Origin of the sequence: Acrocarpospora sp. B8E8 (assembly GCF_039871605.1) — a bacterium.
GTDB classification, from domain to species: Bacteria; Actinomycetota; Actinomycetes; order Streptosporangiales; family Streptosporangiaceae; genus Acrocarpospora; species Acrocarpospora macrocephala.
Genome location: NZ_JBDPLV010000072.1, coordinates 1 through 53785 on the forward strand (window position 1 = coordinate 1; position 53785 = coordinate 53785).

The window sequence follows — 53785 nt, forward strand, 5'->3', positions numbered from 1 at the left end:
TCACCCCAGTTGTGGCGGTGAGCGACGAATTCGAAGTCCCGGCCGAACAGCGGATGGAATCGGTGCGTCACCCGGACCCGGCGGTATCGATCGTCGGGATGGGGTGTAGTCGACGGCGTTGTCCAAGGGCAAGATCGAACGGTTCTTCCGCACCGTCCGCGAGCAGTTCCTGGTCGAGTTCGGCGCCGATGCCACCGCTGATGCCACCACCGCGGCGAGCGACCTGGACGGGCTGAACCGGCTGCTGACCGCCTGGATCGAGACCGACTACCATCGCCGCCCGCACACCTCCACCGGGGTGGCGCCGCTGCAGCGCTGGCGCGACGGTATAGGCGAACCGTTGCCGCGCCCTGCCCCCGCGCAACTGAGCGAGGCGTTCAAGTGGAGCCAGCAGCGCACCGCCGCAGCCAAGACCGCGCTGGTCTCCCTGCACGGCAACCGCTACCAGGTCGACGCCAGCCTGGCCGGCCGCCAGGTCGAGCTGGTCTTCGACCCGTTCGACCTGGATCGGATCGAGGTCCGCCATGGCGGGCGCAGCTATGGCCTGGCGGTCCCCTTCTCCATCGGACGTCACGCCCACCCCAAAGCCCGCCCCGAGCGCGACCCCGAACCTGCCACGCCAACCGGGATCGACTACCTGTCGCTGATGGACGCCGCCCATCAGGCCGAACTGGCCACCAAAATCAATTACACCGCCTTGTTCGACGACATCGACACCACCACGAACGACACCACCACGAACGACACCACCACGAACGACACCACCACGAACGACACCACCACGAACGACACCGGCCAGCAGCCTCCCGACGACAGCGCTGACGGCCACGACGTTCCCCAAGCGGTTCCCCCAGCGCACGCCGGGCAGGACCGATGACCGACGTCACTGGCGACAGCGCACAGGTCTGGCAGATCGCCGATCTCCTGGCCTGGTGCCGACGCCTGCAGGCCGCCGGTCCCGGCGCCGACCCCACCGAGGTGGCCGCCTATCAAGCGGCCAAGGCCGAGGTGATGGAGCGCATCGCCATCGCCAACGCCACCAATGATCCCGACCTGGCCGATCGCGCCGGCGCCCAAGCCGCCCAGCTGCGGCGCGCCGCCGACCACGACCATCATGACGACACACGCAAGGACTCGACATGATCGAACGCCTGCAAGCCCACTACGGGTTTTCCCGCATGCCGTTCGGCCGTGACCTGGCCCCCGGCATGCTGCACCGCCACCAGACCCACAACGAAGCCGTCGCCCGCATCACCTGGTGCGTCGCCGAACGCGCCCTGGGCCTGGTCACCGGCGAGGTCGGCGTCGGCAAAACCGTCGCGGTCCGCGCCGCCGCCGAGGCGCTCGACCCCACCCGCCACACCCTGATCTACCTGGGCAACCCCACCGTCGGCGTCCACGGCCTGCACCACCTCATCGTCGCCAGCCTCGGCGCCCGCCCCCAGCGCGCCACCGCCGCCCTGATCAACCAGGCCAGCACCGCGCTGGCCATCGAATACGACGAACGCGGCCGCACCCCGGTCATCGTCTTGGATGAGGCCCACCTACTCGACCCAGGCCAGCTCGAATCCATCCGCATGCTCACCAACCACGACATGGACCGCACCTGCCCATTCGCCTGCCTGCTGATCGGCCAGCCCACCCTGCGCCGCATGGTCAAACTCGGCATGCTCGCCGCCTTCGATCAGCGCATCGCCGTCCGCTGTCACATGGACGGCATGACCGAGTCCGAGACCACCAGCTATCTGCGCCACCACCTGCAACTGGCCGGACGCTCCGACCCGCTGTTCTCCGACGACGCCATCGCCCTAATCCACCACACCAGCCGCGGCAAACCTCGAGAGATCAACAACATCGCCATCCAGGCTCTGCTGGCCACCTTCGTCACCGGCAAGGCCATCGTCGACGAGTCCGCCACCCGCAACGCGATCGCCGAGATCATCGCGACAGAGTGAACATCCCCGCGCCACCAGCAACACCAGACCCCACCGAACACCCATTTCGGCGGGGTCGTTTCACGCCCGGCGTCACCACCGGCTATGACGCCTTCATGCTCACGCCGAACGTCGCGCAACAGTCTGGAGTCGATCTCGCAGAGCCGGGCTTGGAGCAGTGCATAGGTGGAGTGGACAGGGCAGGGTTGGCGAACGAGGTGTTATTCGGCGCCTCATTATTTTCGGCACCTGGCGGATCTGCAGGTCGACCATTCGCAGTCGACGAGAAGCGAGTTCGGACCCGAAAACAGATCGGCCGTCCGATGACCGCCACGCCTCAACAGGCTATGCGGTGGCGTTCAATCCGGACGGCACGACCTTGGCCAGCGGAAGTTTCGACAAAGGGATACGCCTCCGCCATGTGTCCACACCCACCGACCTTTACGCGGCCGTCTGTGCCCTGGCCGGACGGCCGCTCACGGCCGAAGAGTGGGGGCAGTACCTACCGGACGAGCCCTTCCAGTCGATATGCGCATAGAAACGATCGACCCCCGGCTATCGTGCCCGCGCGCTGCGCCTGCTGAGTCTGTTTCGTCGGCCGGTGCCCCGGCCGTCTCCTGTCGCTGGCCTCGTGCTGGCTCTCGATGGCCATTCGAGATCCAGTTTCAGAATCGGTAGTGCAAGACGGTCCTCCCGGACTCGCGATGGCTGCGCTGGTGTATGTCTGTGTGCCGCACCTGGGTCGATCCGTCGGTGGGTTGGTATGGTACTTAGCGTGTCGAGTGAGCCTTATCCTGCCTATGAGTTCATCGAGAGAATCAAGGAGTTGGTGTTGGAGTTTGCCGACATAGGCTTCCGCGCCTATGAGCGGTCGGGGCTATTAAAGGTGGGAATTTTATGTTCTCCGTTGTCGCTGCTCTTTGAACCGACTCCCGGCAGAGACGTCATGGCCGCACTGCAATGTAGTGCATCGCGAGCCTTCAGTGGAGACCGAACCGACTTGCACGACGTTTACTCGTGGGTGGTCGCGTCTGTGCTACGGAGCGCAGGGGCCTGCTCTCCCATGCTGATTGATATTGAGCACCCAGCCACGATGATCCCGGGAGAGCTCTCCGGCCGCTACATTGTTCCTGAGCAGGGAGCGGGCTACTTGCTAACGCCGGACGACGTGGGCTTTGCCGCCGCGAAGGAGTTATTCGGGCATCTGGTTATGTTCGAGCTTCTAGTGCATTCGCTAACTTCGTTCTGGCATCCGCAGTCGAACTTGCCTATGCACGACCGCTACGACCCAGAGCGCCTGACAGATCAACGATGGGCTGAGGACATCGCCAGGCTTCTGCCCCCGGGCGCTTCGTCAGAGGAAGATATTTTCTTTCAGCGCGACAGCACCGAGTGGTTCTACTATCGAACCGGCGATGGGGGCATCGCCGTGGTGGAGTCCGCAGAGGTTGCCAGCTTCCTTCAATTGTCGAGAGCCGATCCATCTGAGGAGATCGCCGGGGTCAATGGATTCCTATATACAGGAAAGCAATTCCACAACTACATTCCGCGCGACGCGATCCAGATCGCAGATCGCATTCTAAGGCAAGAAGGGGCGCTGGTGAACAGCAGCAGTCCTGCGACCAGCGCCAGCGTCATACCGCTTGAGAACGGAGCGATCTTCTCGAAGGGCAACCGCGCTGTTCTGCTGCGATACGAAACGGGGATCTCCGGTTTCATGCGGGAACGCTCGCTAGTCCTCGAACGTAACCAGCTTGAGCAAGAACGACTCTTCCCGCCCAGCGAGTTCTCCTGGTCGGAGGGGATCGATGGTGGAAGATTCGAGCGACTAATCTACGATTTGCTGGAGTGCGAACCCGGCGTGCGCGAGGTCCGCGCCATCGGCACATCCCGCGAGCGTGACGGCGGCCGCGATCTCATCGCCTACTGGGTCACACCACCTTGTCCCGGAGTAGCAATCGCTGACGGTGAAACACCGGCAAGAGAAAGGCGCGTTATTATTCAGTGTAAAGCACGTAAACGCAGCGTTGGCCGTTCCGATCTCGGTGGAGGAATTCTGGACACCCTATTCAAGTACCAAGCTGAAGGCTACTTTCTCGTAGTATCTAGCCAGCCTGCAGTGGCCGTCATCGACCTACTAGACGAAGTTGGACGCCGGGGTGACTATGTCACTGGGTGGTGGGGCCGAACAGAGATCGAACAACGTCTCCGACGCAATCCGCAGATCCTCAAGCGCTATGCAGATATCGTCCGCCCTGTTGCGTAGTTGCACCCACCTTAAGGAAAGCGGGCGCACGCCGCCGCCGGCTTCCTGGACGAGGACGCCTCCCGCCCGCGCTGGCCAAGGGTGCGTTGCCACGCCCGATCTGCCCCGTCAAACTCGATCTATGGGTTCGGCGTGCACTCGTGCCGTCCGCCAGGCCGACGCCCCCGGTGCCCAGATCATCGGTGGCCTGATTTGCGACGTCGCTTTAATTCGCAACCGTCGGTGCGAAGAGCATGCACCAAGAGCTCGATGCAGCCTACAGCGGCGTGATCAATCAAGTGGTCGACAGCCTCTCAGGAATCCGCTCATCACCGTTCATCGCAAGGCGCCCGTAGCACGATGGGAGATCGAGTGCCCTTTCTCTGCGTAACCTGATGGCTCCTCGGCCAGTTAATCTCTGTGAAGACGAACGGCCCCGGCGCTCTCATCCATCGAGTGCCTCGCTTGTACGGATAGCGATATAGATGTATCGCCATCGTTCCTTCGTGCGTGGGGGTTCGCCGCGGAACTGGATCGCGCTGAGCATTCGGACGTCGGCTTCGGGGAGGCCTTGCTCGTCGGCGAACTCGCGGAGGCTGGCGGGTATCTCGGTGCTGGCGGCAGGCAGAAGTTTGCGTCCGAGTAGGTCGGACATGGTCACGCCGAGTGCTTGGGCGATGGCGTAGAGCGTTTCGGCGGAGGGTCTTCTGGCCTTAGGGTCGTTCTCCAGGGCGGACAGGTAGCCCTTGCTCACGCTGGCGTGTTCGGCGAGCTGGCTGAGGTTGAGCTGACGCTCGTGGCGGTATCTGCGGATCCTGCCGCCGATGCTGTCGCCGGTATCGCGGGTCGGGTTCGTAGGGTCGGAGTTAGCGTCCACGGCTTGTCCTTGGCTGGTTGGCGGGTGTGATCAGCGCGAGGACACGCATGTGTTGTTCTCCTCGTTGGTCTGTGTATGGATAAAGTCCTGCGCTGACACGTACCCGCCCGTTGGCGGTGTTGATCAGGGTGCCGAGCGTGGTCGTCTCCTCCACGAGTTCGCCTTCGAGAGCGCGGCAGAAAGGGCTGTCGTCGGGTACCGACTTGTACTTCGGCACGAATGGCCACTGGCCGGTGGCCTGCACCCACTGGACCCGCAGAGTGGGTTCGGCGTGTGGGGCACTGGGCTTACACGTGGGTTCCAGTGCGATGAGCATGGTCGGCTCGGGGTGCAGTGCTACCACGTGGCGGGCGGTAGCTTCCAGGCTGGCGTCGTAGCGGGTGGCCAGGTCCGCTACGAGCTGCATTGTGCGGGCGTTGCCGACCAGGTCGGCAAGGAAGGAAGTCCGGGGAAACAGCAGTTCAGCGGCTCCGATGTCGCATAGCGCCTCAAGGCCGGGGTTGCGGATCTGCGTCACCTGCGGTGGGGTGGCCGGGTCGCACCGGTACTCCATGACGATGCCGAATCCGGGCAGGTACGTGTGTTTGACCTCGTGGAATGCGGTGAACCGTTTCTTGCCCCAGCAGTCTCCCGCGCGCAGCGTCATCACTAGGCCGTTTGGCCCGGGCACGAGGCAGCCTGCCCATGGGATATCGCTCTCTTCGATTTCGACGATGTCGCGCATCGAGGCGATGATCTCGTGGCGGATCGGCGGCTGCATGTCCAGCTCGTCGAGGGTGCGCTGGGCAAGCTGGATGACCAGCTGGGCGTCCGGGATTCCGGGGAAGTCCTGCCGGGCCAGTTCAAGCTCGGAGAGCTGCATCGACGTCATGTTCATGGGAAAGCGTAGCGCGTTCTCGATCGGGAACGCTATGATCGTTCCCGATCAAGAACGACTCGACCACTCGCGTGAACGAAGGGGCAGATCATGACGGTCAATGTCGGGGGAATCGAAGTGCTCGCCGAAGGCGAGGTGGCCGACGCGGAGTCGGCTACGCAGGATCACGGCCACCGCCGCGTGGTGGCCGTGGACAACAAGGACAACGGGGACACTCTCCGGCTGCGCGTCCCGGTCACGGCGACGATCGCGTCCGTGATCGAGGCCATGTACGCGCAGTTTCGGATCACCCGGGAGACCGACGACCGGCTGACCTGCCGCGGCAACGGGGAGGACGCGTACCAGTACGCCACCCGCACGCTCGCCCAATACCTGGACGAGGCCCACTGCCACAACCTGCACTGGGCGTTCGTCAGCGGCACTGGTGGAGCGTGACCATGCCCACTGAGGTACCCGCCGTCGCCGACGCGGAGATCGCCGCCGCCGTGTTCACCGACCACCTGGCCCGGATCGAAGCCGCCGAGCAGGCCCGGGCCAACGGGTGGCACTTCACGCGGCTCGACCCACTGCACGCCGTGGTGACGGTAACCGCAGTCCGGCCGTCGGGCGAACGAGACACCTACCACGTCAAGCTGGGCGGGGAGTACTACGACACGTACCCGCCGACCACGGCGTTCGTCTGCCCGCCCCGCCCCGCCCTCGCTGACCGGCCGGCCCGCGAGGGCTGGATCGAGGCCCCGCAGGGCAGCCGGTGGCTGCCTACCCTGAACTCACTCGAATGGTTCGCGATCCACGCCGCCTACTCCTTCCCCAATAGCGTGGCCAACGCCCCAGATGGAGTCCCACGGCAGCTGGTGTGCTGCTCGATGACGTTCGAGTACTACATCTCCGGCCACAACCCGACCCCCGGACAGCGCTGGCAGCAGGGCCGCCACACCCTTGGCGCGACCCTCACCCGGATCCAGGACGCCCTCACCAGTCCCAGCTACCAAGGTCCGTCCGGTGTTGTCGATCCCTGAGCCGGTCTGGAACACCCTGCTCCAGGCCTTCGCGACCGCGCCGGCCGGCCACGAGCGGGTGGCCTACCTCGATGGCTTCCGATACCGCGACAGAACCGGCGCCGTGCAAGGCGTGGCGACCACGGTCACCGTGCCCGACGCCGTAACCAGTCCAGGCAACTACGCGGTCAGCGCTGCGGCTATGGCGCAGGCAGGAGATCATTTCGACATCCTCGGAGTAGTCCGGCTCGCCCAGGTCCACAGCCACGCAAACCGGCACGTCAGCCATTCGCACGAGGATGACCGGCGCGCCTACAGTCAGCTCGACGGCGCGCTGTCGCTGGTTCTTCCCCACCACGCATCCGGACGCCCCACGCCCTGGCAGTCCGGCGTTCACTTGCGAGAGCCGACCGGCTGGCGCCGGATCGGCGCAGACGAGGTCGACGACGTCGTACGGCTGATCCCGGGCCTGATCGATCACAGGAGTACATCGTGGAACGCATCTCCGACCGGCATGAGGGCGACATCGGTGGGCGACTCGAACCGTTCGGCCAGGTCCGATCGGTGGCCGTGGCCGTGGTTGTGGCGCCCTGCGCGGCGCACCTAGCCGCTACCCAGCACACGGCGTGGATGCTGGTCAACTTGCTCGCCCGCGCTGTCGGCGTGGTCGACACCCTTCAAGTCGTATGCCCTGCCCGGGTGCCGCTGGCCGGGCGGATCGTCCCCCTCGCCCCTCGCGACCTACCACTGGGCGACGCTCTCGTGCATGGCGCACGAGCCATCGGCACGGCTCCCGTCCAGCATGCGGCAGCATCGGCCGAAACCGATGTCGTACTTGTCGTCGGACCCGGCGCGGACGGTCGCAACGACAAGCACGTGCACCGGCGGTTCGTGACCGGGCACGGCTGGTGGGGCGGCGTCAGCGACCAGCCGTTTCCATACGCGGACGACGCTACCCCCCTGCCCTACGGTCCATACGTTGCTGCTGCGCTGGCCGTCGGCGAGATCTACCTCAAAGCCCGGCTACCTCAGAATGTCACGCAGTCCACCACGGCGTACGGCTGGGACTGCTGGACTCAGACGCTCGCCACCCAGCTCGTACCCGGCGCGCCCACCGACCTTGCTGGGCTTGATCTATCCGGTACCGCACTGGCGGGCGTCGGCGCCGTCGGCAGCACCTGGGTCCACGCACTATGGGCCACACCAAACTTGGTCGGCAACGTCATCCTCGCCGACGCCGACCCCAAGGGCGTCACCACAACGAACCTGAACCGCTGCCCTATCTACGGCTGGACCAGCCTGGGAAAGGCTAAGGCACCGGAAGGCGGCCGCATCGCCGGGGACGCATCGATCCGCTGGCACCCGCACGACGCCCGGTTCGAGGACCTGGACCTCACCCCGAGCCTGCTGGTCTCTGCGGTCGACACCAACCGCGCCCGCCTGGCCCTGCAGAGCCGCTACCCACCGCTGATCTTGTCAGGCAGCACCCTCGACCTAAGGGCCGAGGTCCTGCGCGCAGGACCTCCAGAGGTCAACGTCTGCCTGCGCTGCTACAACCCGCCCGAAGCGTTCCTGGGTGACGATGAGCTGCGCACCCGGACGCGCGATGGAGGCTCGCAGGCCGTCCAGGCGTTGGCCGCTGAAACGGGCGTCAATGAAGCCGACGTCCAGCGCTGGCTCCACCGTGGCGAATGCGGCGAGGTCAGCACACGACTGCTCGACACACTGCGCAAATGGGAACCCGATCCACCCTCACGCTTCGCGGTCGGGTTCACCTCGGTCATGGCTGGCGTCATGCTCACGGCCGAGACGATCAAGACGCTCATATCCCAACCGATGACGCCCACAACACCGGAAGCCAACCAAGCGACATTCCAGTTCCTTCAGCCCACCGCCAGCGTAAATGCCGCCGATCGGCTCGCCCGCGATCCCCGCTGCCCCGCGTGCGCCCCAACCAACCCGGCAATACGGGTCTGGCAAGCCCGGCGAGAACAGCTGCAAACCACGACCAGGGCTTGAGACGGCGTACTGCACGTCGACATGACAGAGGTTGGACGGTGGCCGAAGTTGCCGAGTTCGTTACCGTGGGCTGGGACTAGAGGGCATCCACCGTCTCGAGCATCCCGACAGCTTCAGGGTCCTCAGAGCCTCGCGCAGGCCGGTATCTGTCAATGGCCGTGTAGCTCTGGTTCTTCCGCAAATTTCGTGGTGAATCACGGGCGGTGAGCGTTGAAGCGGGAGATGGCTCGGCCGGCGAAGACGCCGAGTGTGATCACGATCGCGTTTCGGCAGAACGATCGCCTGGCAAGGGGCAACGAAGCGCCGGTAGGCCGGCTGATTGTCGAGATCATGCCGCCTACCAGGAGCTTCGCTGCCTGCGCACTCTCTCACGAATGCCCTGAATACCTCCAATATCCAAGAGCTCCTCCTCACCGGCATCCGTCGGACCTGTGGCGGCTGCTTCTCCCCTAGCTGGCCGAGATCACCATTGATCAGGTGAAACGACGCGCGTGAACCCTCGTGCTTACCGTGACGGCGGCAGATCGTCCCCATGGTCAGCCGACCAAGGACTACTGTTGCCCGGGCACAGCGATGGAGTGAGATATTCGAGTCGATGCCGTAGCATCCGATCTAGTAGCCCACGTGGCCAACAACCTTCGAAGTGATGCGTGCGGAGGATGCCGTTCAGATGGACTGCAATGCTGCAGTGCCCCGGCCCACGCCACTCCGTACTCGAGCACAGGTTGTTGACCTCCGGTTCGCCTGCTCGCCAACTATCCCCTGGCCTCAGCACAGCGTCTCTACGCGGGCAACAGACTTCGGTCTTCCACCGGGATCTGATCGCCTGTGATCGGCCGGTACACGATCTTCGACCTTCTAGGTACGTCGGCACGCACCCGGTCCCTCGCCGACCCCCGAGTAGTCCGTACGATTGCCGGGCTTGTCCGAGGTGGCCTCGTCCCAGCTATGCCGACCGACGCGGTGCTCGCAGCGGCATGTCTCGGTGATCCGGTTTCAGCCATCCGTCGCCTCACCGACGCTGGAGTGCTGCCTAATGAGCTGCCAGAAGAGCAGCGTCGGGCCTTGTCGGTGCGCCTGTCGCTGGAGTCGGCTGAACTGAGCACGCGAGGGGTTCTTGCGAATCCCGGTCGCGTTGCGGTCTTCCTTGGACTCCCGGAGGCCCACAGCGACAAGGCGGCGGCCCTGCCCACCGAGGCCGTTCCGGCATACGGACTGTTTCCTCATCAACGGCGCGCCGTCGCGCAAGCGCGGTCGCTGCTAAGGAAAGGCAGGACCCGCCTTCTGCTGCACATGCCGACGGGGTCTGGGAAGACCCGCACGACCTTGAGCATGGTGTGCGACATTCTTCGAGAACAGGAGGGGCGACCGGTGCTCTGGCTCGCCTCCACACGCGAGCTTCTCGATCAGGCCGCGCGGGAGTTCCACCGCGCCTGGGGCGCACTGGGTAACCGGGAAGTCCCCATCCGGGCCGCATGGAGCGGTCAGGAGTGGCGCAGCGATGACCTGACAGACGGTCTCCTCGTGGCAAGCCTGCAGACGATCTACGCACGTCGAGCCGAGCCCGGGTTCCTCCGCAACCTTGGACGCCGGGTAGGACTGATCGTCTTCGATGAAGCTCATCAAGCTATCGCCCCGACCTACCGGCAGGTCGTGCAACAACTGTCCGTGGCCGGGCAGCCGATCACGCCCATCGTTGGCCTGAGCGCCACACCGGGGCGTACGTTTGTCGGTTCCTCCGCGGACGAGGAACTCGCGGCATTCTTCGAGCACACCAAGATCGAGCTAGACACTGCTGCGGATGGCGGCGCAGCTGGCCCTGTTAAGTACCTAATACAGCAGGGCTATCTTGCCGAGCCTGAATTCCGCCTGCTGGGTGAGCTGCCGGACGTCGAGGACGAGCCGTCAGCCGACAGCGACGACCCGGCCGAGCTTGGGATGGATGAGGACGACTACCTCAACGAAGTCACTGCGGCAACGCTGCAGCTGGTCAAGGAGTCGCATCGCCGGATCATCGTCTTCGCGGCATCCGTCGAGTTGACCCACGTTATCGCGGCGACATTACGGGCGACGGGGGTGCTGGCTGACGCGGTCGATGGCACTACCGCGCCGGAGATCCGCGACACGGCGATCCGCATGTATAAGACCACAGTGCCCGTTACTCGGGTGCTGGTCAACTACGGTGTGCTCACAACAGGATTCGACGCTCCGCAGACGAGCGCGGTCGTGATAGCCCGTCCTACGCGCTCACTCGTGTTGTACAGCCAAATGGTAGGCCGCGGCATCCGGGGCCCGAAAGCCGGAGGTAACAAGAAGGCAGTGGTCGTCACCGTTGTCGACCCCTCCGTTCCAGCATTCGGATCTATTGCTGCTGCTTTCACGCACTGGGAGGACTTGTGGTAGCGCCAGATATCGCGCGGAAGGAAGCACCTCTCCTTTCTGGTTCGCAGACTGTGAAGTCGATCCGCGACACCGGCTACAAGGGTACCGACTACGCCCTAGCCGAATTGATCGACAATTCGTTTCAGTGGGGCAACGCCAACACGGTGTTGCTGGTGATCGTGCAGCGAAAAGTACAAGGCAAGCAGCGTGCTGCGAAGCGGGTCGACGAAATCTGGGTCATCGACGACGGCGGAGGCATGACGGACGAGGCGCTGAATCTCGCGCTGTCTTTCGGTGGCTCCGGCAGGTACGACGACCGGTCCGGCATCGGCCGATTCGGCATGGGTCTGCCACAGGCGAGCGTCTCGCAGTGCAAGCGGACGGACGTGTGGACCTGGCAGAAGTCACAGCCGGAAAACGCATCGCATACGTACCTCGATCTGCAGAAGGTCGAAGATTCCGCCAAGGAAGCGGCGCTGACGGTCCCCTGGCCGACCTACCCAGGAAGCCCGGGCTACGTCGCCCTGCCGGACTGGGTCCTTGATGTCTTCAAACAACATGCCGTTCCCGACACGTCCCTGGGCCAACCGGTCTATAGCGGTACCGCGATTCGGTGGGCGAACCTTGACAAGCTGCGTTGGGTGCGCGCAGAAGCGATGTTCGCGCACACCGAATACCTCCTCGGGCGTGTCTACCGCGACTTCCTGACCTCCGATACTCGACGGCGCAGTATTAAGGTCGCCGTCATGGAAGGGGACACGTTGGGCGGGCCCGACGTGTTCCAGGACGTTAGGCCCAATGACCCGTTGTACCTGCACCCGGTGGCTGAGACCACGCTGGAGTACTGGGAAGCGGCCGCCGAGGACGATAGAGACCGCCTGATTCGCATTACGGACGAGCCGCCCTTTGGCGAGCACTACACGTCCCGCGATTTCGTCATCCAACGGCCGGACGGGCAAGGCACCTCGACCGTTCACGCCCGCCTTTCGCTAGCGAAGCCCCAAGCAAGGCCCGGCCGCAACCCTGGAAAGGACACTCACCAAGGACGCCACGCCCGCGACAACTCGGGTATCTCCATAATGCGGGCTGACCGCGAGCTAGTCCTGGAGAAGACGCTGGCGCAAGAAGCTACGGACCGCTGGTGGGGTGTCGAGATCGCGTTCGACCCGTTTCTCGACGAGGTTTTCGGGGTCACCAACAACAAGCAGGACGCCCCCTACTTCACACAGGCACTACGTCTGGCGCGCGAGCATCGTCTATCCAAAGACGAGGCGATTGAGGAGGGGTTGTTCGACGAAGAACACCCCATCGCGGAGCTGTACGACATGGCATCCCAGCTCGTCGCCCTCGTTAACCAGATGAAGCAGGAAGGGAAGGACGAGCAGAAGGCTGCCTCCAGTGCGCGACGAGCCCAGCCAGCCGTCACGAGCGTCGCCTCCAACGTCAAGAAGACCCGCTCCGCCGTCAGCCCAACACCTGGCGAGGCCGACTACGCTAACACCAAGCCGGATCCCAGCAAGGCAGCCGAAACAATCGAGCAAAAGCTGGAAGAGCAGGACGTGCCGGCAGAGATCCGCGGCGCGATCATCGCTAATTACCAACGAGGCGTTACGGTGCAGGTGATTGACCGCCCCGTGAAGCAGGCACCAGCGTTCTTCTGGCCCGACGAGGCACTCAACCTTGAGATCTTGTGTATTAACAACGCTCACCCGGCTTACAAAAGCCTAATCGGGCCACTCCGCGTCTCGAACGAGGAGATTGAGGCGATGAGCGAAGACGAGGCCAAGAGGCTGGTGGTGCAAAGCGTAGATGCCATGACCTGGCTTCTGTTGGCTTGGTCACGGTTCGAGAACGAGCACCGGACGAGCCCGCTCATCGGGAAGATCCAGGAGATCCGCGAAGGATGGGGCCGCCGCCTCGCGGAATACGTTGAGGACCGGGCCTTCAAGGCAGCCTCACTGTTCGATGGAGAGGATGAGACCCAGGAAGGGGAGGGCGGCGCGTGACCCAGCTGGGGCTAGACCCGCAACGCTGCGGTGAACGCCTCCTGGCGTTCGCGCGGGATGCGGAAGTCCTGACGATTGTCGCGCCCTTCATCACCGTCTCGGGAATCGGGCCCCTACTGTCAACGCTCCCCGACGAGTGCTCGCTGGAAGTGATCACACGATGGCGACCCGACGAGGTGGCAACTGGGGTGAGCGACCCGCGCGTGCTCGATCTCGTTAGCCAGCGCGGTGGGACTGTGGCGCTTCACCCTGTTGTGCATGCGAAGGCGTACATTGCGGGTGTCCGCGCCCTGGTAGGTTCCGCAAACGTTACCTCCAACGGCCTGGGATGGTACCGTCCGGGCGCCATCGAGATCCTGGTCGAGACTGCAGCAGACGATCCTGCACTCGTGTCATTGTTAGCTGTGCTAAGGGGGACGTCGGCGGTGGCCACAGAGGCCGACCGCGATGCGGTCCTCGGCGCTGCAGCAATGCTGCCACCCATGCCGGTCCGAACACCTCCCGAGGCAACAGACCGTAGCGACTGGCTGCCCACCTATCGGCCTCCCGAAGTCCTCTGGAGGGTATACACCGGGCAACGTGAAGAAAGCGTGGCGGAACTTGTCCGACCAGAACTAGCCGCATTGGGCATACCCATTGGACTGGCGACAGAGAAAGAATTCAATACATATGTGGGAGCCATACTCCGGCAAGGATTCACTGGACGGATCGCACGCGAGTGTAGCAACCTGACAACCATAAAGGCCGTTCAGCGGCTCGTTGAGCTCTGCGGAGAAATAGGCCGCACGAACGATGATCCTGCGGATTCATGGGAAACCCTTGCGGCCTGGATTGCCCATTTCCTTCCCAACTATCAGCGCATCTCCGGAGGCACTCGACTAGTCGGCTAACGCCACATCCCAATCGGCCGCCCGGTCTTCGGATTCAGGATTCTTTCGTGTTCAGGAAACGATGGCGATTCGGCGACTCCAGCGCGGAACTGAGGGATGCTCCCGCATCGATCAAGAGCTGCACGTAACAGTTCAGCTGCTCTTGCCATACCCTCGGTCTCGGCGGCGGAGAGAAGACGGCGGGCGCTTGTCGTCGCCTCGGTCTCCAACAGGCCGCCAAACCCGCCGACCTCGAACAGCGTGCCGGAGCCGGATGCTGGCCCGCTGATGCGTTCCCGAAGACGCGCAGCCTCGTCTTTCAATATTCCGTCGAATTCCGGGGTCGAGGGCTCGTCGTCGCATCGGGGTTCCTGGACGACCGCGAATAGCCTGGCAACCGAATCCGGCACGCCGCTGCCGCGAGTGCGCTCCAAGTTCCTCGCGCGCTGCTCCTCGAACCGACCGCTGCTCATACCAGCCATCTGCCCCGCTCTCGCATCAACGTCGATCGCGCACCCTGCCAGCATTGGTGATCAACGCGAGGGTCAGCAGCGCGTTACCCCGCCAAGGTCAACACCTGTGAAAGTCGCGGACATCCTCAGCATAGCGGAAAATCAGGCTGTTTCACGCTTCGAATTTTGACCATGACCACCTAATTCCCAGCTCCGGCGCACGATGACGATCCCATACAGGGCGTCCGTCCGGATGACGTTGCGGGGTCTGGGCCGCTCCGCCGTCTTCGGATGGCGGAGCGTTGCCATGCCGCTGTATACCAACAAGCGCCTGGAAGCGTCCCTTCGCGACTTCAGAAGCACAAGGGCTTACCGACTGCTGAAGCGATCCGCGTCTCATTCAATAAGTCAGAGGCATTGGCACACCCTGATTTGATGGTCGATTCTCCAGTCCGAGGATCACGATGCGGTCGGTGACAGCGCCGAGGTCAGCTGAGGCGAGGCTCTCAAGTCGCGGGCCACGGTGACGGGTCGGTCGCCGAGTTTCCACCATGCGCTCGAACTCCGCGGCGGCCTATTCGAGTAACTCCTGACCATACGAGCCAGATGATGACCGTTGGCCCATGTTGCCTGAGGTGATCGGCGGCAATATACATGGCGCACCGAGCCTTGCCGACTCCGGTTGGCAGATGTAATGCGACACGCTGGTATCTGTCGTACAGCGGAGCCTTAACTTGTTTCACTACGTCTTGCTAGTGAAGAAATGGGCCATACCTCGCTTCGAAAGTGGTACTTGGGGATCGGTACGGAGACTTCCTCGGCCGGACGGCCGAGGAAGTCAAGGATTTGTACCCTCTGGGTCGGCGTCCGCCGAAGAGCGTTCAAGAGGGCAAAGCGGGGCGCCCCGCCGAATTCTTACTGCAGGCGTTCGACTAACTCAACTTGCTTGGCCTCTGGAAAGTGCCGAAGAAGCTCTTCCCACTTGTGACCGTCGTTGATCAAGCGATCCAGAGTCAATGGTGATTCCAGAGACGGTTCGGACTCGTGTATTACCGCCCCTTAAGAAGATCGAGGAGCCGGCCCCGAATGCGCCAACCGTGTCCAACTCTTCGGGTAGAGCGTGGATGTTTGGACTCATCCACTGCAGATTACTCCTGAAGACATAAGATTTAGTGAGTGTTTGAGAAGGGTTGATAGCGGTCGGCGTGTCGATGACGGCCCGAGCCGGTGGGAAGCGATAGTGGGCCGATGCCGCGTGATCGCCGCTATCCCTCTGATCTGACCGACGCCCAGTGGGCGCTGATCGAGCCGCTGTTACCCCCGCCCCGACCAGGCGGGCGGCCGGAGAAACACCACCGCCGCGACATCGTCGACGCCATCTTGTACGTGGTCCGCACCGGCTGTTCCTGGCGGCAACTGCCCGTCGACTTCCCGCCCTGGCAGACCGTCTACTGGTACTTCGCCTGGTGGGAGGAGGCCAAGGCCACCGAACAGATCCTCGCCACCCTGCGGCGGCGCATCCGCGTCCAGCAGGGCCGGGCCGAGGAGCCCACGGCGGGGATCATCGACTCCCAGAGCGTCAAGGGCGCCGACACCGTCCCGTGCGCCACCCGCGGCTATGACGCCGGCAAGAAGATCAACGGCAGGAAGCGGTTCATCGTCACCGACACCCTGGGATTGCTGCTGGTGGTGTGCGTGATGGCCGCCTCGGTCCAGGACCGCGACGGCGCCAAAACCACCCTGCTGTCGCTGTATCTACTGACCCCGGTCCGGTTCGTCTACGCCGACGCCGGCTTCGCCGGTGCCCTGGTGGAGTGGGCCCGCCGGATTCTCGCCACCACGCTGGACATCGTGCGCAAGGCGCCTGGCCAGGTCGGCTTCGCCGTGATCGCCCGTCGTTGGGTGGTCGAACGCTCGCTGGCCTGGCTGACCAGCCACCGCCGCCTGGCCCGCGACTACGAACGCCACCCCGCCACCGCTGAGGCCATGATCCGCTGGGCCGCCATCAACGGAATGGCCCGCCGCCTCACCCGCGGAGCCCCCGCCACACGCCAACGGGCACGAACCCTCGCATAGCCCGCAAACTGACCCATCTCAAACACTCACTTAGAGATGGCATACTGAGCAGCCCGCTTCGTCGTCATCCGCGTTGAGCGCGTCGGAGAGTACCTCTAGTAGAGGGCGGTTCGGCTTTATGCGTTTGGCTGCGCGTTCCATGGCCGTTTGATGTTTGGCTTCGATTTCTTCTCGGCGCTCTATCAGTTCGTGTAGGGACTCGCCTTGGGACCAGGTATAGTGCCGGCCGCGCATTGCGGTATCCCTATGACGTACTTTTTCTTCATAGGCTACTGCCTTCTCGAAGAGGTCGGGGTGGCGGTCTTTGAGTCCGACCCATTCCTGCTTACGTTGAAAAAAGCAAAAGTAACAGCCCGATCGGGTGCGCCACTCGTAGTAGTCAGGCAGACCGATGCCTGCCTCATCGAGGATGCGGTTCACGCCTTCTTTGTCGATGCCCTCTTCTCTGAAGGGGAACACGGCTTGGATGTTGGGCTTGGTGCTGACGTAGCCGAGCCGGTTTTCATCGGCACGGATGGCCACGTAGGAGGTCACAGGATCATCGCCAACCCATTGCTCCAGTGGCTTGATCTTCAGGTTCTTAGTGCACCAGCGCATCTGTGGACTGGGCAGAGTGCCCTGGTAGACCTCAAGCCAGTGATCGAAGTCTCGTTCGGCGTTCAAGCGCATGATCGGTTTGCCGAGCGCAGCTTCGAGGCGATTGAGATATTCATAGGTTTCTGGTAGCTCGGCACCGGTGTCGCAGAAGAAGTACTCCATTTCGGGCACGCGATCGCGCATGTATATGGCTAGGGCCGAGGAGTCCTTACCTCCGGAAATGCCAAGGACGTGCCGTGGCTTGAGGGCCGGGCCGGTTGTTTGCGTCATGGCTACTCCTGGAGCGCGGATGCTGGATCGTCGGGGGCATCTACCAAACGCTGGGTGAGGACGGCGAGTAGAATACGGGCTCCGTCTGGACCGAGCGTTCTTTGGGCTTGCTCAAGCACGCTGGCTGCGAGTTGGTCGGCGTCGTGTCGTGACTGTTGTGGCATGTAGATCAGTGTGCGTTGTTCGGTACCTGCAGGGGTGGTGAGCGTGAGTAGTCGAGCCTCAAGCTTGTCCGCTTGCTGTGCGGTGCGCTGGCGCTCCTGGTAGAGGTGGCTGACCCGGTCGAGAGCTTGGGCCATCTCACGCACCCGCCGGGGGAAGATGGCCGCGTCGCCGTCGGACCAGTCGCCGATGGCACTGTGGGACAGACGCACGATCAGCGGGTCGAGCCAGTCGTCGTGGCCGAGGCTTTCGTTAAGGGCTATGGCCACAAATCCGCGCAGCTCGGTGTTGAGTGAGACATCGGCGAAGCCGCGCAGTCGGGTGGCCATGGTGGCACGTAGTTGCGGCAGGTCGGACGGGAGGCGGAACTCCTTGGCGATGGTTTGTACCGCTTCGGTGCGCACCGTCGCCTCGGCGTTGGAGATTTCGTCAGCGGCGGCGGTAAGACGGTTGACGTATTCACTTGCCTGCTTGGTGCTGGTGTCTTGGTCGGTAGTGATGGGCTTGAGCCCAAGGGATTCGGGCAGCGAGTAAAACAGCAACTCGTCAGGATCTTGGGCGTTGAGCAGGGCAGAGCGTACCGTGACCGCGTCAGCGCTGATCCGGCGGGTACGGCGCGCATAGGGGGTCAGGACCATCACGCGTTCGAGCAAAGCACGGGCCACCGACAAAATCGCCGGGTTGCGCACACTCCTGGAGGGCGGTGGCGCCACGCCCAGGGCTACCGACAGCATTTGGATGACGTTGCGGCGCTGTCCGTCACCGACGGGGGTGTACTTGATCTCGAACCTGTGGGGTGCTTTGACCATGCGCTCAATGGTGTCGGGGGACAGGCGCGGCAGGTAGCTGCCTTCCTCGAACAACGCCATGTCGTCGCTGCGTATGATCAAGGCGGTGGCCACCAGCAGCGGAGCCACACCCGCCTTCACTCCGTAGGGCGGGGCGCCCACGATGCGGAAGATCTCGGCTAGGTCGGTGCGCTTGGCCGCCTGAGTAAGGGAGGTCTCCAGCGCCTGCCAGACGGGCTGCGCGTGCTTGTGGGCTGGACTGGGACGGGAGAATCCGTAGCGGACCAGGTTATCGGCCTGCTGATCGGCGGCGGTGGCGCCGTCCATCCGATGGAGTCCCATGTACTCCAGAACACCGCTGTACATCGCGCGCTCAGGTCCGTACCCCTCGATGCCCAGGAACTGATTGCCTGAGTTGCGGAGCATTTCGGTGAGCAGCTCACGGCGGGCCTTAGAGGCTTGGCTCGTGAGCTTGTGCCGTCCCAGCATCTCGTTACGGATGTGCGGGGTGGCAGAGAATATGGAGTCGCAGGCGAGAGAAACCAAGCCGCTGAGGCTGCGGGCGTGGATCGGCTCGCCAGTTGCAGTGGAGGATGACGTGATGCCCGAGCCCCATAGGTGCCAGGTGGCCCGCTGTGTAGGTGGGTAGAAGGCGCTGGCGAGCAGTTCGTTGGTCTCTGCTCTGGCTTCCACGGAGCGCTCGATGATCTCTCGTCGCGCTACCGAATCCAACGTCTGGTCCTGGAGCAGCTCGTCGAGGGCCACCAGATACGTGGCGGCCTGGAGAATGACGTCGGGTTCTTGGGTGGTGCCTACGATGACCGGCACGGGGATATCGATGCTGGGGAGGTCGTCCATCGTGCCCAGATGGAACACCAAAAGCCCGTCGGCGAGCTCGTTGAGCACCTTGGGGCCGGTAATGCTGTCGGTCTCCGGGCCACTGACCGCGGTGAAGAACGCACGCATCATTCCGGTGACCTGGCTGTGGCGGCCCGCCACGACGGACTGGGGCACGTGCGCCCCCAGTCGTTGAACGACCGACGCCCGGTCGAGATGGTTGACGATGTCTTTAAGACGTGCGTCGATATCGATATCGGTGCCGCGCCAGACTCGGTATTCGCCGCTGAACTCCCGATATACGAGAAAGCCGCGTCGTACGAGGTCCTGCAGTTGCCGTTCCAGGACGGTGAAGGCTGCGGGGTCGGAGACGTCGGTGGGATCGTGCAGTGCGAAGTAGATCATCGGTGCGCTGGCGCGTAGTGCGCCGTCGGAATCGATGAGGTTCAGCATACCGACGGTCTTCAATAGATTTTGGTCGGGATCGGGCAGACCGCGGGACTCGTTGATGCGTGCTTCGATCTCGATCCAGCGGCTGGCGTTGGTCGAGGCCAGCAGCGTAGTCCGGCCCGAAGACATAAAGTAGTCGTACAGTTGCGGCAGCCTAACCGTGCTGGCCCGCTGCGGTGTGGGAGTCGAGAACTCCTGTAGCGCACGGCGGATGGTGTCGGGTTCGTCATTGTTCAAAAAGCCCGACAGGCTACGGTCATGCTGGCCGATCTGAGCGGCGAGGAAGGGCGCGGCCACTGCGGTCAGCGGGTGGAGCGGATACAGATCGGTGAAGTCTTCGGCGGTTAGGTCCACGATCACGTTCAGGCCATAGTTCCGCCAGGCTGCCGCGGCGGCGTTAGCTTGATCGCGGATTAGTGTGTGGCCGGTCGCATCGACCCCGGAGTGGTCCAGACGGCGACGGATCAGTTGAACCGAGTCGCCTAGGTGGGGCAGGAAGGTGACATCCTCGAATCGGCCCTGGATCTTGGCCCACTCACGGGTCTGCAGCTCGCTGGAGCGTGCGGCGTAGTCCATGAACGACAAGTGCTGCAAGGTCATCAAGATCAGGGGCAGGCCGTTTCGGCCTGCACTTATTTCGGCGAGCTCCTGGAGCAGGAACAGGTCGTGTGTGGCGCTGGCGAACTCGCCGTGACCAGCCAAATGCTCCAGTGTCTTGCCGAATTCGTCGATTACCAGCAGCACCGGGTGCGCCGACTGTTCCGTACATAGTGCGGTGACAGCGTCAATGACGTGCTTGGAGGTGGCGGTGGCCGGATCGGCGCAGGCGGCGAGCGCTGTGGCGATGGACTTGGGGATGCGCCTGTTCCACCGGCGTGTTGCCGCGGTGTGCAGCCCTCGCGACAGGGTCGCTACCAACGGTTCTCGTCGTGCGGTGGCGACGGCGCCGAGGAAGCCGTTGGGGGCGAACGCGTCCCTGCCGGCAGCAAGGCGACGGACCAGGCTGGGGCTGGTGTCCCTGAGCAGCGCTTCGGCCTCCTCTCGGCGGGGCTGATCGTGACCGAGGAGCGCATCGATCAGGTTGGCCAGGGTGGACTTGCCAGAACCGTATGGGCCGGTGAATGACCAGGCCCGGGCGCGGCGGTCATCGGCTAGGGCACTGGCGACTCGTTCGAGGACGTCGACCGCGCGGGCGCCGATGTAGGGGGCGTGGAGTTCATCGAGGACGTCGCGCTCGAGGTTGGTGGAGCGCATCTGGGAACCGACGACATCGACGCCCGGGGGGAACTGCGGGGTATTGAGGCCCGACGAGCCGATGCTGGTTGCTGTGGTCGTGGCGCTGGTCACGCGGACTCCTCGATGAGAACGAGCGGCTGATCTGTGGGCGCCGCGGAATCTTTCTGCTTGTTCTCGCGTTTGCCCGCCTCAGCCAGTCCTGGGTAGCGCTGGCTCCAAGTGTTGCGATCGGGGAAACTTGGCCTCTGGCTCACCTGGTCGTACTGCTTGTCGAGAATTTCCCAGGCCAACTCATTAGGGTCGCAGGCGAAGGTGAGACTGCGCTGGCCGACGGCTTCAACAATGCCGAGGCGTGGATGTTGACTGGCGACCTTCTCCAAAGCAGCGGCGATCTCTATTTCCCGGATGCGGAAGGCACGGCCAGGTCCTCCCGGCTCGTTGGCCAGGCGGGCCAGAGAAACCGAGCCCGCGTTTTGGGTGTCGCGGGCGGCGTAGTCCAGGCAGGCATAGGCCAGCACGCGGGGGGGCAGCGACGTGCGGGCTGCGCTGGTGAACCGCCACTCACGCTTGCCGCGCTGGCCGACGAATTCCAGCAGCCCAAGCTCCCGGAAGGGGCAGGCCAGAAGATCTTCAAAGGCGCCAGGGGCGCCGCTGGTTTCGTCGTGGTCACGGGCGTACATCTTGGTAATGCATTCCACGTCCTTGACGATCGACGCCTCGACCGGCCCTTCGGGGTAGGAGAAGTTCACATGACGGACGATGACCTGCGTCAGCTCCCCAATGGTGAAACGAGCAAACGGCGCGAGGTGAAAGGCCACATACCAGGAAGGAGCCCAGCTTCTTGCCGACGGCCGAGACGAGAGCAACCACCAATGCAGCAGCCACAGACTGCCTGTCTCTTCCAAATAGGGGTCTGCGCCGTCCTCATCGAGCAGCCAACGTGCCTCCCAGGTAGGGGAGGCCACCATCGCACGAGACCCGGGATCCTCCCCGTGGTGCTCCCGAGTGAGCTTAAACGCCTTGGACCAATACCGCATGGCGTTGACCATGTTCTTTCCGACACCGAGCAACACCGGCGCGTCAGGCGCCAGAAAAGTGCCGGGGGTGGTCTTCACCTGCATGTACGCCTTGTGCAACCATCCGAACCGCGGCGCGAAGGTTTCATGGCGCGCGAAGGAGGGATGGGCGGCTTCCGCGAGCCTGCTATCTGACATGCGAGGGGCCTCTCTTTGTCCGTTCGGGGCGTGGCTGCAGGGGTCGGCAAGAACAAAGTCAGGGGGGTGCGGCCATGGCCGTGCGGGCCTGCCGCACAGCTCGCACCGTCGCGTGGACGGCACGGTCGATGTCACGCTCGGTGGTGGCGTATCCCAGGGAGAACCGCACCGTGGCGTCGGCCTCCTCGCGGCTGCGGCCCATGGCCAGCAGCACGTGGCTTGGGCCCGGCGCGCCAGACGAGCACGCGCTGCCCTCCGAGGCGGCGACCTCGGGCATAGCTGCCAGCACGGCATCGGCCGGGGCGCCGGCAAAGGTGATGCTGCTCACCCCAGGCAGCCGCTGATCGCGGGCACCGTTGATGCGGCAGTAGGGCAGCTGCGCGGTCACCGCCAACTCGAAGGCATCACGCAGCCGTCGGATCCGGGCGCTTTCGGCAGCAAGCCCGAAGGCGGCCGCCTGCGCGGCGGCACCGGCCCCCGCGATCCCAGCGACGTTGAGCGTGCCGGCACGCCAGCCACGCTCCTGCCCGCCCCCACGCATCAGGGGCCGATACGGCAAAGCGATATCCCGGCGCATGAACAGGGCCCCTACGCCTTGCGGGCCGCCAAATTTATGGGCGGACAGCGATAAGAGATCCACCTCGATCTCGGCCAGGTCTATCGGCATCCGCCCGATCAACTGCGTGGCGTCGGTGTGCACCAGCGCCCCCGCCTCGTGAGCGGCTTTCACCACCGACGACACGTCGGTGAGCACACCAGTTTCGTTGTTGGCGGCCATCACCGACACAATCGCGACCGTATGCTCGGCCAGAGCCAGGTAGAGCGCGTCCAGATCCACCAGCCCGTCCGCGTCAACCGGTAGTAGCACCAGTGCGTGTGGTTCCTCTGCGGTCAGGGCCTTGGCGGTTTCCAGCACCGCAGGGTGCTCAACAGTGGTTGTGACCAGCGCCTTGTCATGACTGAAGGCAGCATGCAACGCCAGATTGTTGGCCTCGGTCGCTCCAGAAGTAAAAACGATCTCACCGGAAGAACAATTCAGTAATTCAGCGATCTGCCGCCGTGCGGTATCGACCCGGTGAGCGGCGTCTTGGCCGTGGCCATGAACGCTTGTGGCGTTGCCGACCTCCCGCATGGCTGCCGTCACGGCCTCAACAGCCTCCGGGCGCGGCGGAGCTGTGGCATTGTAGTCAAGGTAGATGGCTTCGTCGCCAATCACGGCGTCCGCCACGTCCACTCCTCCTCGATTCGCCCCTGCCTGCCGCACAACTGGTGGAAAGTTCCGCCGCGCGTTGAACTCCCACCAGGAGTGCATGGAGATCATAGCCCTTGCCGTCAAGCGCGTATCCGGAACCGGAGAGGGCTGTGACCAAGCAGCAACACGATCACGCCGAACTCGAACATGTGATCGATAATTGGATCGGGTAGTAGCAGGCGAACATAGATCCCTGCAATCTGGTGCACTCCCGATCAGGCTCTTGTGCATCAGAAGCATCCCGATTACTTGGGAGCGTCCTCCATCTATCGGTCATGCGGTTTAAAGTCGCTCTCATGATGTGCTGGCCTGCGGAGTTTGCTGTATCAAACGACGACGGTGGAGTAGTCAGGAGCTGGGCTTGTCCTGCGTAATGCCTTGGAGATGGCGGCGGAGACGGCTGTAGCGGAGGAATGGCATGAGCGATTCTCCGGGTATCGCGTTCCAATCCGTCCTGAATTCTGCACCTATGTCCTATATACGTACTCTCTTGGGAGAGTATGTCTGCGAGCTCCTAGACCTCATACAGGGGAACGTCAGCAGCGAGGAGACTTTGCGGAAGCTCGCCGCCTCTGCAGCTTCACCTGAGCAGTTGGTCAACGACCCTCGAGAGCGGGAGCTGCTCCTGCAGCTGCTTCCGCCAGGCAAGCAGGAGGAGCTCGCACGTAGGCTCGGTGCCGACGACGACGGCGCCGGTACGGCGCCTGGCTTTTTGTCCTCTTTGCCGTGGACAGCAGAACAGCGCCGGGTTCTTCTCGGCTTTCTTGGGCTCGTGGTGGATCGGGCCCCGACCATTCCGCCCGCTTACCGTGCCCCTAGCGTCCCCGCCTATGGCTTGTTTCCCCACCAACGCCTCGCCGCACGACGGGTGGACCAACTGCTCTACTCCGGCGAGCGTCGCGTGGTCCTGCACCTGCCGACTGGGGTGGGCAAGACCCGCACCGCGATGAACATCATCTGCGATCACCTGCGGCTACGAGAACCAACCGTGGTGGTGTGGTTGGCTCGGGGCCGCGAACTCCTCGAACAAGCCGCGCTTGAGTTCGACCGGGCCTGGAGTGCGCTGGGCAACCGCGAAGTCGCCATCGTGCGCATGTGGAGCGATGCCCCCGTCGACCTCAACCGCATCACCGACGGCATCGTACTGCTCGGACTAGATAAGGCAGTCGCTGCAGCCAAGAGCGATGTCACGTTCCTGGAACGGCTCACCTTACGCACCACCCTTACGGTGTTTGATGAAGCTCATCAGATCATCGCCCCGACCTACCGGCGGGTCGTGGATGCCCTGATGCTACGCAGCGATGCCAGCCTGCTCGGCCTGACGGCGACCCCTGGGCGAACCTGGGCCGATATCTCCGAGGATCAGAAGCTGGCCGACTTCTTCGCCCAGCAAAAGATCATGCTTGAAATCGATGGCTACGACAATCCAGTCAGCGCGCTCATCGACCAAGGATACCTCGCTCGCCCTCACTTCCAGACGGTGGCGGCGCAGTCAGGAATCAAACTGAGCGAGGCCGACAAACGCGAACTCGCCATATCGTTCGACATTCCTGAATCATTGGTTCGTGAACTTACAGGAAACGTCCAATGGAATCTACAGGTCCTACGGGCCGTCCTCGATCTGAGCAAGGAGCACCGCCGGATCCTGCTGTTCGCCGCATCAGTTGAGCACAGCCGCCTGCTAGTGGCCATGCTATCCGTCCTAGGGTTGGACGCCGCCGAAGTGACTGCCGCGTCCTCGCCCCGACATCGCGACCGTGTCATTGCCCGCTTCAAGGGACCAATTAGCCGCCCGATGGTGCTGTCCAACTTCGGCGTGCTCACCACCGGATTCGATGCCCCTGCCGCCAGCGCCGCCGTCATCGCCCGCCCCACCAAATCCCTCGTGCTCTACAGCCAGATGGTGGGCCGAGTCATCCGCGGACCCAAGGCCGGAGGCACTTCCACCTGCGACATCATCACCGTCATCGATCCGGAACTCCCGGGCTTCGGCGACGTGGCAGAAGCCTTCACCAACTGGGAGGATGTATGGAAGACCAGATGACACCTACATACCCGATCGTCAGCCCCGACCTCACTGTCAAGGCTCTGCGAGACAGCGGCTACAAGTCCACCGCCCACGCCATCGCCGAACTGATTGACAACGGCATCGAAGCCGAAGCCGAACTGATCGAACTGTTCGTGGTCGAGTCCCCCACACGGACATCTGAACGGGCACGCCACCACGTCGAAAAGATCGCCGTGCTGGACAACGGCACAGGCATGGACGATGAGACCCTCCGTCAGTCCCTGCGCTTCGGTGCCGGCAACCGGCAAGAACGAAAAGGAATCGGCCGTTTCGGAGTCGGACTACCCAATTCCAGCATGTCTCAGTGCACTCGGGTCGACGTGTGGTCATGGCAAAACGGCCCCGACAACGCACTCCACACCTATCTCGACTTGAAGGAGATCGCCAAGGGTGTCAAGGAGGTGCCCAAGCCCGAACCCGTACCGCTGCCAGACGAGTGGCATGCCCTGGCGCAGGGACTCGGTCCCTCTGGCACCCTCGTGCTGTGGACCGACCTAGACCGTGTCCAGTGGCGCGGAGCCGAAGCAACCTTCCGTAACACCGAAGAACTAGTCGGCCGCATCTACCGCCGTTTCATCACCAGCGGCCAGGTGAGTATCCGGCTTGTCCCGATTCGCGGTTGGACAGAGCTACCCGGTGCGCGAGATGCCGCGCCGAATGACCCGCTTTACCTCACCGCTCCAAGTTGCACCCCATATCCCTTTGACAATAAGCCGATGTTCCGGCCATACGGAGGCGGCAACGCAGGAGAGATCGGGGTCGAGAAATTCATGATCAAGGGCGAAGATGGCAACGAATATCCCGTCTTCGTTCGCTGCTCGATCGCTGTCGATGCGGCTAGGCGACCCGACATCGATGGAGCACCGTGGCCAGACGGGATCTCGCCCGCCCTTCAGCCCGGTGCTACACCATGGGGAAAGCACGCATTCCGCAATCAAGGCATATCCCTCATCCGAGCGGACCGCGAACTGGACCTCGACACGGGCTGGGTCAATACTTATGACCCGGTGGAGAGATGGTGGGGAATCGAAATCGACTTCCCACCTGCGCTCGACGAGGTGTTCGGTGTCACCAATAACAAGCAGGCCGCTACCGCATTTTCCGGTCTCGCCCACTTTCAGTGGAAGGAGGAGGCGGCCGGACTGACATGGGATGAGTACAGGGAAAATCTACGTGACGAGGGTGACGCCCGGCTGTCACTCATCACGATCGTCTACCATATCCGCGAAAAGTTACTCGGTAAACTGCGCGACGACTTGAAAGCCCAGACTTTTGGTACTAGGGCCAGCCGCAAGCGTCACGAACAGGCAGAGGTCAAGGCGGAGGAAGCGGTCAATCGTCGCCGTGCTGAAACCCAGCCGAGCCTGACCGACAAGCTTGCTGAAGAAACTACCGAGGAAGAACGCAAACAGGTTCAGTTTGAGAACCTGGTCAAAACGCACCGCTATACCGAAGCCGACGCCGAGCGTATCATCGCCGAGACGATGTCCAACGATCGGCACGTACGACTACTCACCAGCCGGAGCCCGGACTCACCGGCATTCTTCAATGTCGAATACATGCCCGCCATGTTGCAGGTTGCCATCAACGTTGATCATCCGGTCTATAGCGATCTGATCGCCGTTCTTGAGGATGACATTCAAAGCGCCACGCGAGAAGACATGCTCGACCGCATCGAGCGTGCTGCAAACGCCTTCAAACTCCTGCTGTTCTCCTGGGCCCGCTTCGAAGACGAACTGCCCGAGAAACCACGCGACAGAGCAAGAAGGATGCGTCAAGACTGGGGACGTATCGCCAGCGAGTTCTTCATCGTTGACGATGAGGACGATGAATGACCAATGACTACATATGGCGACAGATAGAGGCGTTGCTCGCCAATGCCGCAGACAAGGCGATCTTAATGGCGCCTTTCATCAAGAAGGATGTTTTCCAGGCCCTACTTGGCGCTATTCCTTCTACGGTCGCTATTCAGTGTGTTACCCGCTGGTCGGTAGCTGAGATCGCCGCGGGAGTCTCCGATCCTGAGATAGCCGAAATCGCCGCAGCCGACGGGCGTGCCTCGATCATGCTCTGCCATCACCTGCATGCCAAGCTGTATGTTGCCGACGATCGCTGCCTTGTGGGATCAGCCAACCTGACCGGCAAAGCAACTGGCCGTGTCCAGCCGGCGAACATGGAGCTCCTGCTGGAGGTTCCTACAAGTCATCCCGAGGTGCAACGGCTAATCAAGGCAGTGACTGCCTCGGCTGTAGCCGGCACGATTGCCCTCGCTCGTCAGGTCCGTGAGCAAGCTGATCTGCTCGTGTCAGACGAAGAGAGCCCACAGATCCTCGTGCCCGGCGAGTACGAACGATCCACGCGCTGGATGCCCGAAACCCGCCGACCAGCTCGCCTATACGGCGTTTACCGAGGCCGCCACGAGAGCATCAATATTGATATTCTTGCCGGAATAATCCGAGATCTTGCAAACCTAGACATTCCACCAGGTCTCGATGAAAACGCGTTCAGTTTAGCGGTCCTGAGTCGACTGCATGAAATGCCCGAGATCCGTCAATTGCTCACCGTGGGGCGCCTAAATATGGGTGAGCTACAACAGGAGTTGGCAGATTCTGGTGATTATACGGTAGACCAAGCCCGTCGCAGCGTTGAAACCTTGGCAGAATGGCTGCGCTACTTCGATCAGGTACACGTAGTCCCACTCGGGCCGTGGGAGATACGGCAGGGTAGGGAAATAGGCGATTGAAATGGCGCCGATCCAGATTTGAAATCTTTGGTTTGCTTTTCGTGTCGAAACTGCGCCTCACTGAACGTTTTTCATCCTCATGTAGCGGTCTGCTGATCACAGCGTGATCGCGGACTGGGTATTCACCTGACGACGGAGAAAGCTCCTGGTAGACGGGTTGATCACCACAACCAGACCCGTCACAACCAGGAGCTCCGGTGCTGTTCTATCGCGCTGCCGTCGATTTGTCGCGTTCAACGCTCAACTACGTGGCCGGCCTGATCCGCAGGCGGCGTAAGGCGATCGGCTCGACCTGGCGGCGGCTCAACCCCGGGCAGCAGGCCCTGCTGGTCCTGGTCTACCTGCGTAAAGGCGAGACCTTCACCGAGGTCGGGACGGGTTTCGGGGTGTCGGCGGCCACCGCGTGGCGGTATGTGGAGGAGACCGTCGCCCTGTTATCGGCGCGCTCGCCCAAGCTGGCGACGGCGTTACGCAAGGCCAAGAAGGACGGGCTGCACCACCTGGTTCTGGACGGCACCCTCATCCGTACCGATCGGGTCAAGGCCGACCGCCCGTACTTCTCCGGTAAGCACCGGGTACATGGGATGAACGTCCAGGTCATCGCCGGTCCGGACGGCACCATCGTGTGGACGTCGGGAGCGTTGCCGGGCAGCACACACGACCTGACCGCCGCCCGGATCTGGGGCATCCTGCGCGCGCTGGACAAGGCCGGGATCATCACCCTGGCTGACAAGGCGTATCAAGGGGCAGGCGCCGAGATGGTGATCAGCCCGTACAAAGGCAAGAACAAGCCCGAATCGCAGAAGCGGGCCAACCGGTCCCATGCCAAGCTCCGCGGACCCGGCGAGCGTGCAAACGCCCAGCTCAAAAGCTGGCGCATCCTCCGGAAACTCCGCTGCAGCCCCAGCAAGGCCGGTCACCTGGTCAAGGCCATCGCCGTCCTTCAAAACCACCGAGTCGCCCGAGGATGAAATAGCTTCACTAATCGATCTGAGCTGTGGCGCCTTGGAGCCCGCGAGAAGAATCACTCAATGACTAAAGTGATTCTTGGCGTTTCTGCTGCTCAATATGGAGTAGCCGGTGACCGCGAAGAACGCGACCGCATCGATTCAGTGCCTCCTGCCAGCCATCCTCGGTGCCGATCAAGTGCGGTTGCTCGTAAAGCCCGGCCTTGACCTCGGAGTCGGTCAGACGTCGGTACTTGGACGCGTCGGGGTCTTCAAGCGCAAGGAATTCGTGTTTACGGTGAAGCAAGGGCCGGTTGGTCGAATCAGCATATGACAGAAATGAAGACTTGAGCGTCCCAAGGTCAACGATGTAAGACGACAGCAAGCGCGGATGCGGATCAGTATCGAAGTCAGGGTAGTCCAGCCAACTCACTCCCCGGCCTTGATGACGGAGCTTAGCGATGGTCCAAGCTGCGGGGCGGCCGGCGGCGATGCTGGCGCAGTGCTCGTACAGGCGGAGAACGACAGGCATACGGTGAAGCGCACGCCGATGGACGTACAAGGCAGTCGGGGTAAATTTGCCGACCGCTGAGCCGGTCATTGCCCGCCGTACATAGCTGTCGTCTCGCAGCTTGAGCAAGAGCCGGTCAGCGCGCTGACATGCTTCGGCATAGGAGGAAAAGAAGGCACGCACATCTAGCTGGACCGCCAAGGGCAGGCTGCTCGACGGCCCGCGGCCATGAAACAGCTCGACGGCCAGAACGAGCAGCGTATCCAGTGTGGTCCGCTTAGCCCCAGCCTCAACCTTTGCCGGACTCGCCGCTTGATGAACGAGACGGTGCAGCTCGCTCGTGCGCAGGTGACCAAGAAGCCCGGCCATCGCACCGGGCATCTCGTCCAGACTGGGGATACGGCCCCGCCGCTCCAAATAGTCCACAACGGCAGTGATGGCTGAGGCAGCATCCTGAGAGGCAAGCCACTCAGAACCGGGCGCCACCCGCCGGGCCATGTAACCGAGGCGGGCATCCTCGCTCTTAAATGCATACACGATGCCCGGCGCGGCAGACAGGCAGCGGACGCTCGTTATGTCCTGGACGTAGTCGCGCAGTTCGCCTGCCGCGAATAGGTACTGAAAGGTATTTCGGCTGGTGAGGATTCCGTCGCTGTGCTCGACACCCTTGATCTGATTACGCTCCCAACGCAGGCGAGCTGATACTACAAGTGCTGTCCTTGTCAGGTCCCATGCATGTTTCAGAGTGCGTTGTCGCTCGGCGGGATCCTCGATCACGTTCAGGACGTAGGTGAGTAACACGATGTCGGCAGGTTCCAAGCGCCCCTCTGGGAAGTAGACCGGGTCCCACCCGGAGACGTTGAGGTCTAGACCTTCCAAAACACGCACGTCCCCGCCCCTACCGCACCCATAGTCGAGAACGGATGTTCCCGGGGCGATCCGCATATCGATCATGGCTTGTCGGGCGGGTGCGGACAGGCCGGTGCGGTTGATCGCGGTCAACTGCCTGTCGCTGTGCCAGCGTCGCTGTGCCATCGAGGCCTCCACACCCCGCCGATCCTTGGGTACATCGTCGAACCTTACGTGGTAGCCCTCCCCCGTGTGGAGCAGCCTGGTTGGAACGCCCAAATCCGACGTCATGCGCCGATCGGATAACGTAAGGCTCTTTATTGATCATCGGAAAAGACTTGACACTTGTATTCGAGTCGGTTTACTCCTGTTGCCCGACTTGAGCACCTTGGGTGGCTACGGCTATCTGGCGTGGTCTGAGCATGCAGTGAGCAACCTGGAGAGCCTTGAATGAAGGTTATATCGTACGGTGGCGGGGTCCAGTCCACAGCGCTTCTAGTTCTCGCTGCTCGACAGCGGATTGATCATGGGATCTTATTGTTTGCAAATGTAGGTTCAGACAGCGAAAATCCCGCCACGCTGGCCTACATACGTGACGTGGCTATGCCCTACGCGGCCCGTCATGGCATCGTGTTCCAGCACCTCCAGCGTCGACGTCGGGACGGAACGGCGGAGACGCTCTGGGAGCGACTTCACCAGCCACAGACACGCTCGATTCCGATACCTGTCCGTATGGCCAACGGGGCCCCAGGGCGAAGATCATGCACTGCTGACTTCAAGATCAGGGTCATAGGTAGATGGCTGCGCGAGAATGGTGCGACGGCAGCAAACCCGGCCGTGGTCGGAATCGGTATATCACTCGATGAGATTCATCGGGCTAATAGGCGCCGCAGTGAAAATTACGAAATAGTCGAGTATCCGCTACTGGACCTCGGGCTTAATCGTGACGACTGCATACGGGTTATAACTGAGGCGGGACTTCCGGTTCCCCCAAAGAGCTCCTGCTTCTTCTGTCCATTCCACACCGTTGCTGCCTGGCGGGATCAGCGGACGAACTATCCAAATCTGTTCGTCAGGTCGGTGGAGCTAGAACATAGATTAAATGAGCGGCGTTTGGCCCTGGGGCGGGATTCCATCTATCTGACTCGCTACGGACGCCCTCTGCTGGAGGCTATTCCCGATGCCGTAGATTCATGTCAATCGGGCATAGAAGATGATGGCATATGCGATTCGGGATGGTGCATGACGTAGTCATTTCGTTTATCAAACTTTAGTTCTTGTTTACTAAAATCGGCCCGGGCAGTCGACGTCATGGGAGCGGCCCTGGGGTGCCCTTGTTACCGGATGGGTCGCACCGAGACCCATCCGCATGCTGATACTGCACGTACATGCGCACTGCCAATGGGGCCGGCGAGGATTCCCGCAACAGGATTGGGGCACTGCGTCAACCAGCCCAAATTTACCGGACCGGCATCGCCGTTACGATTGAATCGGCGACGCTATTGAGCGGTAATCACAACGTCGGCGGCTTCTTGCGCATCAACTCACGATTCGTCGAACAACCCCTGGGGCACGTTCTGCTGGTGGTGGGCCGCTGGGCCGCCTCTCACCAGGGTGAGTGTGGGGCGCTGGTCGGGTAGGCCGAGGAGCGTCCGAACGTGCGAAGGTCTCCAGGCGAGTTGGTCCGCTAGGCCCTTGATGGTCAGGCCAGCCAGGTCGAATGCTTGTCGCAGTAGGACGGGCTGTTCTCCAGGGTAACCAGTGATCGACTCGGGGGCGAAGCCGGGCTGGTCGCGGAGTGTGTTGAGGCGTTGCCAGGCCCGGCTGGCGGAGGAGTCCGACAGGAGACCTACCTCGCGGCACCGGTAGATGAGCGAGTCGACGGAAACCCCCCACTTCTGGCGCAGTTCGGCGAGGCACCGCAGGTCGAGCCGACCCGGCAATTCGGGGACGATGCTCTGGCGCGGAGTGAGGAACTCGGCCGCGAAGGCATCCGCCTCGCGTTCCTGCCGCGTGTCGCCTGCGGCGATGTCTCCGTGCAGAACGAGATGTCCGAGTTCGTGGGCGGCGGTGAATCGGTAACGGTGAATGTCGTCGTAGCGGTTGGAGGTGAGGACGACAATCGGCCGGGGCAGCTGTGATGTGGAGAAGGCGTCGACCGTTTTTACGTCGTCGTCCAGAGGCGGCAGAACGACGATGATTCCGCGCGCCTCCATCTGCCGGACGACATGAGAGATCGGGTCAGACCCCAATCCCCACATGCGGCGCAGGGTCTGGGCGGCCATCGCTGGCTCGCGCGGCAGGTCAACGCCCGGGTGCACTTCTCCATCCACGAAGCCGGGCAGATCGACCGGAGGGAGTTTCACCTGCTTCTCCAGCGCGAAAGCGAGTTCCCAGACTTGCTCGGCAAGGGCCACGGCTTTGGCCCGTTGGAACACCCGGGTTGTGCGGAGACTTCGGAAATGGGCCATCGAGCTGTCAATTTTTCCGTGCGGTCGGCCGACCAGGAAGAACTGCGCGGGCACGTTGAGCGAGTCCGCCAGGCGGGGGATTAGGTCCCAGCGCGGGCGGCTGCTCCCTGTCTCGTACTGGCCGACGGCCGCCGGGGACACTCCGATGCGTTCGGCCAGTTCCTTCTTCGTCAGGCCCGCGACATGCCGTGCCTGGGTCAGGCGGGCGGGGTCGAACGCGCCGGCGATCGATTGCAGAGGGCTGCTCATTTGGCTGCTGCGGAGTCCACCGGGAAGAGCGTTTCGAGCGTGAGGTCGGGCACCACTCCGTTGTCGAAACGATCCGCTGGCCTGCCGTCCGGCGTCGAGATAACGTGGGAGTGGCCCTCTGCTAGGGGAATCTGCTCGTAGCGGGTCCAAGCCAAGTGTCCGGACGGGTCGATCAGCGCGGCTTCACCCCAGTACAGCTTGAGCAGGCCGGCCCGGTCGTTGGCCGCGTAGGCAATGGGGATCAGTCGCGTATTCGCGGGCAGGTCTGCCAGGACAGGACGCTGGTCTTCGCCCCACAGGGACTCCTGCACGTACGTGTGCCGCGCGCCGAAACGCTTGAACAAAGCGGCGGCGAGCCCGGAGATCCGCCCGTCTCCGATCCTTGCCTCGACCACAGGTGTCCGCTCGTCCTCGGCGTACCGGAAGGGGAAGAGCAGGTTCTCGCCGATCAGGACGAGTTCGTACGGCGCGCCCTCCGGCTTGACCGTCCGTACGTCCCGAAGGTCTCGGAGATTCTCAACCAGGGTCTCATACCGCCGGATCATCAATGTGGACCCGTACGGGAAGCGCTTGTCACTGCTCGATACTGCTTGAGCGTCCTGCGCGTTCGCCACTGCCTGCAGAAACGACGAGATCACCCGCTCCCGCACAGATCCGGCCTGCTCACCGAACCGTTCGGCAGCCCACGTCGAACTCTCACCCTTGTTCACGGGCGACCCCTTACTTGACCAGTCTGCACTGACGGCGTGGCCTGACTTTAGTTTTCAACATCATACTCCCGCGCCGCCCTTTCGTGCCTCGGTTCGGCCAGCGCAGTGCGGCCAAGTCATGTATCTGGGCGCGGGCAGTTTGGGACTGGCGGAGAAGTCGAAGCCTTCCAAGATGAGCTGCTGCTCGAAGCGGGCCTAGCGCAGGCGTCGCTGCATGGCGACGCTCTCGCGGCGGGACAGCTCGTCTCGCAGAGGATGCAGGAAGTCGATTCGGCCGAGTTCGCCGGCGCGGGCCTGGGCCGGCCGGGCGTTCAGGGTGTCGAGCATGCCGCGAGTTTGAGCGCGCGTAGTGCCTTGTCCAGCGCGCCGAGCTCGATCGTTGTGGCGCTGGTCATGGTGGAGTTCCTCATCGTGGTTGGTAGTGCACTGCTTCAGCGCGAACGTCGCTGCTGTACTTCGCGGCGCGCGGTGAGCTTCGCGGTGAACGTGGTGACGGCGAAGTTTCGCGGTGTTTCGCGGTGATGTTGGGCTAGCCCCGTTTCCGCACATGACCGATCTTCAGCGGAGATCTCGGGGACTACATCGAGTAGATCGAGGAGGCGGATCTGTAGATCGGGTGGTCGAGGAATGATCGGCGGTGACTGGCCCACACCCGGGATGATCCGGATGCCGACCAGTGCGTCGAAGATGAGCTCCGGTGGGGATGGCAGGCCTGCCTGCGTACAGGCCCTCGACCTTGGTGGGCGTCGCGGATGGCCAAGGCCTGCTGTACTTGGCATTTGACCAGGCAGAAGATGAGCAGGGCCAGGCAGATGACGGTGATCAGCGCGGCGATGCGGCGGTTGTTCTTCAGGTAGCAGGCGGCCACGGCCAGCGGGCCTTTGAACGCGGAGTAGCGGCGTTCGATGGCCTCTTGGCCTTTGTAGAGCCGCAGGATTTGCCCGGCGTCGGCCTGGCCGGGATCGAGGTTGGACAGCAGCGCGTACCAGCCGTCGGCTGCCTCAGCATCAATCGCGTTCTGGTCGAAGTGCCAGGCTAGGGTGGGTTTGCCAGTATCGGGGGCGATGCCAGCCTCGGCACGCACGCCGGTCACTGGCGATGACGGCGACCCGGGTGAACCGGTTCGGGCCCATCGTTTTCGCTGGCGAGGCCTCCATGGCTGTGGACTGGACAAACCGCTCCGAGCCGATCAACCGTACCCGCGACGGAGGGACGGTGACATGGGAGAGACAGGGTTTCAGGAGCTCCGGCCGGAGCCGGTCTGGGCCTCGGTGCGCGGGCACACGTATCAGCAGGCGCTGCTGTGGCGGAAGGTCTTCCCCGGTACGGTCGACCAGGTTCCCCGGGCGCGTCATCTGGTCGGGGCGCTGTTGATGGACACCGCGTTCGCTGAGGACGCCGAGTACGTGTCCGAGCTGATGACCAACGCGCTCCGGCACGCGCCCCGATCGGCCTCGGCTGCAGGTTCGGTAATCGTGGAGTGCCTGCTGGCCCCCCCTGCCAGGCGCGCGTCGCCGTCTACGACCTGGGCGGGGGTGGCACGCCGAGGTTTGTGACGCCGGTGCCGTTGAGCGGCCACGGGTACGGGTTGCGCGCGGTCATGCTAATCGCGAGCAGGCGGGGTGCAGCGGCAGCCCGGACACCGGTCATGTGGTGTGGGCGATTCTCACCCACGAGTGACCCGGTCCAGCGCGGCACCGCCCCAAACGAGGCCCACCACAGCTCAACGACACCGGCCGAACCTGAGGCGAGCGCGGCGGATGGCTCAGTAGTTTCGCTGGGTCCATCGCGCGTCGCGTCGATCTCGCCGAGGCGGGCGTGGGGCAGGGCGATGGGTGGAGTGGACGGCGCGTCCCTGGGAGGCTGTTACGCGTTGTCCGCGGACGCTCGGCCGGGTGACCGAAGGACAGTTCGCCGGCCTGAGACGGCGAGCTCGGTCAATCTGGAAGGCATCATGGCTTTCACTGGTAGTTTCGCGCACTCGACTGGTAGTCCCGGCTATCAGGACCTGCGGAATGCCTTCGCCCTTCGAGACTGGATATCGGTCAGCTGTCGCCTTCCGGCCGATGTGTAGCGCTGAACACTGCTTCTTTCGCGGCTTGGGAGAGTATGGCTTGTCCTGTGGCGGGGAGCCCGATCCGGTTCCAGTGGTGGATCACGTGGAGGGCGGTCACCGCACGGACCCCTCGGGTGAGATCACCGCGTTCTCTGATCTGCCGTAGCTTGCCGCCCGCTTCCTGGAACGCGGCCAGCCAGCCGTCGGGGAGAGCGCCCGGGTGGGCGGTGCCGAGCAGGACTTGGCGGGCCCCGCTGGTGAACTCCGCCCATGTGGTGGGGTCGGGTGGTTCCCTGAGGAGAGGTGCTCGCTGCTCGGCGACCTGTGCCCACACATCGCCCTGTTCGGTCCAGTCCAGACCTGCGGCTCGCATGAGCGTGGTGAGCAGGATGAGGGAGCGTTCCCGCCGGTCGGGCGCGTCGCCGGAGAGGAAGTCGATCAGGTGGCGACTGTCGCCGTGGAACAGGGTGTGAGCCGTGGTCATGCTGTCGGGGCCACCAAAGGCGTGGATCTCTGGCTCGTAGATGTCGCTCGTCCACCTCATGCCGTCGGCGAGTAGGCCGCGCAGCGGGTCGGGTCGCGCCGGGTCGGGGAGCTGGTAGCGGATGCGCCACGGGCCTTTGCGGAGGAACCACCATGCGGTGATCGTTCCGGCGGCTTCGGCGGTGGGGAGGATGCGGGCCAGGTGGGCGCAGGCGTGTTGTTCGCGGTCGCGGCCGTTGCCGGGGTAGGTGATGTTGATCTGCCGCCACTGGGTGTCGGTGTCGTCCATGGTCGGCCTTTCAGATGAGAAGGAGGCAGGCGTCCCAGCCGGTGGCGGCTGTTGCGGTCTCGACCAGCGCGATACCTGCCGTTCCGTTTAGGAGTCCGGCGGGTTCGTCGGAGGCCGCCGTCGTGTGCTGGTGGTTTTTCTCGATCAGGGTGAGGGGGATCTGAGTTCGGGTGTCGGCGGCGATGCGGCGGGCGGTGGCCAGGAGTCCCGCGGTCCCGTGGCACAGGCCTCGGTCGGTGAGGCGGGCCAGTTGATGGGGGTCGCTCACGCACGCGCTGAACGCGGCTTCAGCGGATTCCTGGCGTGTGGGGTCGTTGATGGCGCGGGCGGCGAGTTGGCAGGCGCGGGCGATGCCTGGGGTGCCGTAGCACCAGCTCGGCCGGCCCGGGCCGGCCTGGGCGGGCTCTGCGCGTTCGAGGTCGGTGCGGGTGATGGTCTGTGGCCACCACGCGGCGCCGTCGTCGGTGTGGCGCTGCCAGGCGTCCAGCCATCGGAGTATCCGTCCGATCGCCTCGGTGTGGCCGTCGACGTGGACGCCATCGAGGTGGCTGAGGGCCAGGAGGGCGAGTGGGCCGGTGATGCCGTGGGCGATGCCGTGGTTGCCGTGGCCGCCGGGCGAGTCCTCGCGGTGGGGTCCGTGGCGGCACCACCAGCCGGGTAGCGGTCCGATCGGGTCGGTGAGGCGCACCAGGTAGGTCAGCATGTCGCGGAGCGGATCGAGATCGCCGGTGCGGCGCAGGGCGACGCCTAGGCCGGTCAGACCGCGGATCAGGTCGAACTCGGCGTACTCCGGCTGCTGGTGCTGGTCGATGCGGCGGTGGGCGGCCTCCAGGCGATGGCGCGTCACCGCCTGGAGGCCGGCGGCTGCGGTCGCTCGCGCTCGGGTGAGACTGGGCTGGTCGGACGAGGCGAGGACGAAGGCGAGGGCGGGAGCGCCGTAGTAGAGGCTGGCGCCGCCCGCGACGCTGACGCCGTCGGCGACTGCTTGTTCCAGCGCCGCGTATGTCGCCTCCCGATTGCCGGTTGCCATGTGGAGGAGGGCGATTCCCGCTGCCCCGTCGGCGAGGGATTGGCCTGCTGTCATGATGTCCTCCGGACGAGGCTGGCGTGGGCGACTGCGCGGGCCAGGCGCAGGCAGTGCCGCTCTGACGCGGTGTCGACGCCGATCATGCGGGCGTGGTGCAGGTGCAGCAGGTCGGCCAGCACCTGGTCGGTGTCCAGGCCGTCGCGGTCGGCGAGGGCTCTGTAGGCGGCCAGCGCAGTGCGCAGGTCGTCGTCTCCGTAAGGGTGGCGGGCGGCGGCGAGTTGGGTGGCTTCCAGGCGCGGGCCGCTGCGGCGGGGGGCGTGTTCGGAGAGCCAGCGCAGGCCATCGCTGGTGAAGGCGTCGGCGATGGCGATCATTCCTGCGGCGGTGGCGGCTTGCCGGTCGCCGGACAGCCGCTGAAGGGCGGCGCGGGAGTCGGCGGCGAACACCTCCTCGGCCGCGGCGAGGGTTGGCCCGGTCCCGTGGCGGGTCTCGGGCCGGTAGGTGTGCAAGGTGTAGTCGTGCAGCAGTCCGTCGTCATGGAGCCGCTCCGCCCAGATGGCAAGGTCGTGAGCCGCGTCCCCGAACCGGGTGGCGCGCAGCGGGATCCGTAGCCGCAGGTGGGGTTCGGGGTCGGGATAGCGCAGGAACCACCAGCCTTCTGTCAGTTCGGTCGCGGGCCGGTCGGCAAGCCGGGCGAGGATGTCGTCGGATCGGCCGTAGAGGTGGGCGTCCAGCCACGGCGACAGGGCCGGCCGATGCTGAAGGGTGCTGGCGGGACGGACCAGCCGCACTGGTGGTCGATGCCGCGGTGGGGTGTGGGTGAGGGTGAGCAGGAGTTCGGCTGGTCTGCCGTCGATCCAGCCGGACGGCCCTCCGGCCTCTGCGAGGACGGCGCTCGCGTGCCGGTCCAGGTGGTTGCGCAGCACCGCCAGATGGGCGTTCTCGTCCAGGTCGAGGCGCAGCCGCACATCGTTCTCGCCGAGCAGCACCTCCCGTGGCAGCCGTTGCCGTTCGCGGTGCCGCTGCCAGGCGGCCCGCCACTGCGGCCACGTCGCGGTGCGGGCGGGCAGCGCGGTCGCGGGGATGGTCCAGCGGGCCGGGTGCAGGATGGAGCGGCCCCGCCGGATCCGTGGCAGGAACGGCAGATCGCGGGCGTGCCCCCAGTCGAAGCGGCTGCATGGAGCCGTCCACGCCGTCCAGATCTCCGTCAGGAACCGGATGAGTGGCTGCTGGGCGGTCGGCAGGAGCACGCAGTTGACCAGCAGCGGCTCGACCGGCTGCCCGGTGGTGCGGGACACCAGCCACAGCCGCCGACCGTCTCCGGCCACCGCCAGGTCCTCCAGCGTCCACGGCGGATCGGGGTGGAAGTCGCCGATGGGCAGGACGGGCAGCAGTTCGGGCGTGCGGGCGAGGGTGGCCAGGCGAGCCTCCAGCGGGGGCCCGGACAGCTGCACCGTGTCCGCGCCGGGCATGGCGGTTGGCAGGCTCGCGTAGACGCGGCGGAAACGCTCCAGTTCGGGAGGGGCGAGCAGGTGCAGGAACCGGGCGGCCGCGACTCCTGCGTGGCGGGCCCCGCTCACCACCGTCAGGGTGAACGCGCCACGTTCGAGGTCCTGTGGTGTTGCGGCGGCGAGGGTGAACCGCAGTTCGGTGTGCGGGATCGGCGGACGGTCGTCGGCGCCGCGCAGCGATCCGATCAGATCCTCATCGAGGACCACTTCGGCGCAGCCGTCCAGGGCCGACTGCTGGGCGAGCGCCGCGAGAAGAGCGTCGCGGGCGGTGAACGCTGCCGGGTTACGGCGGGGTGAGCCGCGATACCCGGCGGGGAACCCGAGAATGTGAAGGACGTCGCGCAGCGGCACGGCCGCGCCCGGACCCCACCGTTCGATGAACGCGCGATGGTAGGCGGCCCAGCCGGGCAGGTGCGGTGCGACGGCGACGAGCGCGGAGGCGGCCGCCTGAGCCTCGCGGACCACCGCAGGAGGCAGCGTCACCGAGCAGTCGACCCGCAGATCCACGGCGATCCTGTCGCCGGGGCCAGGCAGGTCGATGGTGCGGGCGATGGTGCGGGCCAGGTGCGCAGCCGGGTCGGTCACATTCATCGGCGGCCGGACCGCCGACAGCAGCACACCCGCGTTCACCAGCGCGACCAGCAGCCCCTCGGCTGCCGACGTGTCGGTGGCCGATTCCTCGGCCACCTTCGCCGCCAGTTCCTCGAACGCGATCGGGGAACTGGCAGTCTCGATCGCCAACCGCACCGGACCGGTCAGGTCGATCTCGACATCCCAGATCCGGTCGCCTTCGGGGCGGGCGCAGGGCAGCACCCACGCCCCGCCGCGGGCGTACCCCAGCGCGTTCGCCACCACCGCGACCGTGCGCAGCGTCGGCACATCCCGCTCGGCCGCAGCCGTGTACTCGGCGATGTAGCGGTCGTCGGGGCGGGCCGCGTCGTGATGCCGCTCCCCCCATCGGACCGCCACTCGGGGGCCGAACTCGATCGGAGCCACGCCGGCGAACCTGCCGAATGGGGTTGCGCGGGTTGTCCACCTCAGCAGATACCGGACCGTCGCCTCCACCAGGCGCCGTAATCTGCGCGTCTGGATCGGCTCGCGGGCCAGAGCGCGGGCGATCTGTGCGGCCAGGTGCGGCGCGGCCTGCACGAGGGCGGCCGCGAACTCCGGCAGCGCCCACGCCTCCCGCAGCCACTCCAGCCAATCCTCGGGCTGGTCGGTGGTCAGGTCGGGCCACGGGGGCAGCGTCAGATCTCGGGGGTAGGAGGCGGCCCTGATCAACGCCGCATCCGCCGCTTGGAACATCTCTCCCACCGCGTTCCGGGGGTTGGCGGAAAGAAAGAAGGGGAGGGGCCCGGCCCCTGGAAGCCGGGCCCGATTGGATCGGGTTCAGTCGGAGCCGTCGCCCGAGCAGGCGTCTGAGCCCGTGTCGCCCGAGCCGCAGTTGTCGTCGGTGCTGGTGGCGTAACCGCTCGCGGCGGGCCCGGCGTCGACCAGGCGGAGGTTCAGTTCGTACTTCATCAGCGGGTTCCCTTCTCATTGGGGGTGAAGACGAGGACGAGGCGGCTGTGCCGCTTGTCCAGAACCACCCCGTCCGGCACGTCGCCGTCGGGGGTATGCGCGGGAAGGACGTGCAGCACCGGAGACGGGCTGCCCGCCTCCACCCACGCGCGCATGTGCTCGACCATCCGCCCGGCCGCCGCAGCGGCCTCGGGCCCGTGGGCGTATGCGCCGAGATCGAAAAGCCGGCCGGTCCAGCGCAGGGCCGACCGGTAGGCGAAGGTGCCATTGTGGAGGGTGGCAGGGGTGCCGAACCGCCACGAGGGGGCGACGATGCCGGACTTGACGGCCTCTTCTTGCGCCGACAGCGCCACGAACTCCTGCACCTCGCCTATGAGGCGGGTCGCCAGCCACAGGTTCAGGTCGGCCAGGATGGTGCGGGGCGGCAGGCTCATCCCGGCCCACGCCTCCTCGCGGGGGTTGGTGAGGAGGTCGGCGACGACGGCGGGGTCGATCTGCTGGCCCTCATCCAGCCGCAGGTGGACACCGTCGGCGATGTCGACATACCGCATGTCGTGGGCTCCGGCGCCCTGCATGGAGACGAACCCGCACTGGCGGTGGCTCTCACTGACCAGACGGTCCCCTGACCGTCGCAGCGCCCATGATCGGGTCATCCCGAACGTGCGCAGCGGCACGACGAGGACACCGCCTTCGGTGAGCTGGTCGCGCCACGCGGGCGGGATGTCCCATGCCCCGGCCGTGACGATGATCAGGTCGTAGCGGCGGCCCGGCTTGATCGGCCGCTCAGCGTCCGCACACACCACGATGACGTCGTTGTAGCCCGCCGCTTCCAGGCAGGCGGCGGCCCGGTCGGTCACGTCGGGGTCGATGTCGACAGTCGTGACCGATCCGGCCGGGCCGACGAGTTCGCGCAGCAGCGACGCGTTGTAACCGCCGCTGCCCACTTCAAGCACATGCCGGCCCTCCATGCGGCCGAGCGCGTCCGCCGCTTGGCCGAGCATCTCCGCGATGAGGAACGGGGCCGACACCGAGCTGATGTTCTCCTCACCGACCCGTTTGGTGATGATCGCGGTGTTCTCGTATGCCTCTTGCAGAGGGATACCCGGCGTGTAGAGCTCGCGGGGGACGGTCCGAATCGCGGCCTCCACCTCGGGGCGCAGGGCCAGACCCTTCGCATGGTGATCGGCTGCCAGGCGGTCGACCATCTCGTTGCGGAGACTCTCGCTGTCTATCGTCGTGCCGACACTCATGACGGTGCTCTCTCCGATGCGTGTGGGCCGCCGCGGCGCGGGGCGGCGGGCGGCCTCCAGATGTCCCGGGGCGATCCCGGCGACGGACTCTCATGCTGCCCGACCGGCCGACCGCTTTCAGTCGAACGACTCAGCCTGTCCCCACGATGAGCCGGCTGGTCGTGAGAGTAAAGGCACGCCATGTGTCACTGAAGTGATCACGTTTCGTGAAAGTGATACGGGGCGTATCAACCGGAGACTGCTGTCAGTGGCCGGTGTGCGAGGTACCGAGGATCGCGGCGAGTTTGCGGTAGCGGGAGGCGGTGGGGTTGGCGTGCTGGGCGCGGCGGGCGATGACATCGGGGAGCGCCTGGTGGCGGGCCCAGTCGGGGCTGGCGGTGCACACCTCCAGCAAAGTGTCGAGGGAGGCGTCCCATTGGCGGGTCTCGGCGAGAGCGAGGGCGATGTCGAGGTGGAGCCGGTTGCGGGCGGCGGGGGTAAGGGCGGAGGTATCGCCCATCGCGGCGTAGGTTTCCAGGGCCTTGCTGGGCCGTCCGGTCGACACCTGGAGGCCGACCGCTTGGGCACGGACGGTCGCCGGGCCGAACGCTGTCCCGTTGACCGACACGTCCCGGCCGATTCTCGCGGCGACCGCGTGCCCTTGGGAGAGCAGGTCGTCGGCCCGCGTCACGTTCCCGTCGCGGGCCGCCACGACGGCCGCGAACGTCACATGCCACCCGTAGGTGGCCAGCAGCGTGGGATCGTTGTTGCTGTAGCGGGGCTCGATCATCACATAGGAACGTTCAGCTGTGGCAGACGCCTGGTCGAGACGGGCGTCCCGCAGGTAGATCCACGACCGCCCCGAAGCGACCATCGCCGACCGCACTTCATCGCCCGCGAGATCGGCCTGTGCGGCGGCATGCCCGATTCCGGCGTAGGCGAGGTCGCGGGCGCCGAATTGGTTGGCGACGTAGGAGGCCAGCCGGAAGGCGTCGGCCATCACCGACGCGGCTGCCCCTTCGCTCCCTGCGGGCATCGTATGGGCGACGGCCGCGGCCTGCCGGACGGCGATGGCCACCAACGCGCCCGCCGTGGCGTACTGCCCGGCGCGGTACCGGTCCCACGCCGCCACAAGCCCGGCCGTCACCTCCCCGGCGGACACGGGCTCAAGATCGCCGGTGACCCCGGCCGCGGTGTCGTGGACAGCCCGCGACAGCTCTCGCAACATCGCCCGGTCGTCGCGGCGCATCGCTCGGCGGGGTTCCTGCTGGCCGAGCACCACCGACACGTCTGTGTGCAGCGCGGCCGAGATCCTCAGAAGGGACGGAAGTCCAACCCCCAAGTCCCGCTCGACCTTGCGGATCGTCGCGACCGACAGGTCGGTCGCCTCGGCGAGCTGTTCCTGGGTCATCTCCGCGCGCAGTATTTTGATCCGCTCGCCAGTCGTGTAGTCGCTCCACCGGGTCATTGGTCGGCCCTCTCTCCCGCCGGATGCCCGGCGTAGTCGGCTCTCGCCCCGTCCAGAGGGCGCGTGGCCCGTTCATGCCTAGTATGCGGACGAGGCGTACGAAACGTCTTCGATCTCATGCTCCATCCGCCGACCTCACCACCGTGACCACCGTGGCCCACTGCACCGTCCACCCCAGCCTGGTGGTCGGGGCCGCCGATCCGCCAGCGCCTGCAGCGCCGAGCGGTCCTACCGGAAGAACTGCTCCAGCTCCGCGGGTAAGTGCTCGCCGGGGAAGGGGGCATCCATCGTTACCTGTCGCCGGGGAGAAATCCGAATGGCACGGTCCCAGGGAGAAAGGGCTGCACCAGGGTGAACAGGCGCCATCATTGAACCGAAACGAAGATCACGCGATCGTCGATCTCTATCAGCCTCGATCGCCCTTCCTGCGAGCGAGCTCTGCGGCGTACTCGGCTCTGGGTGCTCCGGCTCGGCGCTTCCAGTTGGAGGCGGTCTCGAGGTGGAGTCCCAGGAGTTCGGCGAGAACGGCGGCGGGCAGTTCTGCGGCCAGTTCCATCAGGGCGGTGTTACGTGCGCAGCGGGCTTGGATGCCGAGTTCGTTCAGGCGGTAGCCGAGTTGTTGGCTACTGAATGGTTTTCCAGGACGGCAATGGGCGCTGCCGAGCAGCCAAGCTTTGGGCCTGGCAGCGTCTCGGTGGTTGGGTGAGGGGGCGTCTCGGAGCCGCAAGACCAAGGCGTCCAGGGGTGGCGGCAGGTCCAGAGGCTGGGCTCCGAGGGCAATCGATACTGTGGAGCCGGCTTGGGTGATGTCGCTGGTGGCGATACGGACGATGCGGCTCAAGGGTTGTGCGAATAGCAGGACGAGGAGGCCGCCGACCCGGATCGATAGATCAAGGTCTTCATCGTGAAGAAGCTGCTGGATTTGGTTCCATCGTTCGTCTTCTTCGATGATGCTGACGCTGTTCGACGACGTGGGACGGCCGGGGAATTCGAATGGGTCGGAGTGGTGGTTTCTGGCGGTCCAGACCAGGAAGTTTCGTGCAAGCTCGCGCATCCATGGGCCTTGATCGAGCCAGAGGTCGATATCGGCCTGGGTGCAGGTGGCCAAGGTGGCGCCTCTGTCTTGGAGCCAGGCCAGCAGCTTGATCGCTGCCAGGATCTCATGGCGTGCGCTTACCATTTGGCCGTAGGTGATGATTTTGATCTTGGATGCTCGGCGGAGGCGCCGCAGGTAGTACCACGTCGCGAACGACTGCACGATACGGCGCTCTGCAGGAGAGGCGACTTCGGGGAGGGCGGTGGGGAGCCATCGTTCCAAGCTCGACAGGTACTCATCACGTGGTGGAAGCAGACCATTGGTCACCAGGACGTCGCGAAGGTATTGGGCGGCTTTGGCGGGGCGGAGGTGGTCGAGAGCTTCGTGGCTGATGGGCCTGTCGGTGGCGATCAACGTGGTGAGCATGGTCTGTGTCGCGGGTCGCTGCAGCCAGATCATGGCGCGACGGGGGTTCCCGCTCATCAGGGCGTGGTAGAGCGGTTCACGCTCGGGCTGGATCTGCCCATCAGGGTCGGCCAGCAGGTCGTGGAGGGCCGATTCCAGGGCGCAGGAATCACAAAGCCCATGATGGAAGAGGCGGGATGTCTGCCCGCATTCGATGCATTCGCGGTTGGAGATCGGATCCTTGGCGTAGCAGACCCGACAGAGGGCCCCACCTGCCGGGGATCGGCCCGCGACCCGCTTGGTCTTGTGGCAGCCCTGACAGGGTTCCGTGCGTCGGCTGCACTCGCCGCAGATCGGTTCGCCGTTCGGACCCCGTGCGTGGACTCGGCGGGTCTTGGAACAGCGCGAACATGTTTGGCGAGGACGGAGGTTAGCGGAGCAGGAATCGCATCGGGGAGCGCCGGTGGAGATGCGGTAGCAGCCTTTGGTCTTGCCGCAGATCGAGCAGGTGGCGGTGGGGAGTTCGTAGCAGGCTCTGCAGAGTCGTTCACGGGAGGAGACAAGGTAGCGGCGCTGACCGCAGGAAGAACACTCGCTGTGCTGGCTGGGCTCGTAGGTTCTGCAGAGGTCGCACAGTGGTCGGCCTTGCAGATCGCGGCCGGCAGGCGTCTTGAGTCGCTGGCAGCGGGCGCATCGCTCTTGGCGGGCGGCCGAGTAACACCGTTTGCAGCATCGCTGGCCGACTTGGGTGAAGCGCAGTGGAAGGTCGTCCTTGCCGCAGAGAGGGCAGGGCGGCCGGATGATGCCGTGTGCCCCTGCGGCGATGAGCGCGTCGATCAACGCGATGATCCGTGGTGTCCCCTGAGCGCCCTGTCCTGCGAGCAGGGCGGGGTTGTCGGTGAGCGCGGCCGCGGTGTGGCCGCGCTGGTGGGGTCGCGGGATCGCTTGAGTGATCGTGGCGAGGGCTTTGTCGCGGGGGAAGGAGGGAGCGATCTGGCTGATGACCTGGCAGATCGCCTCTATCGGGTCCGTGGGCTGGTGCGGTCGGCAGGAGCGGCAGTAGGGGCGGCCGAGGTGATCTCGGTGGCCGACAATCCGCTGGTTGCCGCAGGAGGTGCAGAGCGGCCGTTCTACTACCGAGCAGGCGCGGCAGATCCGTTCGTGTCCGCTGAGGAACAGCAGTGCTGTCTCCCTGCCGCAACGTGGGCAGCGGGGTGTCACCAGGTGCTGAGCTCCGATCTTCCGCAGTGCCGGAATCAGCAGCTCAACCGAACGCATTCCGTTGGACCGGCCGCGGGTCAGCAGCCCCGGGTCGGTCTCGAGCGCCTGGGCCAGTTCACGCTGGCCGCGACTGCTGGTCACGATGCTGGTCACCATCTGACGCACCCGGTCTCCCTCCAAGGCCGGTTCGAGGCCCGAGATGATCTCGGTGATGAGGCCCAGCGGGTCGATGATGTAGCGGGGCAGGTCAACGGTCCGGGGGGTGGCCATACACGCCTACTCGGTGATGCGGGCGGGCTTGGGCCGGAACGACCCCATCCCCGCGGGCGGCTCGTCATTCTCGCCTCCGCCGGCGGCTGCTGCGGTTCGCCGGGGTTTGGCGGCCGCGGTGAGCGGTATTGGCTCGATGAGTTGCTCCATACCGCAGCCGAGGATGTCCAGCAGGGCCAGGAGGACTTTCATGTTCAACCGTTCGGGCTTCTCGGTCACCAGCCGGTAGACCTGACTGACGGACAGATTCACCCCCCGCTCGGCCAGCAGCGGCCTGAGGTCGGTGGTGGAGAACATGCCGCGATTGGCCATGATCTCCCTCAGGTGCCAGCGGAAGTCCAGCTTCATGGTCATGTCGCCCTCCTATCGCTCGTCCTGGTCAGGGGCGAGCGTGCGGTCAAGGATCTTGCGCATCATCGTGTTCATGAAGTCGCCGGTGACACCGGTGTAGAGCGCGGTGGTCGAGGCATATTCATGGCCGACCTGTTCCTGCACGAACTTCTCGTCCGCGCCGTCCTCGATGAGGTGGGTCACGTAGGAATGGCGCAGGCAATGCGGGACCAGGGCAGGGTCCAGGCCGAGCGCGTCGCGGTACTGGGCGAAGCGTTCTTCGATCTCCCTGGGCCGCAGCCGTCCGCCCCGCTCGGTCAGCCACAGCGCGGCCTTCGTCCCTGGCCGGTAAAGAGGGCGGATGTTGGTGAGGTAATCCTCCACCGCCTCCACGGCCCACGGCATCACGCTCAGCACCGTGCGGCGCTTGGGCGGAGACCCTTTGGTGCTCTTGCCGAACCGGACCTGCAGGGCCCCGAACCGTCCCAGCTCGACGGCCTTCTTGTTGCGATGAAAGTCGACGACGTCCAACTTGGACGCTTCGTTGCAACGCAACCCCCACCCGTAGATCACTTTGAAGACCGTCGCGTCGCGGTAGGCCGCCAAGGCGCCCTTGCGGCCCAGCCTGATCTTCTCTTCGACCTGCGCGTCGGCGTAGTCCAGGAATTGCTGGATCTCCTTACGGGTCATCGGCCGCCGGGCCGGCGCCCCCTCGTACTCCACCAGATGGGTTGCGGTGTTCCACTCGTGACACACCTGGATGGGGTGGGTGCCGAACCGAGCCTCGCACTCCTGGGGCCACTGGTAGTACGGCGAGGTGATGTAGTCGCAGAACATTCGCAGAGCGATCTGGTAATTGCGGATCGTGGATTTGGCCCGCCCCAACTCCGACACGAGGTGGTCCATCCACTCGTCGACCTGACCAGCGGTCCAGTTCCAGGGGTACTCATCAGCGAACTTCTGGAAGCGGCGGACGGTGTGTATCCGGTCGTCGATCGTGGCCTGCTGCAGCCTGCGGCCGCCTCGTTGCTGCCGGGTCCAGCCCATCAGCATCGCCGCGAACACCGCGTCCTCCGGATGGAGTCGCGTGACGACACTCGTCAACGCCACCCGGGCGGATCCGCTTTCCGGGTCTACTTCCACCACACTGGCCCCTTCCGTACACCGCACGAATCGTGCAACAGATGCACTAGTAGGCGCAAGGGGCCTGCTCAGAGCAGGTCTTATCAATCGGCAAGGAGTCGCTAAGATGTCGCAGAACAAAGGCATGCAGCCCGAGGAATCGTGCATCAAACGCAATTCCGCGCCAAGCCCGATCTTGCTCGTGGTGACCGGTCCTCCGGGTTCGGGGAAGACGACTCTTGCCCGTCGGATCGCGGACGCTTGGCTGCCCGGCAGTCATCCGGGACGAGATCAAGCAGGGGATCGTGCTGGGTGCCTCAGGGTTCGATCCCGAGGGCGAGGATCCTTTCAATCTGCCTGCCTTGGCGGCGTTCTTCGGCGTTCTGGATGTCATGCTGAAAGCGGGCGTGACGGTGGTCGCCGAAGCCGCCTTTCAGGATTGGCTCTGGCGTCCGAACCTGGAACCGCTTAAGGAACTCGCGCGGATCCGCATCATCCGGTGCGTTGTCGATGCCAAGGTCGCCCGTGACCGCGTTGCCCGCCGAGCCGAGCACGGCGGTCATCGAGCAGCTCATGCCGACCAGGAGCTGCTGAGAATGATTGCCTTGGGCGAATACAACCTGGATGAATTCGGCTGGGTCAGCTTGGATCTGCCAACCCTGACTGTCGACACTACTGCGGGCACCAGTCCGCCCCTCCCCGAGATCGTCAATTTCGCTACAGCCTGAACGCGGGATCAAGCAGCGGGCTGTGGCTGTGCGTCGGATTCCCAGCCGTAGGGAGCACTCCCGCCGCCGCCTGGATGTTGGGGTGGCCACTGGCCGATCTGGCTGATCTGGTCGCCCAGCCTCCCGTCCCGGCGGCTCAGCTCTCAGGCGCATCTGGCTGTGCCCTGGGACTGAAACGCTGATCGCCAGCGCCCTCGAGCCGGACTGTCCGGCGGGCCAGCGCTCGTGGGCTCGTCCGTTTGTCCCCTGCTCGATGGAACCCGAGGCCGGAGGCGAGGCGGAGGAGAGCGACGAAGACTGGTAGGGCGCCTCTGGGCCGTTCCTCCACGGGGCGGCCCAGAAGCATTCACACGCCAAGTTCGCACGGGCGCGCACCGCCGCCCTCTACCGGCTAGCGCGGCGGAAACTCGCGCCGCTGCCTGGGGTACAGTCCTGCGGCCACCGTGACACCCCCCGCAGCAAGCACGATCTGGATCAGCAGCTCTATCCAGTCGATCACCCCAGTGTCCGTGACGCTCAGCACGGTGCCGATGAACGCCGAGACGACGCCGATCACGATGGTCAGCCAGATCGGGATGGACTGGCGGCCCGGCACGACCAGGCGGCCGAGGGCTCCGATGACGACGCCAATCACGAGCGCGGAGATGATCCCGGTCACTTCCATAATGCGCACTCCCGCGAGATGGCCGCCAACCGACACCATGAGGACAGGACGGGAGCCACGTCAGCACTCAGCGATCTACAACTGAAGAGGGTCAGCGTCCGCGTACGTCGGTCAGGGAGTACCAGTCACCGATGGTGCGGGCCTTGCCGGTGTTCGCGGGGATATGGGTCAGGAATGTGCCGTGGGCGGTGATGGTCGCCGTGGTGGTGAAGGCGCGTCCCTGGCTGAGGGCTCGGGCGGAGTCCTGGGTGAACCGGAGCTGTTGCACATCTCGGCGCAGGGCGGTGAAGGTCTGGGTGTCGGTGATCGCGTGCCAGACCAGGGCGCCGCCGTCAACTGTTCGCAGCGTGTAGAGCGGTTTGCCCGCGCGGTCTTGGCGTTGGACGAGCCACTGGCCCTGCACGGCTTGGCGCTCGGCCTCCCGCGCGGCGCCTGCCTCGTTGGTGTAGATGCCGTCGGCCAGTACCTGGGTGCCGGCTTGGCCGAGCGTGGCCTGGTTCTTGGCGAAGGTCGCGGCGAGTTGCCGCGGGGACAGCAGCAGTCGCTGGCCGTCGCTCTCGCCGACTGCGACGGCCGATCCTGCCTTGTCCAGGGCGACCGCCGGCGGCTTGGTGCGTGACCAGCTCCCGGAGACCAGCTTCCAGCTTCCTGCCGTACGCGTGAGCACGGCGGTGCCGTAGCCACCGGATTCACGGAAGGAGGCGGCGAACCAGTCGAGGTTCCCGGCCGGGCGGGGGAGGTACACCTGGACCTGGGAGATGGGGGCGGGAAGCGTCGGGGTACGGCCGAGGAGACGATCGAGGCGAATCTTGGCCCGGCTCAGCCGCAGCGCCACGTCGGCCTGGATCTTCTCCAGCCCCGCTCCCTGGTTTCGGATGGCGCGAGTCCAGAGCTGGCGGTTGCGGGTCAGCAGGGTCCTGGCCTGGGCGGGGGTGACGGCGACCCGGGTTGAGGGGGACGCCGGACGGTCCTGGCGCTGATCAGCCGAGGCGGGCGAGCCGGCCAGGCGGTCCACGGCCGCCTCGGCCGTCGAGCCGGTTGGCGGGCCGTCGGCGCTACAGCCGAGGGCCGAAAAGACGGTCAGCGCGAGTACCGCGGCGATTCTGGTGGAGCAGGGTGATACTGCCATGTCGGTTGTCCCTTTCGGGTGATGGATGCTTGTGGCGCCAGTCATCCACCCACCCGTTGCACTACCTGTGACACCACTACGACCGGCGCGTTTGCCCGGCGAGCTGGCTCCCAGCGGGCCGGGGGACCGCCGATCGCGACGAGGAGCCGTCGATGGCCGGCAGCGCACACGGATCCGCTGTGAGGGGCGCATGAACCCAGTGGGAAGCGCCAACGAGTACATCGCATGACCGGTTGCGAGGCCCGGCTACCAGCGCGATGCAGGCGACTTCGTCGTGCGCATCCACTCACGGCCACTACCGGCCAGCCGCATTCCGCCAACGCCGGAGCGTGGAACAGCACGCGGTGTCTGCTCGCACGGCGTTTCGATCTCAACAGCGGTCACCGTGCTCCTGCGATATCGCGGGAACCAACCGTGAGGGTCCAGGACTGGACACGGGGCACACAGTCGATCGACAACGTCCTGGACGAGCGGAGGACGATCGACATGCGAGAGATCATCGACGATGAGCCACAGCCGGATCTGGTCTGTGCAGGGGTGCGCGGACGCAGCTTTCAGGGGCGATGCATTGGCGGAAGGTCTTTCTCCAGCACGCCCGATCAGGTGCCGAGGGTGCGGGCGTTGGCACGCGCGCTCCTGGCGGACACCCCGTTCGCCCAGGATGGTGAGCTGATCGCCGCGGAACTGGCCACCAACGCGATTGCGCACGCGCCGAGGTCCGGTTCACCGGACGGATCCGTCATCCTCGAATGCCTGCTCCATCCCGGTGAGGTGCGCATAGCCGTCTACGATCAGGGCGGCGGTGTAACGCCGATCTTCGCCGCGCCGATGCGGCTCAGCGAGCACGGGTACGGCTTGCGGGGTGTGGCCCTGTGGCGGCTCGGGCGGGGCGCGGGAGCCCGGGAACGGGCCATGCCGTGTGGGCGGTCCTCGCCCGGGAGTAGCCGCAAAACCGCTGGTCCAGGGCGACCCGCGTCACGGCGGACATAGCCGAGATGGCCGAGATGGCCCGGTGCACCGCCACGTCTGCGGCGTGTTCGCACTCGATGGCGGGCTCGTGCGATGCGGTTCTTGCAGCGGTGTGCGCAATGGGGCGTGACTGCCAATGGGGCTACCGGTGGGGTTTCCGGCCAGATAGGTTGAGCTGGTCTGGGCCAAGGGGGCAGCACGTGGCCTTCGACATGCGAGAGATCATATTCGATGACCCACAGCCGGATCTGGTCTGGGCGGCGGTGTGCGGGCGCTCCATCACGGGGCGATGCTTTGCCGGAAGCTCCTGGCGAATACCCGTTCGCCCAGGGAGCTTGTGGCCTCGGAACCGGGCACCAGCGCGATTGTGCACGCGCCGAGGTCCGCTTCCCTGGACGGCTCCGTCAATCCTCGAATGCCTGCTACATCCCCGCGTCACGCGGACATAGCCGAGATGGCCGAGATGGTCCCGCGCACCGCCACGTCTGCGGCGTGTTCGCACTCGATGGCGGGCTCGTGCGATGCGGTTCTTGCAGCGGTGTGCGCAATGGGGGCGCGACTGCCAATGGGGCTACCGGTGGGGTTTCCGGCCAGATAGGTAGAGCTGGTCCGGGCCAAGGGGGCAGCACGTGGCCTTGGAGGGGTTACCGATGGCTCTCCCGACTCCTAGGAGGGAGTCGATGTCATGGGGCGGGGGCGCGGGGATGGTCTGGAAGGCATGGCAAGCCTGATATGCCCAGCGTCTGGTGTGGTCGGCTGGTGGTGGAGCTTTGAGGTTTGGCTTGGGCGAGGTTCGGTTTGAGGGCTGAGAGTCCGGTGAGAGGTCGCGCGCGAGGCTGGCGGGGGTTTCCCCGGCCTTTTGGTGATCAGGCCGGGGGTTCCGCCATTGGGGAAGGCGCGCGATCAACCGTGGTTGTAAGGGGCTGGCCGGCGGGGGCGCGCTCCCGGGGTGGGCGGGTCACGTCAGGGCGGCGTGGGCGCATCCGGGGCGATGGGCGGGGTCGCCGAAGTGATCGCCGGGCACGTTGTCGAATGCGATGTCGGATGTGGTGTCGATCTCGGTGTCGACCTCGGGATCAGGGGCGAGGTATTCGCCCAGATCGGCAAGGGCGGTGATCGCCGCCATCGGGACGGCCTCGCCGCATCCGGGGCATTGGCCCAGCAGCAGCCAGCCCGTGCCGGGGGCCAAGGTCAGATCGGGGATGAACCGCCAGGCACGCTCGGTGACCGGTTCGGTGACCGTGAGCACCATGCCCGGGTAGCGGCCGTCGGCGTAGCGGCGGTCGGGGTCCTCGGTGACCGTGACGTCCTCGGCTCCGACCCCGAGCGTGATCGCGAGGGCGCGGGCGGCGGCGGCCCGGCGGGCCCATTCGGGCCAATCCCGGTGACGTGCCGCGAACGCGGCGGCGTCATGATCGCGGTGGCGGCGCGCGGCGGTGGCGGCCCGTTCGGCCAATCCGGCCACGCCGGTATTGGCGGTATCCGGCATCATGAATTCATCCTTTCCTAATCCGGTGATTTCACGCGGGGCGGCTAGCGTCATTCCCGTGTTTTAGATTCCTACCCCTATTTCATCTCGTGTCCGGGGGAAGTCAACCCGTACGGCGGGCTACTTTCGAGGTGATTTACCAGCCGAGAAGGTTAGCCACTCCAGCCGTTTTAGGCTGGTCATTCCGGTTGCCGTTCGCCCGGACCCGAGATAGCGTCGGGTTAGAACAAAACGAAATACCGGCGGAAACACCGGGAATAAGAAACGCCGTACACGGCGGTTCCCCCAGGAGTTTCCGCCCCCCGGATTTATTCACAACCCGGGGCCGCCGCCTGAATTCCGCCCGTTTCCCGCCCCCGAGTTTCCGTCCGCTATCTGGAAAGGACCCCGCGCGATGACCACGCCAGCCACACCGCCGCCGCCCCCGCCGGCACCGGGGGTGTCCGGCCCGGCCACGACCCCCTCCACAAGTCCCGCCACGAGTCCCGCCCCGGCCGGGGCGGGAGGCCGGTTGCGCAACGGCGAGCTGCGCCGTCAGGTGGCCGAGCTTCTCGCCGCCCGGGCGGGCACCGAGGCGACCCCCGGCGACATCGCCCGCACCCTGAAAAGATCGTCCGGGGCGGTCGGCAACGCCCTGAAGAACCTGGCCGACCGGGGCGAGGCCGAACTGACCTCGACCAGACCGGTCCGCTACCGGGCCACCGCGACCACCGCCGCCGCCGCGAGCGCCACCCCCACCCCGCCCACCC

The 53785-nt window shown here is 64.9% G+C and carries 44 protein-coding genes; 20 read left to right on the forward strand and 24 right to left on the reverse strand.

Features of this window, described 5'->3' with window-relative positions; genetic code table 11:
- The first annotated feature begins 118 nt into the window (after positions 1 to 118).
- The 4 genes from ABGB08_RS44030 (at position 119) to ABGB08_RS44045 (ending at position 4200) form a co-directional block, all read left to right on the forward strand.
- Positions 119 to 877: a Mu transposase C-terminal domain-containing protein gene (locus tag ABGB08_RS44030; protein WP_347603417.1), complete on the forward strand. Its 759-nt coding sequence runs from the start codon at positions 119 to 121 to the stop codon at positions 875 to 877.
- The gene (locus ABGB08_RS44035; RefSeq protein ID WP_347603420.1) at positions 874 to 1143 is read left to right on the forward strand and encodes a hypothetical protein; all 270 of its coding nucleotides are present in this window, start codon (positions 874 to 876) and stop codon (positions 1141 to 1143) included. The genes ABGB08_RS44030 and ABGB08_RS44035 overlap by 4 nt, the downstream gene beginning before the upstream one ends.
- On the forward strand, positions 1140 to 1955 hold the full coding sequence (locus tag ABGB08_RS44040; protein WP_347603423.1) for an ExeA family protein: 816 nt from the start codon (positions 1140 to 1142) through the stop codon (positions 1953 to 1955). Before ABGB08_RS44035 ends, ABGB08_RS44040 begins: the two co-directional genes overlap by 4 nt.
- A gap of 754 nt (positions 1956 to 2709) precedes the next feature.
- Positions 2710 to 4200 carry a hypothetical protein gene (locus ABGB08_RS44045; protein ID WP_347603426.1) on the forward strand — a complete coding sequence of 497 codons (1491 nt, stop codon included), beginning with the start codon at positions 2710 to 2712 and terminating at the stop codon, positions 4198 to 4200.
- 424 nt (positions 4201 to 4624) lie between these two features.
- Here ABGB08_RS44045 and ABGB08_RS44050 read toward each other — a convergent pair whose 3' ends face one another.
- Complete coding sequence (locus ABGB08_RS44050; protein WP_347603429.1) at positions 4625 to 5056, reverse strand: helix-turn-helix transcriptional regulator; 432 nt, start codon at positions 5054 to 5056, stop codon at positions 4625 to 4627.
- A complete protein-coding gene (locus tag ABGB08_RS44055; protein ID WP_347603432.1) occupies positions 5046 to 5918 on the reverse strand; it encodes a hypothetical protein in 873 nt (290 codons plus the stop codon). Before ABGB08_RS44055 ends, ABGB08_RS44050 begins: the two co-directional genes overlap by 11 nt.
- A 105-nt stretch (positions 5919 to 6023) precedes the next feature.
- Here ABGB08_RS44055 and ABGB08_RS44060 point away from each other — a divergent pair, with 105 nt between their 5' ends.
- The 7 genes from ABGB08_RS44060 to ABGB08_RS44090 all read left to right on the forward strand — a co-directional run bounded on the left by ABGB08_RS44060 (position 6024) and on the right by ABGB08_RS44090 (position 14228).
- The gene (locus ABGB08_RS44060; protein ID WP_347603435.1) at positions 6024 to 6368 is read left to right on the forward strand and encodes a hypothetical protein; all 345 of its coding nucleotides are present in this window, start codon (positions 6024 to 6026) and stop codon (positions 6366 to 6368) included.
- Positions 6369 to 6370: 2 nt separating this feature from the next.
- Positions 6371 to 6952 (forward strand): hypothetical protein, encoded by a 582-nt coding sequence (locus ABGB08_RS44065; protein ID WP_347603438.1) that lies wholly within the window; start codon positions 6371 to 6373, stop codon positions 6950 to 6952.
- The gene (locus tag ABGB08_RS44070) at positions 6936 to 7538 is read left to right on the forward strand and encodes a hypothetical protein (RefSeq protein ID WP_347603441.1); all 603 of its coding nucleotides are present in this window, start codon (positions 6936 to 6938) and stop codon (positions 7536 to 7538) included. The genes ABGB08_RS44065 and ABGB08_RS44070 overlap by 17 nt, the downstream gene beginning before the upstream one ends.
- Positions 7424 to 8950 (forward strand): hypothetical protein, encoded by a 1527-nt coding sequence (locus tag ABGB08_RS44075; RefSeq protein ID WP_347603444.1) that lies wholly within the window; start codon positions 7424 to 7426, stop codon positions 8948 to 8950. Before ABGB08_RS44070 ends, ABGB08_RS44075 begins: the two co-directional genes overlap by 115 nt.
- A gap of 948 nt (positions 8951 to 9898) precedes the next feature.
- Positions 9899 to 11353, forward strand: a complete 1455-nt coding sequence (locus tag ABGB08_RS44080; protein ID WP_347603447.1) for a DEAD/DEAH box helicase — start codon at positions 9899 to 9901, stop codon at positions 11351 to 11353.
- A 50-nt stretch (positions 11354 to 11403) separates the two neighbouring features.
- The gene (locus ABGB08_RS44085) at positions 11404 to 13338 is read left to right on the forward strand and encodes an ATP-binding protein (RefSeq protein ID WP_347603450.1); all 1935 of its coding nucleotides are present in this window, start codon (positions 11404 to 11406) and stop codon (positions 13336 to 13338) included.
- A complete protein-coding gene (locus ABGB08_RS44090) occupies positions 13335 to 14228 on the forward strand; it encodes a phospholipase D family protein (protein WP_347603453.1) in 894 nt (297 codons plus the stop codon). The genes ABGB08_RS44085 and ABGB08_RS44090 overlap by 4 nt, the downstream gene beginning before the upstream one ends.
- On the opposite strand, the gene ABGB08_RS44095 is transcribed toward ABGB08_RS44090, so the two are convergent.
- Entirely contained in the window at positions 14225 to 14680 is a 456-nt protein-coding gene (locus tag ABGB08_RS44095) for a hypothetical protein (RefSeq protein ID WP_347603456.1), read from the reverse strand. The genes ABGB08_RS44090 and ABGB08_RS44095 overlap by 4 nt on opposite strands.
- A gap of 1227 nt (positions 14681 to 15907) precedes the next feature.
- On the opposite strand from ABGB08_RS44095, the gene ABGB08_RS44100 reads away from it, so the two are divergent.
- Positions 15908 to 16735: an IS5 family transposase gene (locus tag ABGB08_RS44100; protein ID WP_347603459.1), complete on the forward strand. Its 828-nt coding sequence runs from the start codon at positions 15908 to 15910 to the stop codon at positions 16733 to 16735.
- 30 nt (positions 16736 to 16765) lie between these two features.
- Here ABGB08_RS44100 and ABGB08_RS44105 read toward each other — a convergent pair whose 3' ends face one another.
- From ABGB08_RS44105 to ABGB08_RS44120, 4 genes are read right to left on the reverse strand one after another with little or no spacing between them, the layout of a single operon-like run.
- Complete coding sequence (locus ABGB08_RS44105; protein WP_347603461.1) at positions 16766 to 17602, reverse strand: phosphoadenosine phosphosulfate reductase family protein; 837 nt, start codon at positions 17600 to 17602, stop codon at positions 16766 to 16768.
- Positions 17603 to 17604: 2 nt separating this feature from the next.
- Positions 17605 to 21186: an ATP-binding protein gene (locus ABGB08_RS44110; protein WP_347603464.1), complete on the reverse strand. Its 3582-nt coding sequence runs from the start codon at positions 21184 to 21186 to the stop codon at positions 17605 to 17607.
- A complete protein-coding gene (locus ABGB08_RS44115; RefSeq protein ID WP_347603467.1) occupies positions 21183 to 22289 on the reverse strand; it encodes a DUF4007 family protein in 1107 nt (368 codons plus the stop codon). Before ABGB08_RS44115 ends, ABGB08_RS44110 begins: the two co-directional genes overlap by 4 nt.
- A 58-nt stretch (positions 22290 to 22347) precedes the next feature.
- Entirely contained in the window at positions 22348 to 23517 is a 1170-nt protein-coding gene (locus tag ABGB08_RS44120; protein WP_347603469.1) for a cysteine desulfurase family protein, read from the reverse strand.
- 577 nt (positions 23518 to 24094) lie between these two features.
- On the opposite strand from ABGB08_RS44120, the gene ABGB08_RS44125 reads away from it, so the two are divergent.
- From ABGB08_RS44125 to ABGB08_RS44140, 4 genes are all read left to right on the forward strand, one after another.
- Positions 24095 to 25585, forward strand: a complete 1491-nt coding sequence (locus ABGB08_RS44125; RefSeq protein WP_347603471.1) for a DEAD/DEAH box helicase family protein — start codon at positions 24095 to 24097, stop codon at positions 25583 to 25585.
- Positions 25570 to 27444, forward strand: a complete 1875-nt coding sequence (locus tag ABGB08_RS44130) for an ATP-binding protein (RefSeq protein WP_347603473.1) — start codon at positions 25570 to 25572, stop codon at positions 27442 to 27444. Before ABGB08_RS44125 ends, ABGB08_RS44130 begins: the two co-directional genes overlap by 16 nt.
- The gene (locus tag ABGB08_RS44135) at positions 27441 to 28352 is read left to right on the forward strand and encodes a phospholipase D family protein (protein ID WP_347603475.1); all 912 of its coding nucleotides are present in this window, start codon (positions 27441 to 27443) and stop codon (positions 28350 to 28352) included. The genes ABGB08_RS44130 and ABGB08_RS44135 overlap by 4 nt, the downstream gene beginning before the upstream one ends.
- A gap of 197 nt (positions 28353 to 28549) precedes the next feature.
- Complete coding sequence (locus tag ABGB08_RS44140) at positions 28550 to 29323, forward strand: transposase family protein (protein ID WP_347603477.1); 774 nt, start codon at positions 28550 to 28552, stop codon at positions 29321 to 29323.
- Between the two features lie 64 nt (positions 29324 to 29387).
- Here the strand turns inward: ABGB08_RS44140 and ABGB08_RS44145 are convergent, their stop codons facing one another.
- From ABGB08_RS44145 to ABGB08_RS44165, 5 genes are all read right to left on the reverse strand, one after another.
- Complete coding sequence (locus ABGB08_RS44145; RefSeq protein ID WP_347603479.1) at positions 29388 to 30845, reverse strand: DNA phosphorothioation-associated putative methyltransferase; 1458 nt, start codon at positions 30843 to 30845, stop codon at positions 29388 to 29390.
- Positions 30846 to 32203: 1358 nt separating this feature from the next.
- Positions 32204 to 33379 carry an XRE family transcriptional regulator gene (locus ABGB08_RS44150; RefSeq protein ID WP_347603481.1) on the reverse strand — a complete coding sequence of 392 codons (1176 nt, stop codon included), beginning with the start codon at positions 33377 to 33379 and terminating at the stop codon, positions 32204 to 32206.
- Positions 33376 to 34089, reverse strand: a complete 714-nt coding sequence (locus ABGB08_RS44155) for a hypothetical protein (RefSeq protein ID WP_347603483.1) — start codon at positions 34087 to 34089, stop codon at positions 33376 to 33378. Before ABGB08_RS44155 ends, ABGB08_RS44150 begins: the two co-directional genes overlap by 4 nt.
- A gap of 195 nt (positions 34090 to 34284) precedes the next feature.
- Positions 34285 to 34416 carry a hypothetical protein gene (locus ABGB08_RS44160; protein WP_347603485.1) on the reverse strand — a complete coding sequence of 44 codons (132 nt, stop codon included), beginning with the start codon at positions 34414 to 34416 and terminating at the stop codon, positions 34285 to 34287.
- 250 nt (positions 34417 to 34666) lie between these two features.
- On the reverse strand, positions 34667 to 35173 hold the full coding sequence (locus tag ABGB08_RS44165) for a hypothetical protein (RefSeq protein ID WP_347603487.1): 507 nt from the start codon (positions 35171 to 35173) through the stop codon (positions 34667 to 34669).
- A gap of 136 nt (positions 35174 to 35309) precedes the next feature.
- Here ABGB08_RS44165 and ABGB08_RS44170 point away from each other — a divergent pair, with 136 nt between their 5' ends.
- Positions 35310 to 35645 carry a hypothetical protein gene (locus ABGB08_RS44170; protein ID WP_347603489.1) on the forward strand — a complete coding sequence of 112 codons (336 nt, stop codon included), beginning with the start codon at positions 35310 to 35312 and terminating at the stop codon, positions 35643 to 35645.
- 489 nt (positions 35646 to 36134) lie between these two features.
- Here ABGB08_RS44170 and ABGB08_RS44175 read toward each other — a convergent pair whose 3' ends face one another.
- The 9 genes from ABGB08_RS44175 to ABGB08_RS44215 all read right to left on the reverse strand — a co-directional run bounded on the left by ABGB08_RS44175 (position 36135) and on the right by ABGB08_RS44215 (position 48081).
- Complete coding sequence (locus tag ABGB08_RS44175) at positions 36135 to 36917, reverse strand: thiopeptide-type bacteriocin biosynthesis protein (protein WP_347603491.1); 783 nt, start codon at positions 36915 to 36917, stop codon at positions 36135 to 36137.
- Positions 36918 to 36927: 10 nt separating this feature from the next.
- On the reverse strand, positions 36928 to 38001 hold the full coding sequence (locus tag ABGB08_RS44180) for a lanthionine synthetase C family protein (RefSeq protein ID WP_347603493.1): 1074 nt from the start codon (positions 37999 to 38001) through the stop codon (positions 36928 to 36930).
- Positions 37998 to 40760, reverse strand: coding sequence for a lantibiotic dehydratase (locus ABGB08_RS44185; protein WP_347603495.1), 2763 nt, complete (start codon positions 40758 to 40760; stop codon positions 37998 to 38000). Before ABGB08_RS44185 ends, ABGB08_RS44180 begins: the two co-directional genes overlap by 4 nt.
- 84 nt (positions 40761 to 40844) lie before the next feature.
- The gene (gene fxlA / locus ABGB08_RS44190) at positions 40845 to 40976 is read right to left on the reverse strand and encodes an FxLD family lanthipeptide (RefSeq protein WP_347603497.1); all 132 of its coding nucleotides are present in this window, start codon (positions 40974 to 40976) and stop codon (positions 40845 to 40847) included.
- Positions 40976 to 42226 carry a methyltransferase, FxLD system gene (gene fxlM / locus ABGB08_RS44195; RefSeq protein ID WP_347603499.1) on the reverse strand — a complete coding sequence of 417 codons (1251 nt, stop codon included), beginning with the start codon at positions 42224 to 42226 and terminating at the stop codon, positions 40976 to 40978. Before fxlM ends, fxlA begins: the two co-directional genes overlap by 1 nt.
- 244 nt (positions 42227 to 42470) lie before the next feature.
- Entirely contained in the window at positions 42471 to 43673 is a 1203-nt protein-coding gene (locus ABGB08_RS44200) for a helix-turn-helix transcriptional regulator (protein WP_347603500.1), read from the reverse strand.
- Between the two features lie 406 nt (positions 43674 to 44079).
- A complete protein-coding gene (locus ABGB08_RS44205) occupies positions 44080 to 45168 on the reverse strand; it encodes a hypothetical protein (protein ID WP_347603502.1) in 1089 nt (362 codons plus the stop codon).
- A 1443-nt stretch (positions 45169 to 46611) separates the two neighbouring features.
- Positions 46612 to 46959 carry a helix-turn-helix transcriptional regulator gene (locus ABGB08_RS44210; protein WP_347603504.1) on the reverse strand — a complete coding sequence of 116 codons (348 nt, stop codon included), beginning with the start codon at positions 46957 to 46959 and terminating at the stop codon, positions 46612 to 46614.
- A 9-nt stretch (positions 46960 to 46968) separates the two neighbouring features.
- Entirely contained in the window at positions 46969 to 48081 is a 1113-nt protein-coding gene (locus tag ABGB08_RS44215) for a tyrosine-type recombinase/integrase (protein ID WP_347603506.1), read from the reverse strand.
- A 215-nt stretch (positions 48082 to 48296) separates the two neighbouring features.
- Between ABGB08_RS44215 and ABGB08_RS44220 the strand changes: the two genes are divergently transcribed.
- Entirely contained in the window at positions 48297 to 48785 is a 489-nt protein-coding gene (locus ABGB08_RS44220; protein ID WP_347603507.1) for a hypothetical protein, read from the forward strand.
- 391 nt (positions 48786 to 49176) lie between these two features.
- Here the strand turns inward: ABGB08_RS44220 and ABGB08_RS44225 are convergent, their stop codons facing one another.
- Together ABGB08_RS44225 and ABGB08_RS44230 are read right to left on the reverse strand one after the other, a co-directional pair.
- Positions 49177 to 49449 carry a GlsB/YeaQ/YmgE family stress response membrane protein gene (locus ABGB08_RS44225; RefSeq protein ID WP_347603513.1) on the reverse strand — a complete coding sequence of 91 codons (273 nt, stop codon included), beginning with the start codon at positions 49447 to 49449 and terminating at the stop codon, positions 49177 to 49179.
- Between the two features lie 91 nt (positions 49450 to 49540).
- Positions 49541 to 50578, reverse strand: a complete 1038-nt coding sequence (locus tag ABGB08_RS44230; RefSeq protein WP_347603508.1) for a hypothetical protein — start codon at positions 50576 to 50578, stop codon at positions 49541 to 49543.
- A gap of 486 nt (positions 50579 to 51064) precedes the next feature.
- Here ABGB08_RS44230 and ABGB08_RS44235 point away from each other — a divergent pair, with 486 nt between their 5' ends.
- Positions 51065 to 51568, forward strand: coding sequence for an ATP-binding protein (locus ABGB08_RS44235; RefSeq protein WP_347603515.1), 504 nt, complete (start codon positions 51065 to 51067; stop codon positions 51566 to 51568).
- A 937-nt stretch (positions 51569 to 52505) separates the two neighbouring features.
- Here the strand turns inward: ABGB08_RS44235 and ABGB08_RS44240 are convergent.
- On the reverse strand, positions 52506 to 53039 hold the full coding sequence (locus ABGB08_RS44240) for a hypothetical protein (protein WP_347603509.1): 534 nt from the start codon (positions 53037 to 53039) through the stop codon (positions 52506 to 52508).
- 391 nt (positions 53040 to 53430) lie between these two features.
- Between ABGB08_RS44240 and ABGB08_RS44245 the strand changes: the two genes are divergently transcribed.
- On the forward strand, positions 53431 to 53785 hold a 355-nt coding region (locus ABGB08_RS44245; protein ID WP_347603511.1), incomplete at its 3' end, for a hypothetical protein.

What these genes read in the sequence shown, in the direction of transcription:
- ABGB08_RS44035 (WP_347603420.1), top strand. Translation starts at nt 874, where the DNA reads ATGACCGACGTCACTGGCGACAGCGCACAGGTCTGGCAGATCGCCGAT.
- ABGB08_RS44040 (WP_347603423.1), top strand. Translation starts at nt 1,140, where the DNA reads ATGATCGAACGCCTGCAAGCCCACTACGGGTTTTCCCGCATGCCGTTC.
- ABGB08_RS44055 (WP_347603432.1), bottom strand. Translation starts at nt 5,918, where the DNA reads ATGCAGCTCTCCGAGCTTGAACTGGCCCGGCAGGACTTCCCCGGAATC.
- ABGB08_RS44060 (WP_347603435.1), top strand. Translation starts at nt 6,024, where the DNA reads ATGACGGTCAATGTCGGGGGAATCGAAGTGCTCGCCGAAGGCGAGGTG.
- ABGB08_RS44065 (WP_347603438.1), top strand. Translation starts at nt 6,371, where the DNA reads ATGCCCACTGAGGTACCCGCCGTCGCCGACGCGGAGATCGCCGCCGCC.
- ABGB08_RS44080 (WP_347603447.1), top strand. Translation starts at nt 9,899, where the DNA reads ATGCCGACCGACGCGGTGCTCGCAGCGGCATGTCTCGGTGATCCGGTT.
- ABGB08_RS44095 (WP_347603456.1), bottom strand. Translation starts at nt 14,680, where the DNA reads ATGAGCAGCGGTCGGTTCGAGGAGCAGCGCGCGAGGAACTTGGAGCGC.
- ABGB08_RS44100 (WP_347603459.1), top strand. Translation starts at nt 15,908, where the DNA reads ATGCCGCGTGATCGCCGCTATCCCTCTGATCTGACCGACGCCCAGTGG.
- ABGB08_RS44105 (WP_347603461.1), bottom strand. Translation starts at nt 17,602, where the DNA reads ATGACGCAAACAACCGGCCCGGCCCTCAAGCCACGGCACGTCCTTGGC.
- ABGB08_RS44115 (WP_347603467.1), bottom strand. Translation starts at nt 22,289, where the DNA reads ATGTCAGATAGCAGGCTCGCGGAAGCCGCCCATCCCTCCTTCGCGCGC.
- ABGB08_RS44130 (WP_347603473.1), top strand. Translation starts at nt 25,570, where the DNA reads ATGGAAGACCAGATGACACCTACATACCCGATCGTCAGCCCCGACCTC.
- ABGB08_RS44135 (WP_347603475.1), top strand. Translation starts at nt 27,441, where the DNA reads ATGACCAATGACTACATATGGCGACAGATAGAGGCGTTGCTCGCCAAT.
- ABGB08_RS44145 (WP_347603479.1), bottom strand. Translation starts at nt 30,845, where the DNA reads ATGGCACAGCGACGCTGGCACAGCGACAGGCAGTTGACCGCGATCAAC.
- ABGB08_RS44150 (WP_347603481.1), bottom strand. Translation starts at nt 33,379, where the DNA reads ATGAGCAGCCCTCTGCAATCGATCGCCGGCGCGTTCGACCCCGCCCGC.
- ABGB08_RS44160 (WP_347603485.1), bottom strand. Translation starts at nt 34,416, where the DNA reads ATGCTCGACACCCTGAACGCCCGGCCGGCCCAGGCCCGCGCCGGCGAA.
- ABGB08_RS44170 (WP_347603489.1), top strand. Translation starts at nt 35,310, where the DNA reads ATGGGAGAGACAGGGTTTCAGGAGCTCCGGCCGGAGCCGGTCTGGGCC.
- ABGB08_RS44175 (WP_347603491.1), bottom strand. Translation starts at nt 36,917, where the DNA reads ATGGACGACACCGACACCCAGTGGCGGCAGATCAACATCACCTACCCC.
- ABGB08_RS44180 (WP_347603493.1), bottom strand. Translation starts at nt 38,001, where the DNA reads ATGACAGCAGGCCAATCCCTCGCCGACGGGGCAGCGGGAATCGCCCTC.
- ABGB08_RS44185 (WP_347603495.1), bottom strand. Translation starts at nt 40,760, where the DNA reads ATGTTCCAAGCGGCGGATGCGGCGTTGATCAGGGCCGCCTCCTACCCC.
- fxlA (WP_347603497.1), bottom strand. Translation starts at nt 40,976, where the DNA reads ATGAAGTACGAACTGAACCTCCGCCTGGTCGACGCCGGGCCCGCCGCG.
- fxlM (WP_347603499.1), bottom strand. Translation starts at nt 42,226, where the DNA reads ATGAGTGTCGGCACGACGATAGACAGCGAGAGTCTCCGCAACGAGATG.
- ABGB08_RS44200 (WP_347603500.1), bottom strand. Translation starts at nt 43,673, where the DNA reads ATGACCCGGTGGAGCGACTACACGACTGGCGAGCGGATCAAAATACTG.
- ABGB08_RS44205 (WP_347603502.1), bottom strand. Translation starts at nt 45,168, where the DNA reads ATGATCTGGCTGCAGCGACCCGCGACACAGACCATGCTCACCACGTTG.
- ABGB08_RS44210 (WP_347603504.1), bottom strand. Translation starts at nt 46,959, where the DNA reads ATGACCATGAAGCTGGACTTCCGCTGGCACCTGAGGGAGATCATGGCC.
- ABGB08_RS44225 (WP_347603513.1), bottom strand. Translation starts at nt 49,449, where the DNA reads ATGGAAGTGACCGGGATCATCTCCGCGCTCGTGATTGGCGTCGTCATC.
- ABGB08_RS44230 (WP_347603508.1), bottom strand. Translation starts at nt 50,578, where the DNA reads ATGGCAGTATCACCCTGCTCCACCAGAATCGCCGCGGTACTCGCGCTG.
- ABGB08_RS44235 (WP_347603515.1), top strand. Translation starts at nt 51,065, where the DNA reads ATGCGAGAGATCATCGACGATGAGCCACAGCCGGATCTGGTCTGTGCA.
- ABGB08_RS44240 (WP_347603509.1), bottom strand. Translation starts at nt 53,039, where the DNA reads ATGATGCCGGATACCGCCAATACCGGCGTGGCCGGATTGGCCGAACGG.